Genomic DNA, 55,040 nt, shown 5'->3' with positions numbered 1-55,040 from the left:
TCCGGTCTGTCCGGGCGGACCATCGTGCTCAAGGTGCGCAGATACGACTTCTCCACGCTGACCCGCTCCGAGACCCTGCGCGGCCCCACCGACGACCCCGCGGTGGTGCGGGAGGCGGCCGCCCGGCTGCTGGACTCGGTGGACACCACGGGCGGCGTACGGCTGCTGGGGGTCGGGGTCAGCGGGCTCGCCGACTACACGCAGGAGGACCTGTTCGCGCAGGCGGCGGGTGAGGGCGCCGAGGAACCGGCCGAGGAGCCGGAGACCGCGTCCGCCGAGGAGCACACCCCTTCGCTCGCCGAGCGCCGGTGGCCGGCGGGGCACGACGTGCGGCACACGGAGCTGGGGCACGGCTGGGTGCAGGGCAGTGGTCTCGGGCGGGTGACCGTGCGGTTCGAGACGCCGTACTCGGAGGTCGGGCGGGTGCGCACCTTCCCGGTGGACGACCCGGAGCTGACCCCGGCGGACCCCCTGCCGCTGGTCGCGGGCGCGGCGGACGGCGAGGACGACGAGGCCGGTCAGCCCTCGTCCTTGCCGGCCAGCTTGCCGAAGTCGTGGTCCGGCGGCGGGGGAGCGGCCGCCACGTCCAGCCCGTAGTGGTGGTAGAGCTGGAGTTCCTGTTCCGGCGAGAGATGGCGGCCGACGCCGAAGTCGGGCGCCTCCTTGATCAGTGACCGGTCGAAAGGCACGCGCAGGGCGCCGTCGACCAGCTCGCTGGGCTCCAGGGGGACGAAGGCGTCCCTGCTGAACAGACCGGTTCGTATCGCCGCCCATTCGGGGACGCCGGTGGCATCGTCGAGGTAGACCTCGTCCACGGTGCCGATCCTGGTCCCGTCGCGGTCGAACGCCTTGCGGCCGATCAGGTTCCGCGGATCGATGTCAGTACGCACGGGTCCCTCCACTTGATCGCACCACTGGGCCGCGCTGGGGTCGCACACCAGCCGCCTAATCATCCGTAAGTACTACAAAAGAGCACAAGTGGCCGGTCGGCCACTCGAAGTCCGTGCGGCGGCCTCGCTGGTACGCTGGCAAACGGCTGCTGACCCCGTGCGGGAGAGTCCTCCGGACACCACCGGAGGCGCCGAAGGAGCAAATCCTCCCCGGAATCTCTCAGGCTCACGTACCGCACGGACGAGGTCACTCTGGAAAGCAGGGCGGGTGTCGACGGCTTCCGCTCTCACCGACGGTGAAAGCCGGGAGAGCCCCAGGGCTCGCCCGGTGAAGCTCTCAGGTCGAGATGACAGAGGGGGAGGCCGTCCGGGTACCCGCGCCGTGGTGCCCCTCGAAGGTCGTCAGACCAGGAGGCCTCCGCAATGACCGCCCACCGCACTCCGCTCTCCGAACTCGAACGGGCCATGCCCTTCGAGCAGCGCCACATCGGCCCCGACCACGAGGCCAGGGCCAAGATGCTCGCGCAGGTCGGTTACGGTTCGCTCGACGAACTGACGGCCGCCGCGGTGCCGGATGTGATCAAGAACGCCGACGCGCTCGACCTGCCGGGCGCGCGCTCCGAGGCCGAGGTGCTCGCCGAGCTGCGTTCCCTGGCCGATCGCAACCAGGTCCTCGACTCCATGATCGGGCTGGGCTACTACGGCACCTTCACCCCGCCGGTCATCCTGCGCAACGTCATGGAGAACCCGTCCTGGTACACCGCGTACACGCCGTACCAGCCGGAGATCTCCCAGGGCCGCCTGGAGGCCCTGCTGAACTTCCAGACCATGGTGGCCGAGCTGACCGGCCTGCCGACCTCCGGCGCCTCGCTGCTGGACGAGGGCACCGCGGCCGCCGAGGCGATGGCCCTCTCGCGGCGCATGGGCAAGAACAAGAAGGGCCTGTTCCTCGTCGACGCGGACGCGCTGCCGCAGACCGTCGCCGTGATACAGACCCGGGCCGAGCCGACCGGCGTCGAGGTCGTCGTCGCCGACCTGAGCGAGGGCATCCCGGCCGAGATCGCCGAGCGGGAGATCAACGGCGTCCTCATCCAGTACCCGGGCGCCTCCGGGGCCGTCCGTGACATCAAGCCGGTGATCGACCGGGCGCACGAGCTGGGCGCGCTCGTCACCGTCGCCGCCGACCTGCTCGCCCTCACGCTGCTCACCTCGCCCGGCGAGCTGGGCGCGGACATCGCGGTGGGCACCACCCAGCGCTTCGGCGTGCCGATGGGCTTCGGCGGACCGCACGCGGGCTACATGGCGGTGCACGAGAAGTTCGCCCGCAGCCTGCCCGGCCGCCTGGTCGGCGTCTCCGTGGACGCCGACGGCAACAAGGCCTACCGCCTCGCCCTGCAGACCCGCGAGCAGCACATCCGCCGCGAGAAGGCCACCAGCAACATCTGCACCGCGCAGGTGCTGCTCGCCGTCATGGCCGGCATGTACGCCGTCTACCACGGTCCCGAGGGCCTGCGGGCCATCGCCCGCCGCACCCACCGGTACGCCGCGATCACCGCCGCCGGTCTCGCCGCGGGCGGCGTCGAGATCGTCCACGGCGCCTACTTCGACACCGTCACCGCGCGGGTGCCCGGCCGGGCCGACGCGATCGTGCACGCCGCCCGCGAGAACGGCATCAACCTGCGGCTCGTCGACGCCGACCACGTGTCGTTCGCCTGCGACGAGACCACCACGCGGGCCCAGGTGGGCGGCGTGTGGAACGCGTTCGGCGTCGAGGGCGACGTCGAGGCGCTGGACGCGGAGGCCGGGGACACGCTGCCCGAGGCACTGCTGCGCACCGACGACTTCCTGACCCACCCCGTCTTCCACCAGCACCGCTCCGAGACCGCGATGCTGCGCTACCTGCGCCGCCTCGCCGACCGGGACTACGCGCTGGACCGCGGCATGATCCCGCTGGGCTCCTGCACCATGAAGCTCAACGCGACCACCGAGATGGAGCCGGTCACCTGGCCCGAGTTCGGCGCGCTGCACCCCTTCGCGCCCGCCGAGCAGGCGCAGGGCTACCTGACCCTCATCCGCGAGCTGGAGGAGCGGCTCGCCGAGGTCACCGGGTACGACAAGGTCTCGCTGCAGCCCAACGCCGGCTCCCAGGGCGAGTTCGCCGGCCTGCTCGCGGTACGCGGCTACCACCGGGCCAACGGCGACGACCAGCGCACCGTCTGCCTCATCCCGTCCTCCGCGCACGGCACCAACGCCGCCAGCGCCGTGATGGCCGGCATGAAGGTCGTCGTCGTCAAGACCGCCGAGGACGGCGAGATCGACGTCGAGGACCTGCGCGCCAAGATCGAGAAGCACCGCGACGAGCTGGCCGTGCTCATGATCACCTACCCGTCCACGCACGGCGTGTTCGAGGAGCACGTCGCCGACATCTGCGCCCAGGTGCACGACGCGGGCGGCCAGGTCTACGTGGACGGCGCCAACCTCAACGCCCTGGTCGGCCTCGCCAAGCCCGGCCACTTCGGCGGCGACGTCTCCCACCTGAACCTGCACAAGACCTTCTGCATCCCGCACGGCGGCGGCGGCCCCGGCGTCGGGCCCGTGGGCGTACGGTCCCACCTGGCGCCGTACCTGCCCAACCACCCGCTGCAGCCCGCGGCCGGTCCGCAGACCGGTGTCGGCCCGATCTCGGCGGCGCCCTGGGGCTCGGCCGGCATCCTGCCGATCTCCTGGTCGTACGTCCGCCTGATGGGCGGCGAGGGACTCAAGCGCGCCACCCAGGTGGCCGTGCTGTCCGCCAACTACATCGCCAAGCGCCTGGAGCCGCACTTCCCGGTGCTGTACACCGGCCCCGGCGGGCTGGTCGCGCACGAGTGCATCATCGACCTGCGCCCGCTGACCAAGGCGACCGGCGTGAGCGTCGACGACGTCGCCAAGCGGCTGATCGACTACGGCTTCCACGCGCCGACGATGTCCTTCCCGGTGGCCGGCACGCTGATGATCGAGCCGACCGAGTCCGAGGACCTGGCCGAGCTGGACCGGTTCTGCGAGGCGATGATCGCCATCCGCGCGGAGATCGAGAAGGTCGGCTCCGGCGCCTGGCCCGCCGACGACAACCCGCTGCGCGGCGCCCCGCACACCGCGGGCACGCTCGGCGGCGAGTGGGACCACGCGTACACCCGCGAGGAGGCCGTCTTCCCGGCCGGAGTCTTTGCCGCCGACAAGTACTGGCCGCCGGTGCGCCGCATCGACCAGGCCTACGGCGACCGGAACCTGGTCTGCTCCTGCCCGCCGCTGGACGCGTACGAGGACTGAGCGGTCCGTGCCGAAGCCCCGCCCGCTCCCCGGGGGCGGGGCTTCGCCGTTGGCGGGCCGGCTATGGCGTGGCGAGCGCGACCTCGGTGGACTTGACGAGGGCGATGACGTCCGAACCCACGAAGAGGCCCAGCTCCTCGGCCGCTTCCTTGGTGATCACGGCGGTGAGCTGGGCGTCCGACACGGCGATGTGCGCGACCGCCATGACGTCGCCGAGCACGAGCCGGGTGACCGTGCCGGGCAGCCGGTTGCGGATCGAGAGGCCGTCGGCCCTGCCGGTGGCGAGGGAGATCTCCGTCGACTTCACCAGGCCGCGGACGGCCGTTCCGGGGCTCAGACCGAGATCGTCGGCGGCCTCCCGGGTGATGGCCGCGGTGAGGTCCTGGCCCCCGGACAGGCGGACCCTGACCGTCGCCATGGCCTCGCCCGTGGTGACGGCGGTGACGGTGCCGGGGAGCTGGTTGCGGATGCTCAGGCTCATGGGGGCACCGTAGCCCGGCGGAACCGCTATGCCGGGTATGCGTGGGTCTGCGTCGCCTTGACCGTCGCCCACACCGGTGCGCCGGGGTGGAGGCCCAGCTCGGCCGCGGCGACCGTGGTGAGGTCGGCGACGAGTGGGAGTTCGCCGGTGAGGTCCACCCGGATCTGGTCGCCGTGACTCTCCAGGCCCGCCACCTCGCAGCGCCACAGGTTGCGGGCGCTGGAGCCGGCGGGACGCGCGTCGTACAGAGTCACGGCGCTCGGCGGGAAGGCGACGAAGGCCGGGCCCGCGAGATCCTCCGTGGTGGTGACGGCGGGGCCCGTGTCGAGGCGCACGGTGTGGCCCTCCGCCCGGCCCCGGTAGAGGTTCAGGCCGACCAGCTGGGCGATGTAGTCCGTGCGGGGCCGGCGGGCGATGTCGGCGGGCCCGCCCTCCTGGACGACCGCGCCGTCCTCGACCACGACCAGCCGGTCGGCCAGCACCATGGCGTCCAGCGGGTCGTGCGTGACCAGTACGGCGACGGCCTCGAACTCGGCGAGATGGCGGCGGAGCTGGGCCCGCACCTCCAGCCGGGTCCGGGCGTCCAGGGCCGCGAGGGGCTCGTCCAGGAGCAGCAGCCGCGGGTGGGTGGCCAGCGCGCGGGCCAGGGCGACACGCTGGGCCTGGCCACCGGAGAGGCGGCGGGGCTTGGCACCCGCGTGGTCGGCCAGTCCCATGCGGTCCAGCCACGCCGCGGCCTGCGCCCGTGCCTGCGCCCTGCCCGCGCCCCGGCAGCGGGGCCCGAACGCCACGTTGTCGAGGGCGGTCAGGTGCGGGAAGAGCAGATAGTCCTGGAAGACGACGCCGACCGGGCGGGACTCCGGCGGCGTGCGCTCCAGCGCGGCGCCGTCCAGACGCAGGTGACCGTCGCTGAGGGGGACCAGGCCGGCGAGCGCGCGCAGGGCGGTGGTCTTGCCCGCGCCGTTGGGCCCGAGCAGCGCCACGACCTCGCCGGGCGCGGCGGTGAGCGCGACGTCCAGGCGGAAGGAGCCGCGGTCCACGACCAGGCGGGCGTCGAGGCCGTCGGCCGGCAGGTGGCCGTCTTGGTCGGGGCCGGGGGAGTCCATGGCGGCGTTCCGTTCGGCGGATTCGGTCATGACGCGCTCATCCAGCGGTCCCGCAGACCCGCCAGGACGGCGACGGAGACGGCCAGCAGCACCAGGCTCAGGGCGATCGCCGCCGCCGGATCGTTCTGCAGGGCGAGGTAGACGGCCAGCGGCATGGTCTGGGTCCGCCCGGGGAAGTTGCCCGCGAACGTGATCGTCGCCCCGAACTCGCCCAGCGCCCGCGCCCAGGCCAGTACGGCGCCCGCCGCGATGCCCGGTGCGATCAGCGGGAGCGTCACCCGGCGGAACGCGGTGAAGCGGGAGGCGCCCAGGGTGGTGGCGGCCTCCTCGTAGCGCGGGTCGGCGGCGCGCAGGGTGCCCTCCACGCTGACGACCAGGAACGGCATCGCCACGAACGTCTCCGCGAGGACGACACCCGTCGTCGTGAACGGCAGGGTGATCCCGAACCAGGACTCCAGCCACTGCCCGACGACGCCGTTGCGCCCGAACGCCAGCAGGAGCGCGACGCCGCCCACCACCGGCGGCAGCACCAGCGGCAGCGTCACCAGCGCGCGGACGAGCCCCCGGCCGGGGAAGTCGGTACGGGCCAGCAGCCAGGCCAGGGGCACGCCGACGAGCAGGCTCAGCGCGGTCGCCGAGGTCGCGCACAGCAGCGACAGCCGCAGCGCCTGCCACACCTCGGGGCTGGACAGCTGCTCCGGCAGGCCGCTCCACGGCGCGCGTATCACCAGTGCGAGCAGGGGCAGCAGCAGGAACGCCAGGCCGACCAGGGCGGGCACCAGCAGGGGCACCGGCACCGTGCGCCCCCGGCGGCGGGCACGGCGCGGCCCGGCGGTCACCGGGTCGGCTCCGGCCGGTGCGGGCGTCTTCGCGGCGGGCTCGGTCACGGCGTGCGGAACCCGGCCCCGGTGAGCACCCGCTGCCCCTCGGCGGACCGCACCAGCTCGATGAACGCCTTGGCCGCGTCGGTGTTGGGGGCGTCCTTGAGGAGGGTGATCGGGTAGTCGTTGACCGCCTCGGCCGACTCCGGGAAGTCGACGCCCGACACCTTGTCGCCGGCCGCCTTCACATCGGTCTTGTAGACGACCGCGGCGTCCGCCTCCTTCAGTTCGACCTTGGTGAGGGCGGCCTTGACGTCCTGCTCGTAGGAGACCGGGGTGAGTTCGAGACCGCTGGCGTCCAGGGCCTTCTGGGCCGCGGCCCCGCACGGCACGGTCTTGTCGCACAGCACGACCTTGAGGCCGGAGTCGGTGAGGTCCTTCAGGGAGGAGACGTGACCGGGGTTGCCGGGCAGGGTGGCGATCTCCAGCTGGTTGCGCACGAAGGTGACGGGGGTGCCGGCCGCGGCTCCGGCGTCGGTGACGGTGGCCATCGTCTTGGGGCTGGCCGAGGCGAACACGTCCGCCGGGGCGCCGCCGGTGATGCTGGCGGCGAGGGTGTCACTGCCGGCGAAGTTGAAGGTGACCTCGGTGCCCGGGTGCTGCTTCTCGAAGGTCTCGCCGAGCGTCGTGAAGCTCTCCTTGAGCGAGGCGGCGGCGAAGACGGTGACCTGGCCGGAGAGCTTCGCGGAGGACGACGGGGCGCCCGCGGAGTCCGCGTCCGCATCCGTGTCCGAGGACGACGAGCACGCGCTCAGGGCCAGCAGCGCGGCGGCCCCCGCGCCGGCCACCCGCGCGGTACGGCGGATGCGGTGGGTCCTGTGCACGGAACGGGTCATCACGGGCCACTCCCTCGGCGTTCTGGGCAGGGGCCGACGGCTCGGCGGCCGAGCGAACGGTGCCCCCCATTGCGCCGATCATACTTCCGCATGTGCGAGGGGTATGTCTCCTGTCGCATCGCATGAGCAAGCCGCAGGTGAGAAAAGGCTGGCATGTGCGTTCGCACGGTCGCGGCGGTGCGGGTGGAGTGGTGGGAGCGGTGCGGTCGTACGGCCGCCGGTCGGCCGCTCAGGCCCTGTCGACATGGACATTCGTCGACTTCACCCGGGCCGTGGCCTCCATGCCGACCTCCAGGCCGAGTTCCTCCACCGCCTCCCTGGTCAGCAGGGAGACGAGCCGGTGCGGGCCGGCCTGGATCTCGACCTGGGCGGCGACGTCCCCGAGCTTGATCGCGGTCACGATCCCGGGAAACGCGTTGCGGACCGAGGTGTACGGCGTCTCCTCGTCGGTGCCGTCCGAGCGGGCGAGTTCGACCGAGAACGCGGCCAGGTCGCGCCCGTCGACGACGCGCCGTCCGGCCTCGTCGCGGCGGGTGGCGATCCGGCCCGCGTCGGCCCAGCGGCGGGCGGTGTCCGGGCTGACGCCGAGCAGCCGCGCCGCCTGGCCGATCGTGTAGGACTGCATGCCGGTCACGATAGGCCGCGCGAGCAGGACGGTGGACGCGGGGCCGGCCGACGGTGCGGCGCCCGCCGCTCCGGGCCTCGCAGGCGGACCGGGACCGCCGACGTGAAGACACCGCGGGTCGTCCACGCCGTGGTGCCCGGCTCGCGTCGGTGAGCCCGGACGTGCGTGAGGGCCGGTGCGCAGTCGTGGCTGCGGGCCGGCCCCTTGGTGCGCCGGGCGCGATGGCAGCGCCCGGCGGGTTGTCAGGCGGCGGTCGTCAGACCCGCGCCGACCGGGCGGTGCGGGGCGATGGCCTGACCGTCCGGCAGTAGCTCACCGGTGTCCTCGAAGAGGACGACACCGTTGCACAGCAGGCTCCAGCCCTGCTCCGGGTGGTGCGCCACGAGACGGGCGGACTCCCGGTCGGCGGAGACGGCTGAGGGGCACGGTGGCTGGTGCTGACACATGAGTGGGGTCTCTCGGTCTGTGGTGATGGGTGAGTTCGTGGTCTTGTCTGTCCCGCGGCGTGAAGCCTCGTTCATGGCCGCCCCCCGTTGTGTGAGTCGTTCGGAACCCAGTGTTGCCCCACGGGCGTCGATCCGCAGGTATTTCGCAGCACCGCTTCTCACAGGTTGATGACGCGTCACCCGCGCGGACGGTTCAGCTCAACTGCACTGTCACTTCGGATGGTTCGGCATGGCCGAAAGGGGCTAGTCCGCGCGGGTGGGTGCGGGGCGGCAGAGCGTCGGGGCAGGTCAGGCGGGAGAACCCAGCAACCGCGTCCGTGTCATCCGGTCCGTGAGGACCGGCAGCAGTTCGGCCACCCGGTGCGGCCGGTGCGCCGCGATGCCGGGCGGGGCCGGCGCCAGCGGCACCAGCAGGTCGGCGGCCGCGAGGTGCCCGGAGGTGGCGTCCGCGGAGCAGTCGCCGTGCAGCCACAGGGTGAGCATGTACAGCTCGGGAACCGACAGCAGCCGCGGCTGGTAGGGCTGGGCCACCGACTCGGCCTGCCGCAGCGCGCGCTCGGTCGAGGCGACGTAAGGGCCCTCGAAGAAGTGCGAGAAGGCCCAGCCGTCGGGGGTCAGCATCGTCTCCGCCGCCGCCACCGACCGCTCGCCGCACCTGATGTGGAACCGCCACCCGGCCAGCCGCGTCGCCGTCACGCCCTCCGCCGTGATCCGGTCGAGCACGTGCACGGGAAGCGGCAGTTCGGGTGTGGCGGGTCCCTGGGCGCCGAGCAGCGCGGGAGTCCGGGCCTCGCGGACCGCGGTGGGCGAGGAGAGGGCGGTGAGGACGGAGCGCAGGGCGGGCGCGGGGGCCTGGGGGGCACGCAGGGGCATGGTGGGTCGCCTCTCATTCGAAGGCACGGTGGCGCGAGGGCGGAGCTGGGCGGACGACGCTGTCGGCTCACAGGGCGGGGAAGGCAGGGGCCGGGGCCGGGAACCGAGCTGCGGGAGAGGACTGCCGCGCGTCAGCTCGACGGCGGGATCCTTCGACGGTGGGCGCCGATCCGCTGCCTTGTCCGCGGAGTTTATACGACATGTGTTCAGACTGTGTTTCCGCTAGCCGATTCCGGCAACCCGTACAAGGTTGAATTCGGCCGCCGATATGCGGGAATCCTCCGGATTTCGGAGCGGGTGCACCGCGATGACCTCGGGGAATGTTCGCCGAGCGGTCGGCCAATTGTCGTCGGCATTTTTCACGAGTTGTCGGCCCGGGAAACTGCTCGACGTGCCATGCCCGGTGAATGTGCCACCGATCACACCGGCACAGCGTAGCGGCTGCCGGGCCGGCGCGGGGACGTTATCGATCGCTTCGGCTGGGCATCATCCCACCTGACCGGCCAGCGGCCACGGGACACCGGGCACGGGCGGCCGGATCTTCCACTCATCGCTCCGAGAAGGGACTCTTCCATGGGGGAGAAGGTCGAGGCAGGTCGGTTCGACCTGTCCGATCGCCAGCGCTACCGCGAGAAGCTCCAGCGGTGCCTGACGGGCCTGGAGCGACTTCTGGCGGAGAAGCGGTTCGACCGCCCGAAGAACCTGATGGGGCTGGAGATCGAATTGAATCTCGTCGGTGCGGACGGGATGCCCAAAATGTTGAATGCGCAAGTCCTGGAGCGCATCGCGAGCCGGGACTTCCAGACAGAACTCGCCATGTTCAACCTGGAAGTCAACATAGCTCCGCACCGCCTGGGCGGCCGGGTATTCGACCGGCTCGCCGAGGAGATCCGCACGTCCCTGGCATATGCGGACCGCAAGGCGGGCGAGGTGGACGCGGGAATCGCGATGATCGGTATTCTGCCGACGCTGGACCGGGACGACCTGGTCTCGTCCAATCTCTCCGCCGTCGACCGCTATGCCTTGCTCAACGAACAGATCGTGGCCGCCCGCGGCGAGGACTTCACCCTCGACATCGACGGCGTCGAGCGCCTGACCTGCACCTCCAAGTCGATCGCCCCCGAGGCCGCCTGCACCTCCGTACAACTCCACCTCCAGGTCACCCCGGACCGCTTCGCCGACGTGTGGAACGCGGCCCAGGCCGTCACCGCCGCCCAGATCGCCCTCGGCGCCAACGCGCCCTTCCTCTTCGGCCGTGAGCTGTGGCGCGAGTCGCGGCCCCCGCTGTTCCAGCAGTCCACCGACACCCGCCCGCCCGAACTGCAGGCCCAGGGCGTGCGGCCGCGCACCTGGTTCGGGGAGCGGTGGGTGACCTCCGCGTACGACCTGTTCGAGGAGAACCGGCGCTACTTCCCGGCACTGCTGCCGATCTGCGACGACGAGGACCCCCTCGACGTCCTCGACGCGGGCGGGGTGCCCTCGCTCTCGGAACTCGTCCTGCACAACGGCACCGTCTACCGCTGGAACCGCCCGGTCTACGACATCGCCGACGGCGTCCCGCACCTGCGCGTCGAGAACCGCGTCCTGCCCGCCGGACCCACCGTGACCGACGTCATCGCCAACGCCGCCTTCTACTACGGGGTCGTGCGCGCGCTCGCCGAGGAGCCCCGGCCGGTCTGGCACCGGCTGCCCTTCGAGGCCGCCGCCGCCAACTTCGAGGCCGCGTGCCGCCACGGCATCGACGCCCGCTTCGAGTGGCCCCGGCGCGGCCGACTCGGCGGCACCACCGAGGTCGACGCCGCCGTCCTGGTGCGCGACGAGCTGCTGCCGCTCGCCGAGGCCGGTCTCGACGCGTGGGGCGTGGAGCCCGCCGACCGCGACCTCTACCTCGGCGTGATCGAGGAGCGGTGCCGACGCCGGGTCAACGGGGCGTCCTGGCAGGCGGCCACGTTCCACCGGGCGCTGGAGGCGGGACTGTCCCGGGAGGCCGCGCTGGCCGCCACGACCCGCCGCTACGTCGAGCTGATGCGCGAGGGAGAGCCCGTACACCTGTGGCCGGTGGGCCTGCCGGAGCCGGTGCCGCTCAGCTGACCACCCGCCCGACCCGCCCCCGCCGCGCGCCGCCCCATACTGATCGGGCAAGCTGTGACGTCCCAGCTGGAGGCAGGTGTGCATGGCGGAGGCGGGCCCGGTGGACGATGCGTTCCCTCACAAGCGACTCGGCGAACAGCCCTTGACCGAGGAGCGGCCCTCACGGCGGATCCTGCGTGACGAGACGCTGCTCGTCCTCGCGCTGTCGCTCGGTGCGAGCGGGGTGTCCGCGCTCATCAGCTTCATCGGCTCGGTCACCCGGCCGGGCGGACTCAAGGACCAGGCGGCCACCCTCAACGCCTCCGCCGCGCCCGGCCGCCCCTGGCTTGATCTGGCCTGGCAGCTCTTCGGGATCACCACGGCACTCGTCCCGGTCGCCCTCGTCGCGCACTTCCTGCTGCGCGAGGGTCGCAGCCTGCGCACCCTCGGCTTCGACCGCACCCGGCCATGGCCGGACCTCGGCCGCGGCGCCGCCGTCGCCGCCGTCATCGGCAGCACCGGCATCGCCTTCTACCTCGCCGCCCGTGGCCTCGGCTTCAACCTCACCGTGGTGCCCGAGGCCCTGCCCGACGTGTGGTGGAAGTACCCCGTCCTGATCCTCTCGGCGGTGCAGAACTCCGTCCTGGAGGAGGTCATCGTCGTCGGCTACCTGCTGCGCCGGCTCGACCAGCTCGGCTGGGGAGCCGGCGCCTCACTGGCGGCCAGTTCGGTGCTGCGCGGGTCGTACCACCTCTACCAGGGGATCGGCGGGTTCGTCGGCAACATGGTGATGGGCGTCGTGTTCGTCTACCTCTACCGCCGCTGGGGCCGCGTGGGCCCCCTGGTGGTGGCGCACTCACTGCTCGACATCGGGGCCTTCGTCGGGTACGGGCTGCTCGCCGGGAAGGTGGACTGGCTGCCCACCGCGTGACCGTACGGGCCCGAGCCCCGTCGCGAGGTCAGGCCAGCAGCTCGCCGTCGATCACCGTCACCGCGTGCCCGCTGAGCAGCGTGCGCTCGCCGCGCAGTCGGGTGCGCACCCGGCCGGAGCGGGACGACGCCTGGAGGCCGGTGAGGTCGGGACGGCCGAGGCGCTCGGCCCAGAAGGGCGCCAGCGCCGTGTGGGCGCTGCCGGTGACCGGGTCCTCGTCGATGCCGACGTTGGGGAAGAAGCAGCGGGAGACGTAGTCGTAGCCGCGGGCCGGGTCCTCGGCGCGGGCGGTGGCGATGACGCCGCGCTCGGAGTGGGAGGCCAGTGCCACGAGGTCCGGCGCCAGGGCGCGGACCGTCTTCTCGTCGGCGACCTCCACCAGCAGGTCCCCGATGTTCGGCCCGGTGTCCAGGACGGTGCGGGGCTCGGCGCCCAGGGCCTCGGCGACACCCGCCGGGGACGCGACCGGGGTGAGGGGCGCCGTCGGGAAGTCCAGGGTGATCGAGCCGTCCTCGCGGGGTGTCGAGGTCAGGACGCCGCTGCGGGTGGCGAACCGCACCGGTCCTGCGTGGGCGCCGGTGGTGTGCAGGACGTGGGCCGTGGCGAGCGTCGCGTGGCCGCACATCGCCACCTCGGTGGCCGGTGTGAACCAGCGCAGCGCCCAGTCGGCCTCGCCGCCCGCGGGCAGCCGGTGCGCGAAGGCCGTTTCGGAGTGGTTGACCTCGAGGGCGATCCGCTGGAGCCGGTCGTCGTCGGGGAAGGCGTCGAGGAGCAGGACTCCGGCGGGGTTGCCCGCGAAGGGGCGGTCGGTGAAGGCGTCGACGATTCGGATGCGCATGCCCCGACGCTAGGGCCGTCCGCAGCGGCGGACCAAGGCCAATTCCGTACGACTGGACCGTTTTCGGCGGCGGCCCCGGGTCTTCTCTGCTGCCCGGTCAGGCGGGGCGGCGTCCGCACCGGCTCTCCGGCGGCCGGCGTCAGCGCCTCGCCCTCGCCCGGGCCTAGATGAACGAACCCGCCGTCCTCCTGGTCGACGAACCCACCAGTGCCCTCGACCACGAACGCGGGGCCGCGGTCATCGACCTGACCGCGCGTCTCACCCGCCGGCAGGCGAGCGCCACGGTGCTGGTCACCCACGACCGCACCCACCTCTCGGCCGCCGAGCGGATCGCCGATGTCCACGGCGGCCGCCTCCGTCCGTCGGCAGGGGCTTGCCCCGCGACTCATTCCGATATATCGTTGAGGCATCGCGACAGATCAACGACTGAATGGAGTGATTGCGATGCGTAACCACGGATACGAGCGTGGACACGGTGGACACGGAGCCGGCCGCGGAGCGGGCGGCGCGTTCGGGCCCTTCGGGCCGGGCGGCTTCGACGGGCGGCGCGCGGCGTTCGGCCCCTTCGGACCGGGTGGTCCCGGCGGCCCCGGCGGTCCCTTCGGACCGGGCTTCGGTCACGGGGGCCCCTGGGGCGGCCGAGGACGCGGCGGGCCCAGGGGAAGGGCACGTCGGGGCGACGTGCGAGCGTCGATCCTGGCCCTCCTGAAGGACCGGCCGATGCACGGCTACGAGATGATCCAGGAGATCGCCGAGCGCAGCGGCGGGGCGTGGAAGCCCAGCCCCGGCTCGGTGTACCCCACCCTCCAGCTGCTGGAGGACGAGGGGCTGATCGCCAGTGAGAGCGAGGGCGGCAAGAAGCTCTTCGCGCTCACCGAGGCGGGCCGCACCGCGGCCGAGGAGGGTCCGGAGGCGCCCTGGGAGGAGGCCTCGCGGGGCGTCGACTGGGAGGCCCTCAACGACATCCGTCAGGCCGGGTTCGGGCTGATGGAGGCCTTCGGGCAGGTCTGGAAGACCGGGAGCAAGGAGCAGCGGGAGAAGGCGCTCGCCGTCATCGGCGAGGCCCGCAAGAAGCTGTACCTGATCCTCGCCGACGAGGACTGACGGCGGCCGGCCCGGCGAGGGCCGGCGCCGCCCGGAGAGGTGCCCCGCGGATCCGCTCCGCGGGGCACCCGCATGTGCGGGAGCGGTCAGTCGACCCGCCGTATCACCGCCGCGTCGAAGACGTCCCACGCGCGCGGGAAGGTGCTCTCGTCGTGGCAGTGCCAGGCCTCCCAGAACAGGTCGGCGGGCAGCGCCTCCGCGGGGGCGTCCACCCGGTACACGTACTGCCTGCCGTCCACGGCGGGCAGTGCCACGAGCCAGCACCTGCTCCTCATGCCCCTGTCCGACCCGTGAGGAAGCCTTTCGGTTGCCCCGGGGGGCGTACGGCAAGGCGGCGCGCGCCCGGGCGGCCTCACGGCCTGATCTCATCCGCAAGGAGGAGATTCCGCCCCGCCGGGTCCACTCTGTGTGGGACGGCGAAATGCTTCCCCTCGGGGATGACCGGGCCCCGCGGGACTGATGAGCTGGGAGATGTGCAACCCCGTATCCCCCGGCAGTCGGCCGGCGAGCAAGGCGGCCGGTGGCCGGACGGCACCGACCTCGACGACCGGTTCAGCGCCGAACTGGCCTCGGCGGTCTCCGGTGCCCGCCGCCGGGCGGTGCGCGACGGGGACCGGCAGATCGACACGGCCCATCTGCTGCACTCGCTGCTGGAGTGCGACGCGCAGGCCCGTGAGCTGCTCGGGGACGGGCCCCGGATCGCCCGCGTCCTCGGCTACCTGGTGCAGCGCAGCATCGGGTACGGCCTGCGCTGGCAGAGCTCCGTCGAGGACTCCGGTGCCGTGCCCGTGGTGACCGGCGCCGCCGGGTTCTCCCCGCCGGCCGCGGCGGCCCTGGAGGACGCCTGCGCCCGGGCGGCCCGGCGCGGGGCCGACCGGGCCCAGGGCCCGGACCTGCTCGCCGCGCTGGTCGCGGACCCGCGGACGCGCGCCGTCGAGGTGCTGGCCCGTGCCGCGGTCGAACCGCACACCGTGCTCGCCCGCGTGGAGGGTCGGGTCGAGCCGACACCCTGACCGGGTCGAGCTGACCCCCTGACGAAGTCGAGCCGACACCCTGGCCCCGCACCCGTCGCTCCCGTCACGGGCGCTCCTCCGCCGTCCAGTCGGTGAGACAGGTGTCATTGGGGGTGACGGTCATGTCGACCCCTGTCATCATGTGCCGGTGCATACGTCTGACAGCGCCCGCGGCAACCGCGGCAAGGGCACCGGGCTCGGCCTGGCACTGGCCTCCGCGGTCGCCTTCGGCGGCTCCGGAGTCGCGGCCAAACCGCTGATCGAGGCCGGACTCGATCCGCTCCACGTGGTCTGGCTGCGGGTGGCCGGCGCGGCCCTGGTGATGCTGCCGCTCGCCGTCCGGCACCGCGCGCTGCTGCGCCGCCGGCCCGCGCTGGTCGCCGGGTACGGCCTGCTCGCCGTGGCCGGTGTGCAGGCCTGCTACTTCGCCGCCATCTCCCGCATCCCGGTGGGCGTCGCGCTGCTCGTCGAGTACCTGGCCCCCGCCCTGGTCCTCGGCTGGGTGCGGTTCGTGCAGCGGCGGCCGGTCACCCGGGCCGCCGCGCTCGGCGTGGTCCTGGCGGTCGGCGGCCTCGCCTGCGTGGTCGAGGTCTGGTCGGGGCTGGGCTTCGACGCCCTCGGACTGCTGCTCGCGCTCGGCGCCGCCTGCTGCCAGGTCGGCTACTTCGTCCTGTCCGACCAGGGCAGCGACGCGGGGGAGGAGGCGCCCGACCCGCTGGGCGTCATCGCCTACGGCCTGCTCGTCGGCGCCGCCGTGCTCACCCTCGTGGCCCGGCCCTGGTCCATGGACTGGTCGGTCCTCGGCGGCACCGCCTCCATGGACGGCACCTCCGTCGCGGCCGCCCTGCTGCTGGCCTGGATCGTGCTCATCGCCACGGTGCTCGCCTACGTCACCGGCATCGTCGCCGTGCGCCGGCTGTCGCCGCAGGTCGCCGGGGTCGTGGCCTGCCTCGAAGCGGTCATCGCGACCGTGCTGGCCTGGGTGCTGCTCGGCGAGCACCTCTCCGCCCCGCAGATCGTCGGCGGCTTCGTGGTGCTGGCCGGCGCCTTCATCGCCCAGTCCTCGACCCCCGCCAAGGGCTCCGCGGACCCGGTGGCCAGGGGCGGGCCCGAAAGGGAGTTGTCGAGCCGGGGGACGGCGACCTAGGCTGCGGATCATGCATTCCGACGCACTCGTCCTCCCGCCCCCGGCCGCCTGAGGCGGGCCCCTGTGACGAGCCCGGCGCGCCGTCGCCGGGCCGGACGGTGCTGCCCGCAGACGAAGTCCCCGCGTCCCGGTTCCTTCCGGGCCGCTCCGAACTTCCGCGCCTCGTGCGCGTCTGCGGAGAGAACTCGTGTCGAATGCCGTCTCCGGCCTGCCCGTCGGGCGTGGCCTCCTCTATCTGATCGTCGCCGGTGTCGCCTGGGGCACCGCCGGTGCCGCCGCCTCGCTGGTCTACCGTGCCAGCGACATGGGCCCCGTCGCCCTGTCGTTCTGGCGCTGCGCGGCGGGGCTCGTCCTGCTGCTCGCCGCCCGCCCGCTGCGCCGGCGGGTGCGCCCGGCCGTCCGTGAACCGTTCGCCCGCAAGGCGCTGCGGGCCGTCGTGACCGGTCTCGGGCTCGCGGTGTTCCAGACCGCCTACTTCGCCGCCGTGCAGTCCACCGGGCTCGCCGTGGCCACGGTCGTCACCCTCGGCGCGGGGCCCGTGCTGATCGCCCTCGGCGCGCGCCTCGCGCTCGGTGAACACCTGGGCGCGGGCGGCGCCGCGGCGGTGGCCGGCGCGCTCGCCGGGCTCGTGGTCCTCGTCCTCGGCGGCGGGGGTACGACCGTCCGCCTGCCGGGTGTGCTCCTCGCGCTGCTGTCGGCCGCCGGGTACTCGGTGATGACGCTGCTCACCCGCTGGTGGGGCCGGGCCGGCGGGGCGGACGGCGCCGGCACGTCCGTGGGGGCGTTCGCCGTCACCAGCCTGTGCCTGCTGCCGCTCGCCCTCGCCGAGGGCCTGGTGCCGCACACCGCCGAACCGGTCCGGCTGCTGTGGCTGCTCGCGTACGTCGCCGCCGTCCCGACCGCGCTCGCCTACGGCCTCTACTTCGCCGGCGCCGCCGTCGTCCGGTCCGCGACCGTCTCCGTGATCATGCTCCTGGAGCCGGTCAGCGCCGCGGCGCTCGCCGTCCTGCTGCTCGGCGAGCACCTCACGGCGGCGACCCTGGCGGGCACGCTGCTGATGCTCGGCTCGGTCGCGGGGCTCGCGGTGGCCGAGACCCGGGCGGCGCGGGAGGGGCGGACCCGACCCGCACCGGCCTGACGCCGGGGCTCCCGAGGGCCCGCGCCGTCCGCGACGGCGGGTGTCACCCGGCCGACAGGTAGTCGGGCAGCGCGGTGCCCGGGGCCAGGGCGGGATCGGCGACCGGAGCCTCGTACCCCTTGCGCAGCGGGACGAGACCGGCCCAGTGCGCAAGGGCGAGGTCCTCCGGCTCGTCGTTCACCCCGCCGGTGCGGAGCTTGGCGGAGACCTCGGTCAGGTCGAGACGGATCACGGCGGTGGCGGCCAGCTCCTTCTTGTTGGCCGGCCGGGAGTCGCGGGAGCGGCCCGGGACCACGTGGTCGACCAGGGCGTCCAGGGCCGTGCGCCGCTCCTCGGGGTCCGTCACCTCGTACGCCGTGCCGTGCACCACCACCGACCGGTAGTTGATCGAGTGGTGGAAGGCCGAGCGGGCCAGCACCAGCGCGTCCACGTGCGTCACCGTCAGGCAGACCGGCAGCCCCGGGTCGGCCGCGCCCGTCATCCGCATCGGGCGCGAGCCCGTCGAACCGTGCACGTAGAGCCGCTCGCCCACCCGGCCGTACAGCGTCGGCAGGACCACCGGGGCGCCGTCGCGGACGAAGCCGAGATGGCAGACGTAACCCTCGTCGAGTATCGCGTGCACCAGCTCCTTGTCGTAGGACGCCCGCTCCGGGGCGCGGGTGGGGACGGTGCGGTCGGTGGGCGGGTAGGTCTCGGTGGGCTGCGACGGTGTCCCCGTGGTCCCCTGCATGGCGCTCTCCATTGCACTAGTGCATAATTGGCTTTGTGCTAGGAGAGTATCGGATCACAGGGCGGGGCGCAGCGGAGATTTCCGCGAGTGTCGAGCGTGCGGTGGGCTCGGGAGAGCTGCAGCCGGGGCAACCACTGCCGCCGATGCGGGAGTTGGCGCAACGGCTCGGGGTGAATCCGAACACCGTCGCCGCCGCCTACCGCACCCTGCGCGAACGCGGGGTCATCGAGACCGCCGGGCGGCGGGGCAGCCGGGTGCGCGCGAAGCCGGCCACCACCGGACGGGAGTTCATCCGCGTCGAGGTCCCCCCGGGGGTGCGCGACGTGTCCGCCGGGAACCCGGACCCGGCGCTGCTGCCCGCGCTGGGCCCGGTGTTCGCGGCGGCCGCCGCGCAGGGCGACCGGGAACCGGTGCTGTACGGGGACGCGCCCGTGGACCCGGAGCTGGCCCGCGTCGCCCGGGCCGAACTGGACGCCGACGGTGTGCCGGACGGGCCGGTGGCGGTGACGTCCGGGTCGCTGGACGCGATGGAGCGGGTGCTCGCCGCCCACCTCAAGGCCGGGGACGCCGTCGCCGTCGAGGACCCGGGCTGGGGCAGCCTCCTGGACCTGGTGCCCGCGCTCGGCCTGCGCACGCTCCCCGTCGCGGTCGACGACCAGGGACCGCTGCCCGAGGAGGTGCGCCGGGTCCTCGCGGCCGGCGCCCGCGCCCTGGTGGTCACGGACCGCGCGCAGAACCCGACGGGTGCCGCGCTGGGCCCGGCACGCGCGCGTGCCCTGCGGTCCGTCCTGCGCGAGCACCCCGGGACGCTGCTCATCGAGGACGACCACGGCCACGGCATCGTCGACCTCCCGCTGCACCCCCTCGCCGGTACGACCCGCAGCTGGGCCTTCGTCCGCTCCGCCGCCAAGGCCTGCGGCCCCGACCTGCGGCTCGCCGTGCTCACCGGGGACCCCGTCACGCTCGACCGGGTGCGCGGGCGGCAGCGGCTCGGCCCCGGCTGGGTCAGCCGCATCACCCAGCGGGCCGTGGCCCGGCTGTGGACCGACGACGCGGTGGACGCCCGCGCGGTGGCGGGGGTGTACGGGCGGCGCCGGGACGCGCTCCTCGGCGCCCTCGCCGAACACGGGGTCACCGGGCAGGGGCGCAGCGGCCTGAACGTGTGGATCCCGGTGCCGGACGAGACCGGTGCCGTCGCCCGGCTCCTGCACGCCGGCTGGGCCGTGGCCCCCGGGGCCCGCTTCCGGCTGGCCGCGCCGCCCGGCATCCGGATCACCGTGTCGACGCTGGGGGAGGAGGAGGCGGGGCCCCTGGCGGCGGCGGTCGCGGCGGCGGCGGGGCCGGGTGCGGGACCGCCCCGTAGCTACGTCTGAGCGGCTCGGCTCCTCAGACCCCCGATCTTTCGCGCGCTCGGCGGGCCCGCGACGGCGGCGCCTGGGGTGCCGCCGCGGGCGCACTTCCGCCGCGGTCGCTCCGGGGGCGGGACTGGGTCAGCGCCGCCCCGGCCAGGACGACGGCCGCGCCGACCGGTGTCGACCAGGACAGCGACTCGCCGAGCAGCGCGACGCCCGCGGCGGTGGCGATGACCGGGGTGAAGTAGGTGACCATCTGCGCGGTCGTCGGGCCGATCTCGGCGACCAGGTCGTACTGGATCAGGAAGGCGAGCCCGGTGCCGAGGACGCCCAGGGCCGCGACCGCCAGCACGGGGAGCACCGGGAAGCCGGTCGGCATCGAGGTGAACAGCGGTGTCACGACCGCCAGTTGCAGCGTGGCCAGGCCCAGCTGGGCGCCGGTCAGCGACAGGTGGGAGTGGCTGGAGCCCGCCAGGGTGCGGCGGACGTAGATCCAGCCGACCGGGTAGCTGAACGAGGCCAGCAGGGCCAGCGCCGTGCCCGTGACGTCGAGGCCGTGGAAGCCCTGCCAGACGCCCAGCACCGTCAGGACGCCGAGGAAGCCGATGCCGAGACCGGCCACCCGGCGCCGCGTTGGGCGGTCCTCGGACAGGGCGACCAGCGACAGGGCCATGCCCCACAGCGGTGAGGTCGCGTTGCAGATGCCCGCGAGCGACGACGGGATGGTCAGCTCCGAGAAGGCGAACAGCGAGAACGGCAGCGCGTTGAGCAGGAACCCGGCGACCGCCAGGTGCGCCCAGGTCCGCACCCCGCGCGGGAGCCGCTCCCGCTTCACCGCCATCGCCGCGGCGACCACCGCCGTGCCGAACGCCAGCCGTCCGAGCGTGACCTGGAACGGGGCGAAGCTCTCGGTGCCCACCTTCATGAAGAGGAAACTGAAACCCCAGACGAGGGAGAGGAACCCGAAGCGGAGCCGCCAGTCGAGGACGCGGCGGGCCGGGGAGGGGGTGGACGGGGACGCGGCGCTGCTGCTCATGCAGGCAACGATGGGGCAGCAGACCTCGTAGCACAATCGAGATTTCGCACGGAATACCTCGTAGTATCGCTTACATGTTGAACCTGGAGCGCCTGCGGACCCTCGACGCCCTCGCCCGGCACGGATCGGTCAGCGGCGCCGCGGCCGGACTGCACATCACCACCTCGGCCGTCTCGCAGCAGATGGCCAAGCTGGAACGCGAGGCCGGGCAGCGGCTCCTCGCCAAGAACGGGCGGGGCGTGCGCCTCACGGACGCCGGGCGGCTGCTCGCCGAGCACGCGGCCCGCATCCTCTCCCAGGTCGAGCTGGCCCAGGCCGACCTGGAGGCGCAGCGCGGCCAGGTGGCCGGTGAACTGCGGCTGTCGGCGTTCCCGACGGCCGCCCGCGGACTCTTCCCCGGCGCGCTGGCCGCCCTGCGCGCCGAGCACCCGGCGCTGCGCATCCGCTCCTCGGAGCTGGAGCCGGAGCGCGGCATCAACGGCGTGGTGCGCGGAGACCTGGACCTGGCCGTCGTGCTCGACTGGTACAACAAGCCGATGCCGCTGCCCGACGGCCTGGTCAAGGCCCCGCTCCTGGACGACCCCGCCGACGTCGCCCTGCCCGTCGGCCACCGGCTCGCGGGCCGGGAGGAAGTGGACCTCGCCGAGTTCGCCGAGGACGAGTGGATCACGTGGGGCGAGGGCGAGTTCTGCCACGAGTGGCTGATGTTCACGCTGCGGTCGAAGGGCATCGAGCCGATCGTCGGCCACCGCGCCGCCGAGACCCACACCCAGCTCGGGCTGGTCGCCGCGGGGCTCGGCGTGTGCATCGCCCCGCTGCTCGGACGCCACCCGATGCCGGCCGCGGTGGTCACCGTGCCGCTGAAGCAGCGGGTGCGCCGGCACGTGTACGTGGTCTGGCGCGCGGACGCCGACCGCCGCCCGTCGATCCGGGCGGCGGTCGACGCGCTGCGTGCGACGGCACGGCAGGTGGGCGAGGCCGGGTGAGCGACCCGGCGGCGGCGCCGCCGGGCTCGCCTCCCGGAGCGGGTGCCGCCGGGCCAGCGGGGTCAGCCGGGTCAGCCGGGCGTCAGTTTGCGGAAGTCCCAGGAGACGGTCTTCTCCGGTGTCAGTCGCAGCCAGGCGTGCCTGCCGTCGTGCGGCATCTCCTGGAGGCCGAAGTGCTTGCGGGCGAACAGCGTTTCCGGGAAGTCGAGTTCGGCGCACAGCTGACCGGTGCGCGGCGCCTCGCCCACGAACTCCACCCGGCCGGACAGCTCCGCGCCCCGCAACTCGTCGTACTCCTCACCGGTGTCGACGACGACCGCCACCCGCGGATCGCGCCGCAGGTCCGTCCAGCGCCGGCTGCGCACGACCGAGTACAGCCACATCGAGGCACCGTCCCAGACGAACCAGAGCGTGCTCACGTGCGGGGCGCCGTCCGCCGAGACGGTGGCGACCCGGCAGGTGCGCTGGGTGGTGAGGAACGCCTCCAGCTCACCGGGGGTCATCATGATCCTGCGCCCCCGGCGCTGCGCCACGGTCATCCGGCCAGCCGGATCGAGTCCCCGCTGACCGTGATCTGCACGGCGGGCAGCGGCTTGGGCGCCGGACCGCCCTGCACGCTGCCGTCGGTGATCGAGAAACTGCTGTTGTGGCACGGGCAGTTGATGAGACCGTCGGCCACGCTCTTCACGGCGCAGCCCTGATGGGTGCAGGTGGCGGAGAACGCCTTGAAGTCGCCCGCCGCGGGCTGGGTCACCACCACCTTCTGGTCGGGGAAGACCTTCCCGCCGCCCTCGGGGATGTCGGCCGTCGCCGCGAGGGCGGCCCCGGCCCCCGCGTTCTCGCCGCCGCCCGAACCGCCGCCCGCCTCCTGGGAGGGGCTGCCGGAGGGAGCGGTGCCGGTGTCGCCGGACGCGTCGTCGTCCGAGCCTGAGCAGGCGGCCAGCACGGCGCCGAGGGACGCCGCTCCGGCCGCCGCCACGACGGTACGACGGGCCGGTCCCGTTGCGGGATGAAACGATGCGCTGGTCATGCTGGGTCCCTTCCGGGGTGGATGCGTGATGATCTGCCGAGTGGTACGGCCCCGCGACACGCGATGTTCAGCGCCGGCGGCCGTCCACCGCCGACAGGCCCCGGGCGATTCCGCCCCGGGCTCCGCGCGTCGTACCGGCGCCGCAATTACTTGCGTGTCCGTGCCGGCCGCGCCCGGATAGGCGCGCGCCGGGCCGGTGCCTAGGTTCCCTTCCACGAGACACCGTCGCACCGATCCGCGCCCCGGGAGGCGTGGTTGGCGCGGAAGGCGGCTCGAACCATGGCTGGCCGTGCACTGGCTTGTCATGCGCACCACATGCCTGCGGTGCATCCCTGCGCGCTGCATCCCTTCGCACCACATCCCCACCGCATCCCCACGGAGACGCCCATGAAGCTCATGAAGTCCGACGTCCGCGCCCTGCGGGGGCTGCTCGCCGCCGGGGCCGCGTCCGCCCTGCTCGTGGGCGCCGCGGCCACCAGCGGAGCGGCGGCCCCCGTACCGCCCGACGACGGCGCCCGCATCGTCGGTGCCGGCCGGCCCGGAGCCGTCGAGGGCTCCTACCTCGTCACGCTCAAGGACAGCGTCGCCAGAGCCGACATACCCGCCTCGGCCAAGGCGCTGACCAAGCGTCACGGGGGCAGCCTGCGCTACACCTACACCACCGCACTGCGCGGCTTCGCGGTACAGATGACGGAGCAGCGGGCCGAGGAACTCGCCGCCGACCCGTCGGTCGCCCGGGTGGAGGCCGACGCCGTGGCCTACGCGGTCGGCACCCAGCCCAACCCGCCCTCCTGGGGCCTGGACCGCATCGACCAGCGCGATCTGCCGGTCGACCGCTCCTACACCTACCCGGGCGGTGCCCCGGACGTCACCGCCTACGTGGTCGACACCGGAGTCCGCCTCAGCCACCGCGACTTCGGCGGCCGCGCGGTCAGCGGCCACGACTTCATCGACGACGACTCCGACGCCTCCGACTGCCAGGGCCACGGCACCCATGTGGCCGGCACCGTCGGCGGCGCCGCCCACGGCGTCGCCAAGGACGTCCGGCTGGTCAGCGTCCGGGTGCTCAACTGCCAGGGCACCTCGGGCAACACCTGGGCGCCGGTCCTCGCGGGCATCGACTGGGTCACCAGGAACGCCGAGGGGCCCTCGGTGGCCAACATGAGCATCGGCGGCGGCAGGACGCAGTCCGTCAACGACGCCGTCGACGCCTCCATCGCCTCGGGCGTCACCTGGGTGGTCGCGGCCGGCAACAACAACGCCGACGCCTGCTCGTACTCGCCCTCGTCCACCCCGGCGGCCATCACCGTCGGCGCCACCGACAGCCGCGACGCCCGCGCCGACGGCTGGTCGAACGGACAGGGCTCCAACTACGGCTCCTGCCTGGACATCTTCGCCCCCGGCGACGACATCGTCTCCGCCTCCAACGCGGGTGACTCCGCCTCCCGCACCGACAGCGGCACCTCGATGGCCTCCCCGCACGTCGCCGGTGCCGCCGCCCTGCTGCTGTCGGCCCACCCGGACTGGTCCCCCGCCCAGGTCCGCGAGCGACTGGTCGCCGACGCCACGTCCGGCAAGGTCACCGACCCCCGCACCGGGTCACCCAACCGCCTGCTGTTCACCGGCACCGGCGGTGACACCCCGCCGCCCTCCGACGGCGAGCGGTTCGAGAACACCGACGACTACCCGATCCGGGACGGGGCCACCGTCGAGTCGCCCCTCACGGTCACCGGCATCGACGGCAACGCCCCGGCCGACCTCTCCGTCACCGTCGACATCCGCCACACCTACCGCGGCGACGTCAGGGCCGAACTGGTCGCCCCCGACGGCGAGGTCTTCCTGCTGAAGGACTACGGCGCCTACGACAGCGCGGACGACGTCCGGGGCACGGTCGCCGTCGACGCCTCCGGCGCCCCCGCGAACGGCACCTGGAAGCTCCGGGTGACCGACAACTGGGTCAACGACACCGGCTACGTCAACGCCTGGTCGCTCCAGTTCTGAGCCGCCCGGTCCCCGGCGGCCGGGCCGGGACATCCGGCCCGGCCCTGGCCGCCCGCGTGACCGCGCGGGCGGCCCCGGCGCGTCCGGGACGGGCTCACAGCCAGCCCGCGCGCTGCGCCTGCAGGGCCAGCTGGAAGCGGTTCGCCGCGCCCAGGCGGGCCATGAGGGTCTGCAGGCGCCGGAACAACGTGCGCCGGCTGATGCCCAGCTCGCGGGCGACGACCTCGTCGGTCGCGCCGCCGGCCAGGAGCCGCAGCAGACGCCGGTCGGCCGGCGGGAGCCCGGCGGGGCGGGCCGCGACACCGTGCAGCGGGACGGCGTCGCGCCAGGTCTGCTCGAACAGGGCCGTCAGCGCCGAGAGCAGTCCGCAGGGCTGCACCACCAGCATGGTGTTGTGCACGTCGACGTCCTTGATCGACAACGACACCAGTGCGTACGCCTCGTCGATGATCAGCAGCTTGACCGGCACCGAGGGCAGCACCCTGGCCTGCTCGCCCGCCTCGACGCAGGGCTCGACGACGTGCTCCAGCTGGCCGGGCCGCTCCAGCGACTCGCGCGCGTAGACGACGCGCTGCGTCACCCCGCGGGCCAGCGTCGCGAGCGCGTCGTCCCGCGCGCCCGGCAGGTGGACGTAGGGCGGGGACTCGAACTGCCGGATCTGCTCGCGGGCACTGGCCCACGCCTGACGCATCCGCGGGCCGATGGCCTCCCCGGTGACGACCTCGACGAGGTTGTCGTTGTAGGCGGCGAGCCGCCGGCGCCGGAACGACTCGAACGCGCCCCCGACCGCGATCCGCGACTCCTCCAGCTCGGCCGCCCGGTGCCGGGCGAGCACCTCCAGGCCCGCCGCGGGCGGGACCGGAGCCACCACGTCCGCGTCCCCGGCCGCGGCACTGGCCAGACCGGTGTCCGCCAGGGCGGCGTACGCCGCGCCGAGCCGGGCCCCGCTCAGGCCGGTCGCCGCGCCGATCGCCTCCAGCGGTGCGGGGGACAGCTCCAGCAGGGCCAGATAGACCCGGCAGGCCGTGGGGTCGAGCCCCAGCACGCGGAGGGACTCGCCGAGCTTCTCGTTCGCCATGGTGCGATTATCGGCCCCGCCGCCCCGGGGTGGCCGATCGGTGCCACTGGCACTCACGTGCCCCACGGCCCGCCCCGCTGCGGTACCGTCCGGGCCGCCGCGGGGCACGGACCCGCGGCGACGGGGGCCTCGTACCGGAGCCCCGGCAGCCCAACGGAAGAAGGTGCACGACGTGGCGAACCGTCGGAAGAACAGCCTGTACCCGAAGCTCTCGGCGGAGCTGTCCGCCCTGATGCGCACCGGCTGGGCGGACACGGAGCGGCACGACCTCCAGCCCGCCGAACAGGCCCCGTACGCGGCCCGCCGCCGTGCGGCGCTCTCCGCGCGGTTCCCCGGCGAACGGCTGGTGGTCCCCTCGGGCAACCTCAAGGTCCGCTCGAACGACGACACCTACCCGTTCCGGGCGTACTCGGGCTATGTGCACATGACCGGCGACCAGGCCAGGGACGGGGCCCTGGTCCTGGAGCCCCGCCCGGAGGGCGGACACGACGCCTACTGCTTCCAGCTGCCCCGGGACAGCCGCGACGACGACGAGTTCTGGACCGGCGCCCACGCCGAACTGTGGACCGGCCGCCGCCGCTCGCTGGCCGAGTCGGAGCGGGTGCTCGGCCTGCCGTGCCGGGACGTGCGCACCGCGGCCGCCGACCTGGCCGCCGTCTCCGGGGTGCGGACCCGCATCGTGCGCGGCATCGACCCCGCCCTGGAGGCCGCCGTCACCACCGAGGCCGAGGCGGACGCCGAGCTGGAGGACGCGCTCAGCGACCTGCGCCTGGTCAAGGACGCCTGGGAGCTGGGGGAGCTGCGCAAGGCGGTGGACTCCACGGTGCGCGGCTTCACCGATGTCGTGGGCGAGCTGTCCCGGGCGGTCGCCTCATCGGAGCGCTGGCTGGAGGGCACCTTCTTCCGCCGGGCGCGCCTGGAGGGCAACGCCGTGGGATACGGCACGATCTGCGCCGCCGGCGAGCACGCCACGATCATGCACTGGACGGACAACGACGGCCCGGTCCGCCCGGGCGACCTGCTGCTCCTGGACGCCGGTGTGGAGACGCGCTCCCTCTACACCGCCGACGTCACCCGCACCCTGCCGATCAGCGGCACCTTCACCCCCCTGCAGCGCCAGGTCTACGACGCGGTGTACGAGGCCCAGGAGGCCGGGATGGCGACGGTCAAGCCCGGCGCCGCCTACCGGGACTTCCACGAGGCCGCCCAGCGCCACCTGACGGCGCGGCTGGTGGAGTGGGGCTTCATCGAGGGCCCCGCCGAGCGGGCGTACGAGCTGGGTCTGCAGCGCCGCTTCACCATGGCCGGCACCGGTCACATGCTGGGCCTGGACGTCCACGACTGCGCGCGGGCCCGCACGGAGGAGTACGTGGAGGGCCTGCTGGAGCCGGGCATGTGCCTGACCGTCGAGCCCGGCCTGTACTTCCAGGCGGACGACCTGACCGTGCCCGAGGAGTGGCGGGGCATCGGTGTCCGGATCGAGGACGACCTGGTCGTCACCGAGGACGGCCACGAGAACCTGTCGGCGGGCCTGCCCCGCAGCGCGGACGAGGTCGAGGCCTGGATGGCCCGTTTCGCAGGCTGAGCCCGCCGCGCGCACGGACCGCGCGGACGGACGAACCGGGCGGACCTCAGGGGGCCGCGCGCAGGAGGTCACGGCGGGACAGGGCGCCCGTCTTGCGCAGGGCACGGGCGACATGCTGTTCCACCGTCCGGGGCGAGAGGTGCAGCACCACGGCGATCTCACGGTTCATCAGGCCGCGCGCCGCGAGTTCGGCCACCTCGCGCTCCCTGGGGGAGAGCCGGTCGTCGAACGCGGGGCGGCCCGGCCGGCGGACCTCCGGGGGCTGGTGGGAGCGGAGCAGGGTGCGGGCCCTGGCGGCGTCGTAGACCGCGCCGAGTTCCGTGTACTGCTCGACGCAGCGTCGCAACGACGCGACGGCGTGCGCCCGCCCGCCGTCCTCCCCGTCGGCGCCGTCCTCGGCGTCGGCGCTGTCCTTGCCGTCCTCGCTGTCGTTGCCGTTCTCGCCGGGGGCGCCGTCCGCGCCGCCCCGCGCAGCCCCGTCGGACGCCCCGTCGTGCGCCCCGGAGTGCTCGGCGCCGTCGGCGAGCGAGCAGCGTGCCGCGCCCTCCGTCGTCAGGGCCCAGGCGTAGGGGCGGGCCAGCTCCCGGTAGGCGGCCGCGGCCCGCAGGTACGACCCGGCCGCCTCCGGGCCGCGTCCCTCGTACTCCTCCAGCACGGCCCGGCTCCAGGCGACGGCGGCCCGGGCGGACGGCGCGTCCTGTCCCGCCAGCCCCCGTACGAACTCCGCGGCCATCCGACGAGCGGCTGCGGGGTCCCCCGCCCGGGCCACCGCCTCGACCGCCCAGGGGGCCAGCTCCGCCGCCCACGCCCAGATGCCCTTCTCCGCCACGGCCGTCCAGGCCGCCCGGGCCTGTTCCGCCGCGGCCGGCAGGTCGTCGCGGACCAGGGCGAGCCGGATCAGCGCGCCCGCCGTGGCCGCGGCCAGCGGCATGCGGGTGCACTCCGGTGCGGGCGCCCCCTGCGCGGTCAGCCAGTGCACCGCCTGCGTCCAGTCCCCCTGGACGAAGGCCAGCATCCCCCGCACCAGGTGGGCGTCCGCCGCCACCACGGGCATGCCGGCCGTCTCCGCGACGAACCGCTCGCACCGCTCACCCAGTCCGGCCCACCGCCCCGCCCACCAGTCCAGCAGCAGCCGGGTGCCCTGGGCGGTCTGCTCGGTGTACGAGGCACCGATCCGGGCCGAGAGGTCCAGTCCCGCCGACAGCAGCTCCTCGCTCCACCGGTACGAACCCCGCCAGAGCGCGGCGTCCGCGGCGTTGCACAGACCCCGCGCCGCGTGCTCCCGGCAGCCGGCCGGGGGACCGTCGACGGGCAGGGCCGCGACCAGCTCGCGGGCCTGCGGGTCCCCGCAGGCGACGGCCAGCGAGGCGTGGTTGGCGGCGACGGCGGCCCGCGCCACCTCGCTGTCGCCGGCCCGGGCGAGCCCGGCGGCCCTGCGCAGCCACTCCCGGTGCCCCGCCAGCGTCCCCGTCGGCCACTCCGGCATGGCCAGCGCCACCATCGCCCGTGAGGTGAGCGCCGGACGCACCTCGCCCAGCTCCTCGACCGCCGCCTCCAGCTCGCGCATCCCGGCGGCGAGGTCCCCGACCTGGTTGGCCAGCATCAGGCCCAGGTCCAGGCGGAGCTGACCCCGGACGTCCACCGGCAGGCCGGGGTCGCGGACGGCCTGGGTGAGCACCTCCACCGTCTGGTCAGAGCGGAGCCCGATGACGGCGCTGCGGGCCAGCAGCGGCGCCAGCCGGGCCCGGTGGCGCGCCGGTACCTCGCGCACCGCGAGCGTCCGTTCCAGGAGACCGATCGCCTCCTGGTGACGTCCCTCCTCCACCGCCGCCAGGGCGGCCTTCTCCACCGCCTTGAGCCAGCCCTTGCGCCGGCCCGCGCCCCCGCGGTGCCGGGCCACCTCCGCCCACGGGACCGGCCGACGGCGGGCGAGCACCCGCGCCGCCCGCCCGTGCACCTCCTCGCGGACCGGCCCGGGCACCCGCTCGCGCACGGCCGTCGCGGCCAGCGGCACGGCGAATCCGTAGCGTCCCGGCGACACCTCCGACAGCACCGCCCCGGCCAGGGCGGCGAGCAGGGCCGCACGGCCGCGTGCGCCGTCCATGCCCGCCACGGACAGCAGTTCGTCCCGGCCGGCCGGTTCGCCCAGCACCGCGGCCGCCCACACGACGGGCCGGTCGGCCGCGGCCAGCGCGTCGGTGCGGCTCAGCACCAGTTCGGCCAGTCTGACCGGTACGCCGGCCGCGTCCACGTCGGCGGCCGTGCACCGGGAGCCCGTACCCGCGTCCAGCGCGCGCAGCAGGTCGGCCACCACCTGCGGCACGCCGCCGGAACACGCGTGCAGCCGGACGACGGCCTCGTGCGTCGCACGCTCGCCCAGGACCTCCGCGGCGGCCCGGCGCACCCGGTCCGCACTCCAGGGACGCAGCCGGTGCCGGAAGACGGCGAGGCCGGGCGGATAGGAGACGGCCGGCGCGCCCAACGGCAGCCCCTCCGTAACCAACTCCTCCGGGCGGTAGGCCACCACGGCCGCCAGTCCCTCCCACGGCCGCTCCAGGAGCCCGCGCAGCCACTCCCGCTCCTGCGGCGTGGCCCGGTGCGCGTCGTCCACCAGCAGGAGGGCGGGACCCCCTCCCGTCTCCGGCCGCTCCTGCGCCGCACCGCACCGCCACGGGATCCGCCTGGCCTCGGCGGCCTCCGGCAGGCCGCTCAGGCCGTGCAGCACACGAGTCTTGCCCAGGCCCGCGCAACCCTCCACCAGAACGAGGACCGAGCCGCTCCCGCCGAGCGCCAGACGCAGGGGAGCCGGCCAGGGGGAGCGTCGCACAGCGGCCATGTCGTCGACCATCGCTTTCCGTCGGCCCGCGCGGCGGGGCGTGCCCTAGGCGAACGGGACGTTCTCCTTCCCCATCCTGACCATGCGGCTCCCCGCCGCGGCAAGGGCCGCTCCCGCGGGCTCCACCACCCAGCGTGTGCTGCCCAGGCGCTCCCCGTCCGACGACGGGCCCGGCGACGCCCCGGCGGGCAGCGTGAGGACGGCCCAACTCCGGGGTCCGGCAGGGGTGTCCTCGGTGCCGTGCGCCGTGCAGTGGGCGCCGACCAGGGCGTGACCCCAGCCGTCCTCGCGGTCCTCGTCGGGGGCGTCAGGGGGTTCGGCACGGACCCGGACGGGCGGCGTGCCGCCGCCGGGTACTTCGCGCACGTCGACGATGAGCTGGTCGCCGTCCACGTCGACGCCCACCGCGAGCCGCCCGGCCGGACCGGCCAGGCCGGGCGGACCGCCGGCCGTACCACCGGCCGCCGCCCGTCGTACCGCGCGGGCGAGCAGCTCGCCGCAGACCACGGTGAGCGACCAGGAGGAGTCGGCGTCCAGAGCGAGGCCCCAGGAGAGCAGCGTCGCGCCGACCCGGCGGCGGCCCTCGCGGACGGCCGAGGGCACCGCGGGAAGGAGGAAGGACGCCGTCCGCGACGAGGCGGGACACGGATCGAAGACCGAGTGGGCCAAGGCAGACTCCTGGTGCGGTGAACGGCGGGAAGGGCACACGCGCTCAGGCGTGGCCGGCCGATGTCGGCAACCTAGGGACCGCGCCCACCACGCGTACATCCGGGCACGGGCGCTACGGATACGTAAGAAAAGCCTCCGGTGGGAAAAGCTTCCGGAGGGTGCGGTTCCGGGCCCGTCTCGCCGTCCGTCACCCGCGGTCACTATGCTCACTCCAGGCCCAGGGGAGTCTCCCCGCGGGGACGGCAAGGCTGAAGAGACGGGTGGCCCGCACAAGTGTTGAAAGAGGTCCTGGCGACCCGCTACATCACGCCGTTGCGCGAGGGCGGCTCGCTGCCGGGACTCGTCGAGGCCGACGACCTCGGGACCTACGTCCTGAAGTTCACCGGCGCGGGCCAGGGCCGCAAGACGCTGGTCGCCGAGGTGGTCTGCGGCGAGCTCGCCCGGCGGCTGGGTTTCCGGGTGCCGCGGCTGGTGACCGTCGACCTCGACCCGGTGCTCGGACTCGGCGAGCCCGACCAGCAGGTGCAGGAACTGCTCAAGTCCAGCGGCGGCACCAACCTCGGCATGGACTTCCTCTCCGGTGCCCTCGGCTTCGACCCGCTCGCCTTCGAGGTGAGCGCGGCGGAGGCCGGCCGCATCGTCTGGTTCGACGCGCTGGTCAACAACGTCGACCGTTCCTGGCGCAACCCCAACCTGCTGCGCCTGCACGGCGAGACCTGGCTCATCGACCACGGCGCCACCATGATCTGGCACCACAACTGGCCCGGGGCCGAGGCCTCCGCCGCCCGCCCCTACGACGCCGCCGACCACGCCCTCGCCCGCTTCTCGCCGGACGTCCGCTCGGCCGCCGCCGCCCTCGCGCCGCTGGTCACCGAGGAGCTGCTCGCCGAGGTCACCGCCGAGATCCCGGAAGTCTGGCTGCGGGACGAACCCGGCTTCGCCACACCGGACGACCTCCGCAGGGCCTACGCCGGGCCGCTGCTCGCGAGGGCCGCCACGATCCACGAACGCGTCAAGGGGGTGCGGTGAGCGACCGCCACGTCTTCGAGTACGCGCTGCTGCGCGTCGTGCCGCGCGTCGAGCGCGGGGAGTGCGTCAACGCCGGCGTGCTCGTCTACTGCCGCGCCAGGTCCTACGTCGGGGCCCGGACCCACCTCGACGAGAACCGGCTGCTGGCCCTGGACCCGCGGGTGGACCTGCCCGGGGTGCGCGCGGCACTGCGCGCCGTGGAGGGCGTGTGCGCCGGAGGGGACGCGGCGGGCCAGGCGGCCGGGGACGACCCCGGCCGCCGGTTCCGCTGGCTGATCGCGCCCCGGTCGACCATCGTCCAGCCGGGCCCCGTCCACACCGGCCTCACGGCCGATCCGGCGGCCGAGACGGAACGGCTCCTCGACCTGCTGGTGCGGTAGGGGCGGGGCCCGTCCGGACGACGGGGCGCGTGCCTCAGGCGCGTCGGCGGCGCCTGATCACGTACCCCGCCGCGAGCACGGCGCCGGTGACGAAGCTCAGGCCGATGCCGATGTCCCAGTCGCTGGGTCCGGTGCCCGAGGCGCCGCCCAGGCCGCCCTGCGTGCCGAGCGTCGGCGTCACGGCCGGGGAGGCCACCGGCGCCGGTGTGGGCACGGCCGGGGCCGTGGTGGCCGGTCGTGGCGCGGAGGTGGCGGAGATCGTCGGGGCACCCCGGCCCGGACGTGCCGCGCCGCCCGCGCCGTCGTCCTCCCGGACCTCGCGGATCCCGCCCTGGTCGAACGAACCCTGGCCGGTGGAGTGGGACTGCCCGGGCCGCTGCTGGTCCGTCCGGCCCTGGTCGGCCCCGTCCCCGCCGGGCCGGTCCTGGCCGAGTCCGCCGCCGTCGGCGCCGCCGCCGTCCGGCCGGACCTGGCCCGCTCCGCCCCCGTCGGGCAGGCCCCCGTCGAGCCGCCCGTCGTCGACTCCGCCCCCGTCGACCCCGCCCCCGTCGAGCCGGCCGTCGTCTGGCCGGGTCTCCTCCAAGGGGGCTTCGTCGGACGGGTCTTCGTACACTTCCTCCGGGCACGACGGGTCCGGGTTGCCCGGATCCCCGTTCAGCCCGATCGGTACCGCTTCCTGGTAGGTGAAGCTCCGGCAGTCCGGCTCCAGGTTCCGGTCGAGGTCCTGGGCGGGTGCGGGGTTGGCCAGCGGCACGATCGCGGCGATCGCGACGGCTATGCCTGCTGCACCGGTGCGACGGCGCATGGACGCCTCCTTTCCGGCCACGAGTGGCTCGCGCTTCGACGCTAGGGGCCCGGCGGCCGGGCGGCCCGCAGCGCTGGTCCGATCGGGCGACCGGGACGCCGCGGCGCACCCGGCGGACCGGGTGATGGATCACACCGGACCGGTGTCCCGTTGACACCGGGTGCCAGGGCTTCTAGCGTCACGTCTGCGGAAGGTACTAAGCGGTCGCTCACCCAAGGGCGCACGCTCCGCACGGGCCGCATCCCCAGGACGAGGAGAAGCAGCGAATGTCCACCACTGAGCAGCGGGTCGCCGTAGTCACCGGAGCCGCGCGCGGCATCGGTGCCGCCACCGCCGTACGCCTGGCCGCCGAGGGCCGTGCCGTCGCCGTGATCGACCTCGACGAGGCCGCCTGCAAGGACACCGTGGAGAAGATCACCGCGGCCGGCGGCAAGGCGATCGCGGTCGGCTGCGACGTCTCCGACGAGGCGCAGGTCGAGGCGGCCGTCGCCCGGGTCGCCGAGGAGCTGGGCGCACCCACGATCCTGGTCAACAACGCGGGGGTGCTGCGCGACAACCTGCTGTTCAAGATGAGCGCCTCCGACTGGGACACCGTCATGAACGTGCACCTGCGCGGCGCCTTCCTGATGTCGAAGGCCTGCCAGAAGCACATGGTGGACGCCAAGTTCGGCCGCATCGTCAACCTGTCCTCCTCCTCCGCCCTCGGCAACCGCGGCCAGGTCAACTACTCCGCCGCCAAGGCGGGTCTGCAGGGCTTCACCAAGACCCTCGCCAAGGAACTGGGCAAGTTCGGCGTCACCGCCAACGCCGTCGCCCCCGGCTTCATCGCCACCGAGATGACCAAGGCCACCGCGGACCGCGTCGGCATGGGCTTCGAGGACTTCAAGGCCGCCGCCGCCACCCAGATCCCGGTCGCCCGCGTCGGCGAGCCCGACGACATCGCCAACGCCATCGCCTTCTTCACCGGCGAGGCCGCCGGCTTCGTCTCCGGCCAGGTGCTGTACGTCGCCGGCGGACCGCTCGACTAGGGCCTCGGAGACACGGAAACACTGGGACTGGGGAACACTGACATGACTGAACTGCCCGGACTCTCCGGCAAGGTCGCACTCGTCACCGGCGCCAGCCGCGGCATCGGCTACGGCGTCGCCGAGGCGCTGGTCGCGCGCGGCGACCGGGTCTGCATCACCGGCCGCAACGAGGACGCGCTGAAGGAGGCCGTCGACAGGCTCGGCTCCGACCGGGTCATCGGCGTCGCCGGCAAGGCGCACGACGAGGCCCACCAGGCCGTCGCCGTCGAGCGCGTGATGGAGGCCTTCGGCCGCGTCGACTTCCTGGTCAACAACGCCGGTACCAACCCGGTGTTCGGGCCGATCGCCGACCTGGACCTGAACGTCGCGCGCAAGGTCTTCGAGACCAACGTGATCTCGGCGCTCGGCTTCGCCCAGCGCACCTGGCACGCCTGGCAGAAGGACAACGGCGGGGCGATCGTCAACATCGCCTCGGTCGCGGGCCTGTCGCCCTCGCCCTTCATCGCCGCGTACGGCGTCAGCAAGGCCGCGCTGATCAATCTCACCGCGCAACTGGCGCACGAGTTCGCGCCCAGGGTACGGGTCAACGCGATCGCCCCGGCGGTGGTGAAGACCAAGTTCGCCGCCGCCCTGTACGAGGGCCGTGAGGAGGAGGCCGCCTCGGGCTACCCGCTGGGCCGGCTCGGCGTGCCCTCCGACATCGGGGGCGCCGCCGCGTTCCTCACCTCGGAGCAGTCGGCCTGGGTCACCGGACAGACGCTCGTCGTCGACGGCGGCATCTTCCTGAACGCGGGCGTGGCCTGATCTCGCCCTTGAGGGCCCCTCACGATTGATCCCGGACACGGGCGCCGTCGACGAGTGACGGCGCCCGTGTCCGGCTATCGGAACCCCGTGCACGATGACAACGTAGTCATCCTCAAATGATCAAAACCCCTGTTCAGAGGGGGGTTCAGGGGGCGTGGCGCTGCGGTATGGTCTGCCGACCCTTGGTACGGCGGATCGAGGAGCGTGCGCGTGTTCAACCGGCAGCGAGGCCTGCGGCGGGTCGCGGCCGTCGTGTCCATATCGTCACTGGTCGCCGGATGCGGCATCCTGTCGTCCGACAGTTCGCAGGACGAGGAGCCGATCGTCGTGGGGACGACGAGCGCCCCCAGCACGCTCGACCCGGCCGCCTCCTGGGACGGCTCCTGGGAGCTGTTCCGGAACATCTACCAGACGCTGCTCAGTTACCCCAGCGGGGCCACCGCACCCCAGCCCGACGCCGCCGAGCGGTGCTCGTTCACCGACGGCACGAACCAGGTCTACCGCTGCGAGCTGCGCGAGGGCCTGACCTTCTCCAACGGCGACCCCCTCGACGCCCGGGCCGTCAAGCACTCGATCGACCGGATCAAGGACATCAACGTCAACGGCGGTCCGGCCGGGCTGCTCGGCAGCCTCGAACGGGTCCAGGCGCCGAGCGAACGCGAGGTGGTCTTCCACCTCAACAAGCCCGACGCCACCTTCCCGTTCGTCCTCGCCACCCCCGCCATGTCGATCGTCGCCCCCGGCGACTACCCCGCGGACGCCCTGCGCGAGAGCAGCGGCGTCGTGGGCTCGGGCCCGTACACGCTCCAGTCGTACGAGGACGGCGAACGGGCCGAACTCGTGCGCAACGACCGCTACGAGGGCTTCGCCGAACGGCACAACAAGGCGGTGACCATCCGCTACTTCAAGGACTCCGCCGGCATGGTGAAGGCGCTGCGCGACGGAGACATCCAGGTGACCTACCGCGGCCTCGCCGCCGACGACGTCATCACGCTCCAGGGCAAGGAGGGCAAGGAGGAGAACCTGCAACTGGTCGAGGGCAGCGGTACGGAGATCAGCTACCTCGTCTTCAACCCCGAGGACCCCTGGGCGGGACGCAAGGAAGTGCGCCAGGCCGTCGCCCAGGTGATCGACCGGACGGTGCTCGCCCACAAGATCTACCAGGACACCGTCGACCCGCTGTACTCGATGGTCCCCAAGGGCCTCACCGGACACACCACGGGCTTCTTCGACGACTACGGCGACCCCAGCGTCCCCAAGGCCCGCGATCTGCTGGAGGACGCCGGCATCACCGACCCGGTCCCGCTCACCCTCTGGTACACCACCGACCGCTACGGCTCCGAGACGGCGCTGGAGTTCAAGGAGATCAAGCGGCAGCTCGACGCCTCCGGACTGTTCGAGGTCACCCTCGAGAGCCGTCCCTGGAAGACCTACGTCGCCGGCTACCAGAAGGGCGAGTACCCGGTCTTCGGACGCGGCTGGTCCCCGGACTTCCCGGACGCGGAGAACTTCATCGCCCCCTTCGTCGGGGAGCAGAACGCGCTCGGCACGCCCTACCTCACCCCGAAGATCACCGGCGAGCTGCTGCCGCGCTCGCGCCGGGAGAGCGACCGCGCCAACGTGGAGCGGGAGTTCGAGCAGGCACAGCAGATCATGGTGGACGACGCGCGGCTGCTGCCGCTGTGGCAGGGCAAGCAGTACGTGGCCGCCAGCTCGGACATCTCGGGCGCGGAGCAGGCCCTGGACCCGTCGACGATCATGATGATGTGGCAGTTCGAACGGAAGACGAGCTGGTAGGCGGTCCCGTTGTCAGTGGTCGGCGGTAGGTTCTTGGGCTGTGGAAGCGACCGCACAGCGTAAGGAAGTTGACGTGACCGACATCGCCATGCTGCCCGAGTCCTGGCGCGAGGTGCTGGGCGGCGAGCTGCAGCAGCCCTACTTCAAGGAGCTGATGGAGTTCGTCGAGGAGGAGCGGGCGAACGGCCCCGTCTACCCGCCGCGCGAGGAGGTCTTCGCCGCGCTGGAGGCCACGCCGTTCGACGCGGTGAAGGTGCTGGTCCTCGGCCAGGACCCGTACCACGGCGAGGGCCAGGGACACGGGCTGTGCTTCTCGGTCCGGCCGGGGGTGAAGGTCCCGCCGTCCCTGCGCAACATCTACAAGGAGATGCACGCGGAGCTGGACATCCCGATCCCGGACAACGGCTATCTGATGCCGTGGGCGAAGCAGGGCGTCCTGCTGCTCAACGCGGTCCTCACGGTCCGGGCCGGTGAGGCGAACTCGCACAAGTCCCGCGGCTGGGAGCTGTTCACCGACGCGGTGATCCGCGCGGTGGCCGACCGGACCGACCCGGCGGTGTTCGTGCTGTGGGGGAATTACGCGCAGAAGAAGCTGCCGCTGATCGACGAGTCGCGGCACGTAGTGGTCAAGGGGGCGCACCCCTCCCCGCTGTCGGCGAAGAAGTTCTTCGGCTCCCGCCCCTTCACGCAGATCAACGAGGCGGTCGCCGGGCAGGGCCACGAGCCGATCGACTGGACCATCCCGAACCTGGGCTGAGCCGCCCGATCCAGGGCCGGTCCGCCACCGGCCGGCCCGCGCAGCCCCGGCGCCGCCTGACGGGCCGAGCGGGCGCGTGCGGTTAGCGTCGTCGGGACAGCCGACGAGGGCACGGAGGACGCGGTGGCGAAGGGACAGGAGCAGGCGGCGCCGGATGCCGTGCTGACGCGGATCGGCCAGGTCGCCATGCTGCACCACGCGGGCGACCGCGAGGAGGCCCGGCACCGCTTCCTCGGCCTGTGGGCGGAGATCGGCGAGCACGGCGACCCGCTGCACCGCTGCACGCTGGCCCACTATCTGGCCGACACCCAGGACGACCCCGAGGAGGAGCTGGCCTGGGACCTGCGGGCGCTGTCCGCCGCCGAGGAGCTGACGGGGGAGGGCCACGCGTCCGCCGATCCGCACGCCGGCACGCTTGCCGCCCGCGCCCTCTACCCCTCGCTCCACCTGAACCTGGCCGCGGACTACGACCGGCTGGGCCACCGCGAGGCCGCCCGGCTGCACCTGCGGCACGCCCGCACCGCGGCCCGGTCCCTCGCCCCCGGCCGCTACGGAGAGGGCGTACGCGCCTCGATCGACCGGCTGGCGCTGCGCCTGGACCGCGCCGACCGGGACCAGGACGGCCCCGACCGCCCCGAGCCGTGGGGCCGGCCGCCGCGGCAGCGGCCCTAGCCCGACCCGTCCCGGTACGTCCCGGGCCGGGCTCAGCGGCCGTACGCGTGCTCGCAGATGCGGGCCTCGGGGCTGCCCGGCCGCCAGCCGCCGTACTGCTTGCCGAGGGAGCACACGTCCGCCTTGCCGCCGGTGCCGCCACCGGACAGGCCGGGCAGCTCCGGCACCCGGGGCCGGGAGGCGGCGGGCGCACGGGTCGGTTCCGGTGCCGCCGGGCGGGCGGGCCGCTGCTCGGGGGCGCGGTCGACCGGTGCGCGGTGCGGCGCGGACGGGGCCGCCGGGGGCTTCGTGCGGCTCGGTTCCCCGCCGGGGCGCTCGGGAGCCGGGGAGGGGCCGATCATCTCCAGCGCCTCCCGGGCCGGGGCCTGTACGACCCGGGGCTCGGCCGGGCCGTCCGGGCGCGGCGCGGACGAGCGGGCCCCGGCCGCCGACGGGTCGGCCGCGGCCGGGCCCCGGACCGTCGTACAGCCGGCCAGGGCCGAGACAGCCACGGTCACCAGGAGCGTTGCGGTGGTCGTCGTTCGATGCACCCGCGCCACTCTGCTGGTTCGGGCCCCGCGACCGGCGCCGGACAAGCGGAGGTTGCCCCGCACGGGTGATCTCCGGCCCCGTACGGAGGGCCCGGGGCGAGCGGAGGTGACGTCAGTCGCCGGTGGCTCCGTCCAGGCGCTCGCGGATCAGGTCCGCGTGCCCGTTGTGACGCGCGTACTCCTCGATCATGTGGGTGTGGATCCAGCGCAGGGTGTAGCGCTCGCCGGTGCGCAGATGCCTGCCCCGGGTCGGTTCGCCCAGCGGGACGCCGGCCGCGTTGCGCCGGGCCGCCTCGATCTCGGCCTGCCAGGTGGCACGGGCCTCGGCGAAGGTGTCCGACTCGGTGAGCCGGAACTCGCCGTCCGGGTCCTCGTCGGAGTAGTAGATCGGGCCCGCGTCCTCGGCCGCCAGCACCCTGCGGTACCAGCTGCGCTCCACCTCCGCCATGTGCCGGACGAGTCCCATCAGGGACAGCGTCGACGGTGCCACGGCGGCCGTCCGCAGCTGCTCGTCGGTAAGGCCCTCGCACTTCCAGGCGAGGGTCTGCCGGTGGTAGTCGAGCCAGCCCTCCAGCATGGTGCGTTCGTCGGAGTCGGTCGCGGGTTCGCGGCGTGCGGTCGTCATCCCGGCATCCTCGCCCAGGCGCGCCGGTGCCACCAGGGGTTTTCAGCCGGACGGCAGGCCGCCCAGCATGCCGTCCAGGAGCTCCCGCAGCCCCGACCGCACCTCCTCCAGGCCCGGCACCTCGGCGTGGAAGGTGCCGGCCACGCAGCTGAACATCAGGCCGTCCGCCCAGGCGACCAGCGAGAGCACGTGCCGGGCCGGGTCGGTCGAGCCCATCGCGGTGACGAGGGAGCCCAGTTGCTCCCGGAAGCGGGCGCCCGCCGCGTCGAAGTGCGCCCGCAGCTCGGGGCGGCGGGTGGCCTCCAACGCCAGTTCGTACCGGGCCAGCGTCAGCGCCCGGTTGCGGGTCAGCGCGCGGTGCGTCGCCAGCGTCAGCGCGTCCACCAGGGCGGTGAGGCCGGCGCGCGGATCCGGCATCTCGTGCAGCGCCAGCACTCGGGACTCCCGGTCGGCAAGCCGCCGTACCGCCAGTTCCAGCAGCGCCTGCCGGGTCCGCGCGACGTTGGACGTGGAGCCCTGGGGGAGTCCGGCCGCCTCGTCGACCGCCCGGTGGGTGAGCCCGCGCATCCCGCGCTCGGCGAGCAGGGCCAGGGCGGCGTCGGCGACCAGATCGGCGCGGGAGGCGCCCGCCGGGGGACCCGGGGACGCGGTGTGTGCGGACATGGAGATCAACCTACCCGCCTCACTACGGCTGTAGTACAGTCGGCGGCAGGTGCTACTACATCTGTAGTGAGCCCTGCGTCGAGGAGAGCGGCGAGGAGAGCCATGACACCCACGAAGAGCGCCGTCGTGATCGGCGGCGGCATCGGCGGTCTGACCGCGGCGGCCGCCCTGCACCAGAGCGGCCTGCGGGTCACCGTCCTGGAACGCGCCCCCTCGCTCCGCCCGATCGGCGCGGCCATCTCCCTGTCGCCCAACGCGCTGCGCGCCCTGGACGTGATCGGCCTCGGCGAGGAGATCCGCGACCTCGCCGCCTGGCAGGGCGACGGAGGACTGCGCACCCCCGGCGGGCGCTGGCTCTCCCGGTCCAGCGCCGAGGCGGCCGCGGCCCGCTTCGGCGGTCCGCTGGTGCTGCTGCACCGGTCCACCCTCATCGAGCGCCTCGCCGCGCTGCTGGAGCCGGACGCCGTCCGCACGGCCGCCGACGCGACCATCGCCGACCCCGGGGACCGCGACCGTCCGGCCATCGTCCGCACCCCGGGCGGCGAACTGGAGGCCGACCTGGTCGTCGCGGCCGACGGCATCCACTCGGTGGTGCGCCGCGCGCTCTTCCCGGACCACCCGGGTCCCGTCTACTCCGGCTTCACCACCTGGCGGATCGTGATCCCCGTCCCCGGCGCCGAGTTCGCCTCCCACGAGACCTGGGGCCGGGGCCGCATCTGGGGCACGCACCCGCTCAAGGACGGCCGGGTCTACGCCTACGCCGCCGCCGTCACCCCGGCCGGCGGACACGCGGCCGACGAGAGGGCCGAGCTGCTGCACCGCTACGGCGACTGGCACGACCCCATCCCCGCCGTCCTCGCCGCCGCCCGCCCCGAGGACGTACTGCGCCACGACGTGCACCACATCGCCGAGCCGCTGCCGGCCTACCACCGGGGCCGGGTCGCCCTCCTCGGGGACGCCGCGCACGCCATGCCGCCAAACCTCGGCCAGGGCGGCAACCAGGCCATCGAGGACGCGGTCGTGCTCGCCCACCACAGCCGGGACCTCGCCGCCTACACCGCCGCCCGGCTGCCCCGCACCACCGCGATCGCCCGGCAGGCCGTCAAGGTGGCCCGCCTCAACCTGATGGGCAACCGCGCCGGGATCGCGGTCCGCGACGTCGCGATCGCCGCCCTGTCCAAGGCCGGACCGGCCCTCTTCCTGCGCGGCTTCGACGGCATCGCCGACTGGCGGCCCCCGCAGCCCCCGTATGCTTCCCGGCGGACCCAGGTCGGCGAGCGTTACGAGCGTTAGAGGAGCACATCCCGTGAAGGTCGGCTGCATCGGACTCGGCGACATCGCGCAGAAGGCCTACCTGCCGGTGCTCGCCGCCCTCCCCGGGATCGAACTGCACCTGCAGACCCGCACCCCCGCCACCCTCACCCGGGTCGGGGACAAGCTGCGCATCCCGCCCGCGCAGCGCCACGCCGACCTCGACGCGCTCCTCGCCCAGGGCCTGGACGCCGCCTTCGTGCACGCGCCGACCGCCGCCCACCCCGAGATCGTGACCCGGCTGCTGGAGGCCGGCGTCGCCACCTACGTCGACAAGCCCCTCGCCTACGAACTCGCCGACTCCGAACGCCTGGTGACCCTCGCCGAGGAGCGCGGCACCAGCCTCGCCGTCGGCTTCAACCGGCGCCACGCCCCCGGGTACGCCCAGTGCGCCGAGCACCCGCGCGAGCTGATCCTCATGCAGAAGAACCGCACCGGACTGCCCGAGGATCCGCGCACGATGATCCTCGACGACTTCATCCACGTCGTCGACACGCTGCGGTTCCTGGTGCCGGGACCGGTCGACGACGTGACCGTGCGCGCCCGTGCCGAGGACGGCCTGCTCCACCACGTGGTGCTCCAGCTCGCCGGGGACGGCTTCACCGCGCTCGGCGTGATGAACCGGCTCAGCGGCTCGGCGGAGGAGATCCTGGAGGTCTCGGGCCAGGACACCAAGCGCCAGGTGGTCAACCTCGCCGAGGTGATCGACCACAAGGGCCAGCCGACCGTGCGACGGCGCGGCGACTGGGTCCCGGTGGCCCGCCAGCGCGGCATCGAGCAGGCGGTGCTCGCCTTCCTCGACGCGGTCCGCGCCGGCCGGGTGCTCAGCGCCCGGGACGCGCTGGAGACCCATGAGCTGTGCGAGCGGGTGGTGCGGGCCGTGCTCGACCGCTCCGCCTGAGCCGCACCGTCCGTACGCCCGCCACGGCGCCCCAGGCCGCGAGGGTCCCCAGCGCCGCGTACACCGTCCAGTCGCCGTAGCGCACGTACGGCGTGGTGCCGTGGGTCAGGGGGATCTCGTACACCCGCGAGGTGCTCGCGTCGGTGCCGAGCCAGGAGCCGATCCGGGCGCCGTTCGCGTCGTAGACGGCGGAGACGCCGGTCAGCGTCGCGTGCACCATCGGCCGGCCGGTCTCGGCGGCGCGCAGCGCGGCGAGCGAGGCGTGCTGCTCGGGGGCCCAGGTGTGCTGGAAGGTCGAGGTCGAGGACTGGGCGACCAGCACCTTGGCACCGTCGGCGACGAGGCTGCGACTCATGTCGGGGAACGCGCTCTCGAAGCAGACCATCGGCCCGATCCGCAGACCGTCACCCACGTCCATCACCACCTGCTCGGTGCCCTGCCTGCGGTCCTCGCCGGCCGCCTTGCCCACGGAGGTGGCCCAGCCGAGCACCGAGCGGAACGGCACGTACTCCCCGAAGGGGACCAGCCGCATCTTGTCGTACCGGTCGCCGGTCGGGCCCTCGGGGCCGACGAGCACCGAACTCTTGTAGATGCCGGGTTTGTCGGAGCGCCGGGCGTCCACGTTGACCAGGATGTCCGCGCCGGTCTCCCGCGACAGCGCGGCCAGCCGCCGGGCAAGGTCCGGCCGGTCGTCCAGGTCGAAGCCGACGCTGCTCTCGCCCCAGACGATCAGGTCGAGGTCCCGGTCCGCGAGCCGCCGGGTCAGCTGCTCCTCGCGGTCGAACCGCCGGTCGGCGCTGTCCGCCCCGGCGACGACGCCCGGCTGCACCACGGCGATCGCGGCCCGCTCGTCGGGGTCGGGGCGCGGTGACCAGACCCAGGCCGCCGAGGTGGCCGCGGCGGTGGCGACCAGCCCGGCCAGGGCCGGCACCCGCGCCCGGCGGACGGCGACGAGGACGGCCAGGGCGACGTTGACGGCCACCACCAGGAAGCTGAGCAGCCACACCCCGCCCACCGAGGCCAGCCGCAGCGCCGGGGACACCTGCCACTGACTGGCGCCGAGCATCCCCCAGGGGCCGCCCAGCCCCTGCCAGGAGCGGACCAGCTCCGCCAGCAGCCAGCCCGACGGCAGCACCACCAGGGCCGCCGCGACCCGGCCGGCCGACGGTGCCCCGCCCAGCGTCCGGTGCACCAGCCAGCCCCACGGGACCCACAGCGCGCCGAGCAGCGCGGCGATGACGAACGTGAACACGTGCAGGTTGGGCAGCAGCCAGTGGTGCATGGCCAGCACGAACCCGAACCCGCCGCACCACCCGTCGTACGCCGCCCGCCTGCCGCCCGGCGCGGTCCGGGCCAGCAGGATCCAGGGGACCAGCGCGAACCAGGCCCACCACCACAGCGCCGGGCCCGGGAAGGCGAGCACGGGCAGGGCCCCGACGAGCACGGCGACGGCCGAGCGGCGCCACGGGGAGGCGAGCCAGTGTTCGAGCGTCTTCATGGACTCCTCCCTACCGATGATCCCTACCCGTTGGTTCCCCCGGTGTGCGCATGTGACGAGGGCGAATTCAGTTGATCACACCGAGACTCGTCGCACCGTGGCGGAGGCCCGTCCGGCGCACGGCAACCTCCTCTAAAGTGATCGATGATCGATCAAATCGAGATCCGGAGGTACTCATGACGCGACCCATCACCGTCGTCACCGGCGGCAGCCGGGGGATCGGCGCGGCGACCTGTCTGCGCCTCGCGGCGGACGGGCACGACGTGGTCGTGGGCTACGCCCGCGACGCCGCGGCCGCGGAGACGGTCGCGGCAGGGGTGCGCGACGCGGGCGGCCGCGGGATCGCGGTGCGGGCGGACACGTCCGTCGAGGCCGACGTCGAGCGCCTCTTCGACGTGGCGGAGGAGCGGCTGGGCCCGGTGACGGGGCTGGTGAACAACGCGGCCGTGACCGGCCCCCTGGGACGGCTCGCCGACCTCGGCACCGCGGACCTGCGCCGGGTCCTCGACGTCAACCTGCTCGGCGTGCTGCTCTGCGCCCGGCGGGCCGCGCGGCTGATGACACCGCGGGGGAGCGGGGCGATCGTGAACGTGTCGTCGGGCGCCGCGACCCTGGGCAGCCCGGGGGAGTACGTGCACTACGCGGCGAGCAAGGCCGGTGTCGACGCGCTGACGCTGGGTCTGGCCAAGGAACTCGGTCCGGACGGCATCCGGGTCAACGCCGTCGCGCCCGGGGTGATCGACACCGAGATGCACGCGGCGGCGGGCGACGCCGGCCGGGCGGCGCGGATGGGGGCGGCGGTGCCGATGGGGCGCGCGGGCCGGCCGGAGGAGATCGCCGCCGCGATCTCCTGGTTGCTCTCGCCCGAGGCGTCGTACGCGACGGGGACGGTGCTCCGGGTGGCGGGCGGCCGCTGAACGAAGCCCCCGGGCGGGGCCGCCTGCCTGGTGCGGCGGCCGCCGCGGCTCAGGCCGCCTCGATGACCTCGCCGCGGATCGCGGTCGCCCACTCGACCACCAGCAGCTCGTACTCCACGCGCTCCTGCGCGGACAGGGTCCCGCCCGCGCGCCGCCACAGCGCGCGGATCTCATCGTTCAGTTCCGCGGCGGACCGCACGGAACCAGGCGTCACGTAATCGGGGGACATGCCGCCAAGCCTAGGGGCAAGCACTGACACTGCGCTACCGAACGGCTACACAAGCACTTCGGCTCAGCCGGCGGACTCCGCGGCGTGCGGACTGAGGGCACCCGCCGCGACCAGGGCGGTGATGACGACACCGAGCGCGATGCGGTACCAGACGAACGGCAGACCCACGTCGAGCGGCAGCCGCCGTCGCGACGCTGCACGATCTGCACGGTGATGCCCGTGGCCCGGGAGAAGAGGACTGCGGCGCTACTCGTTGATGAATGACAACGACCACTCAGCCGGCCAGCGCGTTCAACTCCGCGATCTGAGCCGGATCCAGCCGTACCGTCGCCGCCGCGATGTTCTCCTCGAGGTGGGGCATGGACGCCGTGCCGGGAATCGGCACCATGTTCTCGGCGCGGGCGAGCAGCCAGGCGAGTGCGATCTGGGCCGGGGTGGTGCCGGTTTGCGCGGCGAGGCCGCTGAGCGGGCTGTCCGGCCGGGCCAGGGCGCCGATGTCGAGGGGGAACCAGGAGATGAACGGCAGTCCCTCGCGCGTGCAGTGGTCGAGTACGTCCTCGTGCTTGCGTTGCGTGATGCTGTACTGGTTCTGGACGGAGGCGATGTCGACGATCTCCCGGGCGGCGGTGATTTGGTCCACCGTCACCTCGTTGAGGCCGATCGCGCCGATCTTCCCCTCGTCCTTCAGCGACTTGAGCTCGCCGATCTGGTCCTCGAACGGCACCGCGGGGTCGACCTGGTGCAACTGGTAGAGATCGATGTGGTGGACGCCCAGCCGGCGCATGCTCAGCACACACTCCTGGCGCAGGTACTCCGGACGCCCGAGGGCGGCGTAGGAGCCCGGACCCGACTGCGTCTGACCGCCCTTGGTCGTGATCAGCACATGCTCCGGGTAGGGGTGCAGAGCCTCGCGGATGATCTCCTCGCTGATGTGCGGTCCGTAGACGCTCGCAGTGTCGATGAAGTCGACACCCAACTCGACTGCGCGTCGCAAGAGTTGCACCGAGGCGTCACGACTGGTCGGTTCCCCCCAGACCCCGGGCCCGACCAGTCGCATGGCCCCGAATCCGAGCCTGTGGACGGTCTTTCCGGCGATCTCGATCGTCCCGGACGCGTGATTGACGCGGTTCCTGAGAGGTTGTTCCTCGGCCATGTGTACTCCTTGTCAGGCCCTTCGACAGGCAGACGACTTGCTTGTGGATCACGTAGGGATGGCGTACGAGTGGCGTAGGGGCGGCGGAGCGGTACGGCCTGCCCGATCGGACATCCGCGCCACGCGCGTGGGACCGACGCGTCGGCAGAACCGGGGCAGGGGCCGGGGCACACGGATGTCCTGTCCACTTTCCTTGTCGGGCCGGAGGGTCAGCCGCCCGCCAGCGATCCGGACCGGACCGCTGCCGCTGCCCGCTTGCGCCGCCTGCGCAGCAGCACGACGACGAGCGCGAAGACCTGGAGCAGGGGGTCCAGACCCGGCAGGTCGGCAGTCGCCTCGGTGCGGAGGTGACCGGTGCGGCGGATCGTGCCGACCGGCTCACCGGTGTCGCCGAGCATCGTGTACTCCCGGCCCGCCGCCGCGGTCTGCCGGAACGGGACGATCCGCCCGGAGGACGTCAGGTTCCAGCTGCGGCTCACCCGGTCCGTGGTCGCGACGGCGGTCCCGTCGGCGTCGAGCAGTTCGTAGACACCGCTGAAACGGTGCGTGCGGACGAGGTGGTCGGCCCCGTGCAGGGTGAACCGTGCGCCGACGCGGCCTCGGCGCAAGGAGAACGTCGTCAGCGCCCGGCCGTCCTCGACGATCTCGTACTCCTGGGCCGGCAGACCGATCCTCTTCGCGTGCAACATGTCTTCACTACAGCATCCGGTCGCCGGACGTACCCATGCCATTTGTCATGCATGACCGGGTGACAACCCGGACGGGGCGCGGGTCCCGGTCGGGCGACACTTGGCTGCATGACTTGTGCCTCACGCACCGGGCCGCCGTTCGGGCGCCTCCTCGACAGCCGGGCATAGCATGATCGACATGGGCGTACGCGATCCGGACGAATTCTCCGCCTACCGGTGGCCGGACTGGAGTTTCTGGAAGGACCAGCCGGGCCGTCACGGCGCGTACGACCGGGGCCGTGTGGTCGTCGCCGTGGCCATGGCGCTGGCCTCCCTCACCTTGATCGTGCAGGCCGTGGACATCGCGCACGGCACCAGATCTGCGCCGCTCACCTCGCTCGCGATCGGTCTTGTCGCCTGCTACGGCGTCGGCTGCCTGCTGGCACCCTGGTACGGGCCGATGGCGCTGCGACGCGGGCGCGTCGCCATCGTGGCCGTGATGTTCCTGCTCGGGGCAGCCCCGGCCGTCCTGCTGGGGAAGTCGGCCTATCTGACCGATCTGACCTACACCCTCTCGATCGGCCTCATGCTGCTGCCGCTGCGCTACGCCTTGCTGCTCGGCCTCGGTACGGTGCTGGGGCAGGTCGTCTGGATGCGGCTCGCCCAGGGCGAGGTGGCCTGGGCACAGGTGGCCACCCTCGCCGGGGTGACCGCGGCGCTCGGCACTGTCTTCGCGCTCAACTTCACCATCGGTCACCTGCGTGCCACCCGCGAGCAGGTCAGGCGACTGGCTGTGAACGAGGAGCGGGAGCGGGTCGCCCGGGACATGCACGACGTCCTCGGCCACAGCCTCTCGACGATAACCGTCAAACTGGGTCTGACCCGGCGGGTCCTGGAGTCCTCAGGGGACGTGGCCGTCGCCGTCGGCCAGGTCACCGAGCTGGAGAACATGGCGCGCACGGCGCTGTCCGATGTGCGCGCGACCATCTCGGGCTACCGCACCCTGTCGCTGGACAGCGAGCTGGCCGGTGCCCGTATGGCTCTGGGCGCCGCCGGCGTACGGGCCGATCTGCCCGCCTCGACCGACGTCGTGCACCCCGAGCTGCGCGAGGTGTTCGGCTACGTCGTGCGGGAGGCGGTCACCAACGTGCTGCGGCACTCCGACGCCGAACTGTGCACTGTCCGCATGGGGCCCGACTGGGTCGAGGTCTCCGACAACGGCAGTTCCACGAGCGGGCCGGGTGCCGGGAACGGGCTGACCGGTCTCACCGAACGGCTGTCTGCGGTGTCTGGCACCCTCGAACACCGGTATGCCCCCGGCGGCGGGTTCCACGTCATCGCCCGCGGGCCCGCCCAGGCGATCCCTCCCACTCCTGCGCAGCCTTGGCGACCTGCACGGGCGACCGAGCCACCGGGAACCGAGCGCCCGGGAACCGAATGAACCGAGCCGCAAGGGAACCGAACCGACATGATCCGTGTCCTGCTGGCCGACGACCAGGCACTCGTACGCGGGGCCCTCGCCGCCGTGCTCCGACTCGAGCCCGATCTCGACGTGGTCGCCGAGGTCGGCACCGGCACCGAGGCGCTGGCCGCCGCGCAGCGGACCGCGCCCGACATCGCGCTGCTCGACGTGCAGATGCCCGGCCGGGACGGCCTGGCCGTCGCCGCCGACCTCCAGCGGGCGCTGCCCGGCTGCCGCACCATCATCTGCACGACCTTCAGTCGGCCCGGCTACCTCTCGCGGGCGATGTCCGCGGGCGCATCCGGATACGTCGTGAAGGACTCCCCACCCGAACAACTGGTCGACGCGATCCGCCGGGTCCACTCCGGCCTGCGCTTCGTGGATCCGGCCCTGGCCGCGGAAGCGCTGGCCGGCGGTGCGAGCCCGCTGACCGGGCGCGAGGCGGACGTACTGCGCGCCGCCGCCGAGGGTGGCACCGTGGCCGACATCGCCAGGACGCTCCGGCTGTCCCAGGGCACTGTGCGCAACCATCTGTCGTCGGCGATCGGCAAGACACAGGCCCGTACCCGCGCCGAGGCGGCCCGGCTCGCGGAGGACAACGGCTGGCTGTGACCGCCGCGCCGGTGGAGTGAGTCATGCAGGGGCCCCAGGCGCAGCAAGAGCCTGGGCGCCCCGAACTCCGGGGGCAGCCTGAATCGCCGGTCCGGCCCGCGCGGCCCTGGTTCAGCCGCCGGATTCGCCCGCGTGCGGGCTCAGCACCCCCATGCTGACCAGCGCAATCACCACCACACCGAGTGCGATGCGGTACCAGACGAACGGCATGAAGCTCTTGGTGGAGATGAACTTCATGAACCAGGCGATGACCGCGTACCCGGTGGCGAAGGCGATGACCGTGGCGAAGAGCGTCGGTCCCCAGGAGACGTGGTCGCTCTCCATCGCGTCCTTCAGCTCGAACACGCCGGAGGCGAGCACCGCGGGGATGGCGAGCAGGAACGAGTACCGGGCGGCCGCCTCGCGCCGGTAGCCCATGAAGAGTCCGCCGCTGATGGTCGCGCCGGAGCGCGAGACGCCGGGGATGAGGGCCGCCGCCTGGCAGAGGCCGTAGATCAGACCGTCCCGCACGCCCAGGTTCTCCAGCTCCTTGCGCTGCTGCGGTGCTCGGTGCCGGCCGCCCTTCTCGTCCCGGGCGGCCATGCGGTCGGCGATGCCGATGATCACGCCGACCACGATCAGCATCGTCGCGGTGATCCGCAGGTCGCGGAACGGGCCCTCGATCTGGTCCTTCAGCGTCAGGCCGAGCACACCGATCGGGATCGAGCCGACGATCACCAGCCAGCCCATGCGGGCGTCGGGGTTGTGGCGCATGGACTTGTCGGTGAGCGAGCGCGCCCACGCCGAGATGATCCGCCCGATGTCCTTGCGGAAGTAGATGAGCACCGCGGCCTCGGTGCCGATCTGCGTGATCGCCGTGAAGGCCGCGCCCGGGTCGTGCCAGCCGGAGAAGGCCGCGGTCAGCCGCAGGTGCGCGCTGGAGGACACGGGGAGGAACTCGGTCAGCCCCTGGACGAGTCCGAGGACGAGGGATTCAAACCAAGACATGGAGTTACGTCAGTCCAAGCGGCGATCGAGGAACGGCGAGAAACGGTCGGCGGACACGCCGAACCGTCGCGTGCGGTGATCGGGACCTGGCGTGCCGAGGGGCAGCGTAGCGCCCCGAAATGAACCCCGGACGACGGGGGGTGAGCAGCCCCCTACGCCACCGCGGGGCCCGCCACCGTCCAGCCCGCGGCCTGCGGATGGGCGGTCAGGTCCTCGTGCCGGACGGTGTCGCCGCAGGCGGGGCAGATGACCTGCGGGACCAGTTCGTGGCCGCAGGCGTGCTCGATCACCATCGGGCGGTCGTCGTCCGCGTGCAGATGCCGGTCCCCCCACGCCATGAGGGTCATCAGGACCGGCTCCAGCTCCAGGCCCGCCCGGGTGGGCCGGTACTCGAAGCGCGGCGGGCGCTCGCTGTACGGCCGCCGGTCCAGGATCCCCGCGTCGACCAGCCGCCGCAGCCGGGTGGTGAGGATGTCGCGCGGGGCGCCGGTGTTGCGCACCAGTTGGTCGAAGCGGCCGTTGCCGAGGCAGACCTCGCGCAGGACGAGCAGGGAGTACTTCTCGCCGACGAGCGCCAGGGTGTCGGCGATGGAGCAGGGGCGCGGGTTCTTGGGAGCGGCGGCCATGCCGGCCAGTCTAGGCGAGGAGCAGGAGAGGGTTTGATTTTCCAACTCACCGGGCTATGGTGAGTCCAGATTTCCTACTCACTGGTAGTCCCCGTTCCTCACTCACCGGCAGTCCGCCGACCACCGAGCACCGGAGGCCCGCACCATGCGTGACGCAGTCGTCGTGGAAGCCGTACGCACCCCGATGGGCAAGGGCAGACCGAACGGCGCCCTCGCCCACGTCCACCCCGTGGAACTCCTCGCCCACACCCTGCGCACCCTCGTCGAGCGGTCCGGGGTCGACCCGGCGCTGATCGACGACGTCATCGGCGGCACCGTGGACCAGGTCGGCGAGCAGGCCATGAACACCACCCGCTACGCCCTGCTCTCGGCGGGCTTCCCCGAGTCCGTCCCCGCGACCACCGTGGACCGGCAGTGCGGCTCCTCCCAGCAGGCCGTCCACTTCGCCGCGCAGGGCGTCCTCGCCGGGGCGTACGACCTGGTCGTCGCCTGCGGGGTCGAGTCCATGAGCCGGGTGCCGATGTGGTCGAACGTGCCGCCCGACGCCGACCCCTTCGGTCCCGGCATCGCCGCCCGCTACCCGGATGGGCTCGTCCCGCAGGGCATCAGCGCCGAGCTGATCGCCGCCGAGTGGTCGCTCACCCGGGAGCGCATGGACGCCTTCGCCGTCTCCTCGCACCACAAGGCCGCGGCCGCCTGGGACGCCGGCCGCTTCGACGCCGAGATCGCGCCCCTGGACGGGGTGTCGCGCGACGAGTGCGTGCGTCCGGCCACCGGCGTCGAGGTCCTGGCCGGCCTGCGGCCCGCCTACCACGACCCGGCCTTCGCCGAACGGTTCCCGCAGATCGAGTGGAACGTCACCGCCGGAAACGCCAGCCCGGTCAACGACGGTGCCTCCGCCGTGCTGATCACGTCGAGCGAGACCGCGGCCCGACTCGGCCTGCGCCCCCTCGCCCGGCTGCACAGCTTCGCCGTCACCGGCTCCGACCCGCTGCTGATGCTCACCGGCGTCGTCCCGGCCACCGAGAAGGTGCTGCGCCGGGCGTCGCTCTCGCTCGGCGACATCGACCTCTTCGAGGTCAACGAGGCCTTCGCGAGCGTCGTGCTGGCCTGGCAGCAGGAGACCGGCGCCGACCTCGACAAGGTCAACGTGCACGGCGGCGCCATCGCGCTCGGTCATCCCCTCGGCGCCAGCGGCACCCGCCTGACCACGACCCTCGTCCACGCCCTGCACCAGCGCGGCGCCCGCTACGGCCTGCAGACCATGTGCGAGGCGGGCGGCCTCGCCAACGCCATGATCCTGGAAGCCGTGTAACGCCCCGTCAGCGCCGGTGCAGCGCCCGTTCAGCGCCCGCGCAGCCGGTGCCGCTTGCGCCAGGCCACCACCGCGCCCGCGAGCCCCGGCAGGGCGATGCAGGCCAGCGCGATCAGGAAGGCGGGAGACGTCGGCGTCGAGGCCCGGGCACCCGCGACGACGTAGGCGGCCGTGTTGGGGATCGAACCGAGCGCCGTCGCCAGCAGGAAGGGCAGCAGGCCCATGCGGGACACGGCGGCGCAGTAGTTGGCCGCGGCGAACGGCACCCCGGGGAAGAGCCGCGCCGCCAGCATCGAGCGGAAGCCGTGCCTGCTGAGCTGCCCGTCCGCGGCCTTCAGCCACTTGCCCCGCAGCAGCGGACGCAGCGCCTCCTGGCCGAGCACCCGGCCCAGACAGAAGGCGATCCCGGCGCCGAGCACCGTGCCCGCCAGCGCCGAGGCCAGCCCCAACTGCGAGCCGAACAGCGCGCCGGCCGCCAGGTTCAGCAGCGGGCGCGGCACGAAGGCCACCGTGCACAGCCCGTACGCCACCGCGTACGCGAGCGCCGCCGCGGCACCCCCGAGCTGCGGCGGCCAGCCGTTCGTCAGCAACTGCTGCGGCTGGAACAGCACCACCGCCGTCGCGGCCGAGGCCAGCAGGGCGACCAGCAGGGAGAGCCGCGACCACGGCGACAGCAGCACTCTCGTCACACGCGCGGCGAAGCCGGTCGGCGCGACCGGTCCGGCGGCGGTGGCGACGGCGAGTTCGGTGGCGGCGGTCCGGGGAGAGACCGTGGCGGTGCCCCCAGAGCGGGTGGTGGCATCGAGCATCCGGTGACACTAACCGACAAATGTGTGTGATCGCCGTATGGTGCGTCTCATGAGCGTCACAGCCCGGTGGATTCCGGACGCGCCGCACAGCTCCCTGGCCGACACGGTACTGGAGCGGCTCACCGGTGAGTACGCCGCCGCGGCCGACGCCGAGCGGGCCGCCGGGATGCGGGCGTACATGAAGGACGCGGCCCCCTTCCTGGGCCTGACCTCGCCCGTTCGCCGCTCCCTGACCCGCGTCGTGCTGGCGGGCCTGCCCCGGCCGGACGAGTCGGACTGCACCGCGGTCGCGCTGCGCTGCTGGCGGCTGCCCGAGCGCGAGTACCACTACTTCGCCGTCGACTACCTGCGCCGCCATGTGACGCACTGCTCGTCCGGTTTCCTGCCCGTGGTCCGGCACCTGCTCACCACGGTCCCCTGGTGGGACACCGTCGACCTGCTCGCCGCGCACGTCGTCGGGGGCCTGGTCGCCGCCGACCGCGGCCTCGCGCGGGACATGGACGCCTGGATCGAGGACGAGGACCTGTGGCTGGTCCGCGCGGCGCTCCTGCACCAGCTGCGCTACAAGGAACACACCGACACCGACCGCCTGTTCGGCTACTGCCTGCACCAGGCGGGCCACGGCGACTTCTTCGTCCGCAAGGCCGTCGGCTGGTGCCTGCGCGAGTACGCCAAGACCGACCCGGACGCCGTGCGCGCCTTCGTGGCCGAGCACCGGACCCGCCTGGCACCGCTGTCCGTCCGGGAGGCGCTGCGGACCGTCGGCCCCTAGCCGGTCCCCGGCGCGCGGGACGGCGGTGGCGTCGAACTCCCGTTCCCGTAAAAACCATTCGACGTGCGACGAGGCGTCGGCGATGATCGGCGTCATGTTCCGGTACGCCTTCCACCTCGCAGCATCCGCGGTCGCGGATGCCCCGAAGGCTGCCGTCGCCCACTTCACCGCCGCAGTCGACGGCGCCCGAAGCTGACCCTCCCCGGATCGTCCGGCGGACCCCGCAGGGGGAGGGTCGGCCGGCCCCAGGGGTCCCCACCACCGCCACGAGGCTTCGAGGTACCGCCATGTCCAAGACGGCGTACGTCCGCACCAAACCGCATCTGAACATCGGCACGATGGGCCATGTCGACCACGGCAAGACCACCCTGACCGCCGCCATCACCAAGGTCCTCGCCGAGCGCGGGGCCGGCAGCACCACCCAGTACGTTTCGTTCGACCGCATCGACCGCGCCCCGGAGGAGGCGGCGCGCGGCATCACCATCAACATCGCGCACGTCGAGTACGAGACCGACACCCGGCACTACGCGCACGTCGACATGCCCGGCCACGCCGACTACGTCAAGAACATGGTCACCGGAGCCGCGCAGCTCGACGGGGCGATCCTCGTCGTCTCCGCCCTCGACGGGATCATGCCGCAGACCGCCGAACACGTGCTGCTCGCCCGGCAGGTGGGCGTGGACCACATCGTGGTCGCGCTCAACAAGGCCGACGCGGGTGACGAGGAACTGACCGACCTCGTCGAGCTGGAGGTGCGCGAACTGCTCACCGCGCAGGGCTACGGCGGCGACTCCGTGCCCGTCGTACGGGTCTCGGGGCTGAAGGCACTGGAGGGCGACCCGAGGTGGACGGCGTCCGTCGAGGCGCTGCTCGACGCCGTGGACACCTACGTGCCCATGCCCGAGCGGTACCTGGACGCGCCGTTCCTGCTGCCGGTGGAGAACGTGCTCACCATCACCGGCCGCGGCACCGTCGTCACCGGCGCCGTCGAGCGCGGCACCGTACGCGTCGGCGACCGGGTCGAGGTGCTCGGGGCGTCCGTCGAGACGGTCGTCACCGGCCTGGAGACCTTCGGCAAGCCGATGGCGGAGGCGCAGGCCGGGGACAACGTGGCGCTGCTGCTGCGCGGGGTCGCCCGCGACACGGTGCGCCGGGGGCACATCGTCGCAGCGCCCGGCAGTGTCGTGCCGGCGCGGCGCTTCACCGCTCAGGTGTACGTGCTGTCGACGCGCGAGGGCGGCCGCTCCACGCCGCTGACCACCGGCTACCGGCCGCAGTTCTACATCCGGACCGCGGACGTGGTCGGCGACGTGGACCTCGGCGAGGCGGCGCTCGCCCGGCCCGGGGACACCGTCACCATGACGGTCGAACTGGGGCGGGAGGTGCCGCTGGAGACGGGGCTCGGCTTCGCCATCCGCGAGGGCGGCCGCACGGTCGGCGCGGGGACGGTGACCGCGGTGCAGTGAGCGCCCGCCGGGCACCGGCACCCGCCGGGCACCGGCACAATGGGCAGGTGAACGAAGCCGTACCGGTCAGCCGGGTCACCGACCACGGCACCGCCAAGCTGATGCCCGACGTCGACCGGGCCCGGGCCTGGCTGCTCACCGTCGACGGGGCACCGCAGTCGTACGTCGACCTGGACGAGCCGGCGCACCTGGAGTTCGAGTACACGCGCCGGCTCGGCCACGTCCTGGACACG

At 73.5% G+C, this 55,040-nt stretch carries 55 protein-coding genes, 3 pseudogenes and 1 riboswitch (1 of these 59 running past the window's edge); of the genes and pseudogenes, 29 read left to right on the top strand and 29 right to left on the bottom strand.

Annotated features, from left to right (window positions below):
* Window positions 1–597, top strand: the end of a protein-coding gene (locus K7854_RS28920) for a DNA polymerase IV (RefSeq protein WP_226029504.1). It extends 843 nt beyond the left edge of the window; only the last 597 of its 1,440 coding nucleotides appear in the window; its start codon lies off the left edge, out of view; its stop codon occupies window positions 595–597.
* Here K7854_RS28920 and K7854_RS28915 read toward each other — a convergent pair.
* Window positions 519–890, bottom strand: a complete 372-nt coding sequence (locus K7854_RS28915; protein ID WP_226029503.1) for a PRC-barrel domain-containing protein — start codon at window positions 888–890, stop codon at window positions 519–521. The genes K7854_RS28920 and K7854_RS28915 overlap by 79 nt on opposite strands.
* A gap of 150 nt (window positions 891–1,040) precedes the next feature.
* A riboswitch (glycine riboswitch) is annotated at window positions 1,041–1,136 on the top strand.
* A 177-nt stretch (window positions 1,137–1,313) separates the two neighbouring features.
* Here K7854_RS28915 and gcvP point away from each other — a divergent pair.
* Complete coding sequence (gene gcvP, locus K7854_RS28910) at window positions 1,314–4,199, top strand: aminomethyl-transferring glycine dehydrogenase (protein ID WP_226029502.1); 2,886 nt, start codon at window positions 1,314–1,316, stop codon at window positions 4,197–4,199.
* Between the two features lie 61 nt (window positions 4,200–4,260).
* Here gcvP and K7854_RS28905 read toward each other — a convergent pair whose 3' ends face one another.
* From K7854_RS28905 to K7854_RS28875, 7 genes are all read right to left on the bottom strand, one after another.
* Complete coding sequence (locus K7854_RS28905) at window positions 4,261–4,680, bottom strand: TOBE domain-containing protein (RefSeq protein WP_226029501.1); 420 nt, start codon at window positions 4,678–4,680, stop codon at window positions 4,261–4,263.
* Window positions 4,681–4,706: 26 nt separating this feature from the next.
* On the bottom strand, window positions 4,707–5,786 hold the full coding sequence (locus K7854_RS28900) for an ABC transporter ATP-binding protein (protein WP_226029512.1): 1,080 nt from the start codon (window positions 5,784–5,786) through the stop codon (window positions 4,707–4,709).
* Between the two features lie 26 nt (window positions 5,787–5,812).
* Window positions 5,813–6,673 carry an ABC transporter permease gene (locus K7854_RS28895; protein WP_372481086.1) on the bottom strand — a complete coding sequence of 287 codons (861 nt, stop codon included), beginning with the start codon at window positions 6,671–6,673 and terminating at the stop codon, window positions 5,813–5,815.
* Complete coding sequence (gene modA / locus K7854_RS28890) at window positions 6,670–7,503, bottom strand: molybdate ABC transporter substrate-binding protein (RefSeq protein ID WP_226029500.1); 834 nt, start codon at window positions 7,501–7,503, stop codon at window positions 6,670–6,672. The genes K7854_RS28895 and modA overlap by 4 nt, the downstream gene beginning before the upstream one ends.
* Window positions 7,504–7,732: 229 nt before the next feature.
* Window positions 7,733–8,128, bottom strand: coding sequence for a TOBE domain-containing protein (locus K7854_RS28885; RefSeq protein WP_226029499.1), 396 nt, complete (start codon window positions 8,126–8,128; stop codon window positions 7,733–7,735).
* Between the two features lie 242 nt (window positions 8,129–8,370).
* Window positions 8,371–8,574, bottom strand: coding sequence for a DUF5999 family protein (locus K7854_RS28880; RefSeq protein ID WP_030189388.1), 204 nt, complete (start codon window positions 8,572–8,574; stop codon window positions 8,371–8,373).
* Window positions 8,575–8,862: 288 nt separating this feature from the next.
* The gene (locus K7854_RS28875; protein WP_226029498.1) at window positions 8,863–9,447 is read right to left on the bottom strand and encodes a hypothetical protein; all 585 of its coding nucleotides are present in this window, start codon (window positions 9,445–9,447) and stop codon (window positions 8,863–8,865) included.
* Between the two features lie 573 nt (window positions 9,448–10,020).
* On the opposite strand from K7854_RS28875, the gene K7854_RS28870 reads away from it, so the two are divergent.
* On the top strand, window positions 10,021–11,538 hold the full coding sequence (locus tag K7854_RS28870) for a glutamate-cysteine ligase family protein (RefSeq protein WP_226029497.1): 1,518 nt from the start codon (window positions 10,021–10,023) through the stop codon (window positions 11,536–11,538).
* 82 nt (window positions 11,539–11,620) lie between these two features.
* The gene (locus tag K7854_RS28865) at window positions 11,621–12,448 is read left to right on the top strand and encodes a CPBP family intramembrane glutamic endopeptidase (RefSeq protein ID WP_226029496.1); all 828 of its coding nucleotides are present in this window, start codon (window positions 11,621–11,623) and stop codon (window positions 12,446–12,448) included.
* Window positions 12,449–12,476: 28 nt separating this feature from the next.
* Here K7854_RS28865 and K7854_RS28860 read toward each other — a convergent pair whose 3' ends face one another.
* Window positions 12,477–13,286, bottom strand: a complete 810-nt coding sequence (locus K7854_RS28860; RefSeq protein ID WP_226029495.1) for a PhzF family phenazine biosynthesis protein — start codon at window positions 13,284–13,286, stop codon at window positions 12,477–12,479.
* 89 nt (window positions 13,287–13,375) lie between these two features.
* Between K7854_RS28860 and K7854_RS28855 the strand changes: the two are divergent.
* Window positions 13,376–13,738, top strand: a pseudogene (locus K7854_RS28855) (ATP-binding cassette domain-containing protein); the annotation flags it as partial.
* Window positions 13,731–14,390, top strand: coding sequence for a PadR family transcriptional regulator (locus K7854_RS28850; RefSeq protein WP_226029494.1), 660 nt, complete (start codon window positions 13,731–13,733; stop codon window positions 14,388–14,390). The pseudogene K7854_RS28855 and the gene K7854_RS28850, both read left to right, overlap by 8 nt.
* Before the next feature lie 86 nt (window positions 14,391–14,476).
* Here K7854_RS28850 and K7854_RS28845 read toward each other — a convergent pair whose 3' ends face one another.
* Window positions 14,477–14,644: a hypothetical protein gene (locus K7854_RS28845; protein ID WP_226029493.1), complete on the bottom strand. Its 168-nt coding sequence runs from the start codon at window positions 14,642–14,644 to the stop codon at window positions 14,477–14,479.
* Window positions 14,645–14,863: 219 nt separating this feature from the next.
* Between K7854_RS28845 and K7854_RS28840 the strand changes: the two genes are divergently transcribed.
* From K7854_RS28840 to K7854_RS28830, 3 genes are all read left to right on the top strand, one after another.
* A complete protein-coding gene (locus K7854_RS28840) occupies window positions 14,864–15,403 on the top strand; it encodes a Clp protease N-terminal domain-containing protein (RefSeq protein ID WP_226029492.1) in 540 nt (179 codons plus the stop codon).
* A 142-nt stretch (window positions 15,404–15,545) separates the two neighbouring features.
* On the top strand, window positions 15,546–16,550 hold the full coding sequence (locus K7854_RS28835; RefSeq protein ID WP_226029491.1) for an EamA family transporter: 1,005 nt from the start codon (window positions 15,546–15,548) through the stop codon (window positions 16,548–16,550).
* Window positions 16,551–16,737: 187 nt separating this feature from the next.
* Window positions 16,738–17,688, top strand: coding sequence for a DMT family transporter (locus tag K7854_RS28830; protein WP_226029490.1), 951 nt, complete (start codon window positions 16,738–16,740; stop codon window positions 17,686–17,688).
* A 43-nt stretch (window positions 17,689–17,731) separates the two neighbouring features.
* On the opposite strand, the gene K7854_RS28825 is transcribed toward K7854_RS28830, so the two are convergent.
* Window positions 17,732–18,418 (bottom strand): pyridoxamine 5'-phosphate oxidase family protein, encoded by a 687-nt coding sequence (locus K7854_RS28825; protein WP_226029489.1) that lies wholly within the window; start codon window positions 18,416–18,418, stop codon window positions 17,732–17,734.
* Between the two features lie 35 nt (window positions 18,419–18,453).
* On the opposite strand from K7854_RS28825, the gene K7854_RS28820 reads away from it, so the two are divergent.
* Window positions 18,454–19,791 (top strand): aminotransferase class I/II-fold pyridoxal phosphate-dependent enzyme, encoded by a 1,338-nt coding sequence (locus K7854_RS28820; protein ID WP_226029488.1) that lies wholly within the window; start codon window positions 18,454–18,456, stop codon window positions 19,789–19,791.
* Between the two features lie 13 nt (window positions 19,792–19,804).
* Here the strand turns inward: K7854_RS28820 and K7854_RS28815 are convergent, their stop codons facing one another.
* On the bottom strand, window positions 19,805–20,806 hold the full coding sequence (locus tag K7854_RS28815) for a DMT family transporter (protein ID WP_226029487.1): 1,002 nt from the start codon (window positions 20,804–20,806) through the stop codon (window positions 19,805–19,807).
* 74 nt (window positions 20,807–20,880) lie between these two features.
* On the opposite strand from K7854_RS28815, the gene K7854_RS28810 reads away from it, so the two are divergent.
* Complete coding sequence (locus K7854_RS28810) at window positions 20,881–21,792, top strand: LysR family transcriptional regulator (protein WP_226029486.1); 912 nt, start codon at window positions 20,881–20,883, stop codon at window positions 21,790–21,792.
* 71 nt (window positions 21,793–21,863) lie between these two features.
* Here K7854_RS28810 and K7854_RS28805 read toward each other — a convergent pair whose 3' ends face one another.
* On the bottom strand, window positions 21,864–22,331 hold the full coding sequence (locus K7854_RS28805; protein WP_226029485.1) for a pyridoxamine 5'-phosphate oxidase family protein: 468 nt from the start codon (window positions 22,329–22,331) through the stop codon (window positions 21,864–21,866).
* Window positions 22,328–22,822, bottom strand: a complete 495-nt coding sequence (locus tag K7854_RS28800; RefSeq protein WP_226029484.1) for a Rieske (2Fe-2S) protein — start codon at window positions 22,820–22,822, stop codon at window positions 22,328–22,330. Before K7854_RS28800 ends, K7854_RS28805 begins: the two co-directional genes overlap by 4 nt.
* Window positions 22,823–23,209: 387 nt before the next feature.
* On the opposite strand from K7854_RS28800, the gene K7854_RS28795 reads away from it, so the two are divergent.
* Window positions 23,210–24,823 carry a S8 family peptidase gene (locus tag K7854_RS28795; protein ID WP_226029483.1) on the top strand — a complete coding sequence of 538 codons (1,614 nt, stop codon included), beginning with the start codon at window positions 23,210–23,212 and terminating at the stop codon, window positions 24,821–24,823.
* A 94-nt stretch (window positions 24,824–24,917) separates the two neighbouring features.
* Here the strand turns inward: K7854_RS28795 and K7854_RS28790 are convergent, their stop codons facing one another.
* Window positions 24,918–25,901: a helix-turn-helix transcriptional regulator gene (locus K7854_RS28790; RefSeq protein WP_226029482.1), complete on the bottom strand. Its 984-nt coding sequence runs from the start codon at window positions 25,899–25,901 to the stop codon at window positions 24,918–24,920.
* 172 nt (window positions 25,902–26,073) lie between these two features.
* Here K7854_RS28790 and K7854_RS28785 point away from each other — a divergent pair, with 172 nt between their 5' ends.
* Window positions 26,074–27,486 carry an aminopeptidase P family protein gene (locus tag K7854_RS28785; protein WP_226029481.1) on the top strand — a complete coding sequence of 471 codons (1,413 nt, stop codon included), beginning with the start codon at window positions 26,074–26,076 and terminating at the stop codon, window positions 27,484–27,486.
* Between the two features lie 46 nt (window positions 27,487–27,532).
* Here the strand turns inward: K7854_RS28785 and K7854_RS28780 are convergent, their stop codons facing one another.
* Window positions 27,533–30,322 (bottom strand): helix-turn-helix transcriptional regulator, encoded by a 2,790-nt coding sequence (locus K7854_RS28780; protein WP_226029480.1) that lies wholly within the window; start codon window positions 30,320–30,322, stop codon window positions 27,533–27,535.
* A gap of 45 nt (window positions 30,323–30,367) precedes the next feature.
* Complete coding sequence (locus K7854_RS28775) at window positions 30,368–30,991, bottom strand: ATP-binding protein (protein WP_226029479.1); 624 nt, start codon at window positions 30,989–30,991, stop codon at window positions 30,368–30,370.
* A 273-nt stretch (window positions 30,992–31,264) separates the two neighbouring features.
* Here K7854_RS28775 and K7854_RS28770 point away from each other — a divergent pair, with 273 nt between their 5' ends.
* Together K7854_RS28770 and K7854_RS28765 are read left to right on the top strand one after the other, a co-directional pair.
* On the top strand, window positions 31,265–32,020 hold the full coding sequence (locus tag K7854_RS28770) for a HipA family kinase (protein WP_226029478.1): 756 nt from the start codon (window positions 31,265–31,267) through the stop codon (window positions 32,018–32,020).
* The gene (locus tag K7854_RS28765) at window positions 32,017–32,400 is read left to right on the top strand and encodes a DUF3037 domain-containing protein (RefSeq protein WP_226029477.1); all 384 of its coding nucleotides are present in this window, start codon (window positions 32,017–32,019) and stop codon (window positions 32,398–32,400) included. Before K7854_RS28770 ends, K7854_RS28765 begins: the two co-directional genes overlap by 4 nt.
* 34 nt (window positions 32,401–32,434) lie before the next feature.
* On the opposite strand, the gene K7854_RS28760 is transcribed toward K7854_RS28765, so the two are convergent.
* Entirely contained in the window at window positions 32,435–33,205 is a 771-nt protein-coding gene (locus tag K7854_RS28760; protein ID WP_226029476.1) for a hypothetical protein, read from the bottom strand.
* A 266-nt stretch (window positions 33,206–33,471) separates the two neighbouring features.
* Here K7854_RS28760 and fabG point away from each other — a divergent pair, with 266 nt between their 5' ends.
* From fabG to K7854_RS28735, 5 genes are all read left to right on the top strand, one after another.
* Window positions 33,472–34,233 carry a 3-oxoacyl-ACP reductase FabG gene (gene fabG, locus K7854_RS28755; protein ID WP_226029475.1) on the top strand — a complete coding sequence of 254 codons (762 nt, stop codon included), beginning with the start codon at window positions 33,472–33,474 and terminating at the stop codon, window positions 34,231–34,233.
* A 42-nt stretch (window positions 34,234–34,275) separates the two neighbouring features.
* Window positions 34,276–35,037 (top strand): SDR family oxidoreductase, encoded by a 762-nt coding sequence (locus K7854_RS28750; RefSeq protein WP_226029474.1) that lies wholly within the window; start codon window positions 34,276–34,278, stop codon window positions 35,035–35,037.
* A 210-nt stretch (window positions 35,038–35,247) separates the two neighbouring features.
* Window positions 35,248–36,834 (top strand): ABC transporter substrate-binding protein, encoded by a 1,587-nt coding sequence (locus K7854_RS28745; RefSeq protein WP_226029473.1) that lies wholly within the window; start codon window positions 35,248–35,250, stop codon window positions 36,832–36,834.
* A gap of 73 nt (window positions 36,835–36,907) precedes the next feature.
* Window positions 36,908–37,591, top strand: coding sequence for a uracil-DNA glycosylase (ung, locus tag K7854_RS28740; protein ID WP_226029472.1), 684 nt, complete (start codon window positions 36,908–36,910; stop codon window positions 37,589–37,591).
* Between the two features lie 123 nt (window positions 37,592–37,714).
* A complete protein-coding gene (locus K7854_RS28735) occupies window positions 37,715–38,263 on the top strand; it encodes a hypothetical protein (protein ID WP_226029471.1) in 549 nt (182 codons plus the stop codon).
* Between the two features lie 32 nt (window positions 38,264–38,295).
* On the opposite strand, the gene K7854_RS28730 is transcribed toward K7854_RS28735, so the two are convergent.
* From K7854_RS28730 to K7854_RS28720, 3 genes are all read right to left on the bottom strand, one after another.
* On the bottom strand, window positions 38,296–38,802 hold the full coding sequence (locus K7854_RS28730) for a hypothetical protein (RefSeq protein ID WP_226029470.1): 507 nt from the start codon (window positions 38,800–38,802) through the stop codon (window positions 38,296–38,298).
* Window positions 38,803–38,905: 103 nt separating this feature from the next.
* Window positions 38,906–39,418, bottom strand: coding sequence for a DinB family protein (locus K7854_RS28725; protein WP_226029469.1), 513 nt, complete (start codon window positions 39,416–39,418; stop codon window positions 38,906–38,908).
* 42 nt (window positions 39,419–39,460) lie between these two features.
* The gene (locus K7854_RS28720; RefSeq protein ID WP_226029468.1) at window positions 39,461–40,081 is read right to left on the bottom strand and encodes a TetR/AcrR family transcriptional regulator; all 621 of its coding nucleotides are present in this window, start codon (window positions 40,079–40,081) and stop codon (window positions 39,461–39,463) included.
* On the opposite strand from K7854_RS28720, the gene K7854_RS28715 reads away from it, so the two are divergent.
* The gene (locus K7854_RS28715; protein WP_372481085.1) at window positions 39,968–41,374 is read left to right on the top strand and encodes an FAD-dependent monooxygenase; all 1,407 of its coding nucleotides are present in this window, start codon (window positions 39,968–39,970) and stop codon (window positions 41,372–41,374) included. The two genes, K7854_RS28720 and K7854_RS28715, sit on opposite strands and share 114 nt — an antisense overlap.
* Before the next feature lie 13 nt (window positions 41,375–41,387).
* Entirely contained in the window at window positions 41,388–42,293 is a 906-nt protein-coding gene (locus K7854_RS28710) for a Gfo/Idh/MocA family protein (protein ID WP_226029466.1), read from the top strand.
* On the opposite strand, the gene lnt is transcribed toward K7854_RS28710, so the two are convergent.
* Window positions 42,217–43,791 (bottom strand): apolipoprotein N-acyltransferase, encoded by a 1,575-nt coding sequence (gene lnt / locus K7854_RS28705; protein WP_226029465.1) that lies wholly within the window; start codon window positions 43,789–43,791, stop codon window positions 42,217–42,219. The two genes, K7854_RS28710 and lnt, sit on opposite strands and share 77 nt — an antisense overlap.
* Before the next feature lie 176 nt (window positions 43,792–43,967).
* Here lnt and K7854_RS28700 point away from each other — a divergent pair, with 176 nt between their 5' ends.
* Window positions 43,968–44,708 (top strand): SDR family NAD(P)-dependent oxidoreductase, encoded by a 741-nt coding sequence (locus K7854_RS28700; protein WP_226029464.1) that lies wholly within the window; start codon window positions 43,968–43,970, stop codon window positions 44,706–44,708.
* Between the two features lie 49 nt (window positions 44,709–44,757).
* Here the strand turns inward: K7854_RS28700 and K7854_RS28695 are convergent, their stop codons facing one another.
* The 4 genes and pseudogenes from K7854_RS28695 to K7854_RS28680 all read right to left on the bottom strand — a co-directional run bounded on the left by K7854_RS28695 (window position 44,758) and on the right by K7854_RS28680 (window position 46,779).
* Window positions 44,758–44,937, bottom strand: coding sequence for a hypothetical protein (locus K7854_RS28695; RefSeq protein WP_226029463.1), 180 nt, complete (start codon window positions 44,935–44,937; stop codon window positions 44,758–44,760).
* 63 nt (window positions 44,938–45,000) lie between these two features.
* Window positions 45,001–45,099 (bottom strand): annotated as a pseudogene (locus K7854_RS28690) (undecaprenyl-diphosphatase); the annotation flags it as partial.
* A 112-nt stretch (window positions 45,100–45,211) separates the two neighbouring features.
* Window positions 45,212–46,090: an aldo/keto reductase gene (locus tag K7854_RS28685; RefSeq protein WP_226029462.1), complete on the bottom strand. Its 879-nt coding sequence runs from the start codon at window positions 46,088–46,090 to the stop codon at window positions 45,212–45,214.
* A gap of 209 nt (window positions 46,091–46,299) precedes the next feature.
* Window positions 46,300–46,779: a hypothetical protein gene (locus tag K7854_RS28680; RefSeq protein ID WP_226029461.1), complete on the bottom strand. Its 480-nt coding sequence runs from the start codon at window positions 46,777–46,779 to the stop codon at window positions 46,300–46,302.
* Between the two features lie 178 nt (window positions 46,780–46,957).
* Here K7854_RS28680 and K7854_RS28675 point away from each other — a divergent pair, with 178 nt between their 5' ends.
* Window positions 46,958–48,199, top strand: a complete 1,242-nt coding sequence (locus K7854_RS28675) for a sensor histidine kinase (RefSeq protein ID WP_226029460.1) — start codon at window positions 46,958–46,960, stop codon at window positions 48,197–48,199.
* Between the two features lie 27 nt (window positions 48,200–48,226).
* On the top strand, window positions 48,227–48,832 hold the full coding sequence (locus K7854_RS28670; RefSeq protein ID WP_226029459.1) for a response regulator transcription factor: 606 nt from the start codon (window positions 48,227–48,229) through the stop codon (window positions 48,830–48,832).
* A 111-nt stretch (window positions 48,833–48,943) separates the two neighbouring features.
* Here the strand turns inward: K7854_RS28670 and K7854_RS28665 are convergent, their stop codons facing one another.
* Both K7854_RS28665 and K7854_RS28660 read right to left on the bottom strand, forming a co-directional pair.
* Window positions 48,944–49,819, bottom strand: a complete 876-nt coding sequence (locus tag K7854_RS28665; protein WP_226029458.1) for an undecaprenyl-diphosphate phosphatase — start codon at window positions 49,817–49,819, stop codon at window positions 48,944–48,946.
* Window positions 49,820–49,971: 152 nt separating this feature from the next.
* The gene (locus K7854_RS28660; RefSeq protein ID WP_226029457.1) at window positions 49,972–50,445 is read right to left on the bottom strand and encodes a winged helix-turn-helix transcriptional regulator; all 474 of its coding nucleotides are present in this window, start codon (window positions 50,443–50,445) and stop codon (window positions 49,972–49,974) included.
* A gap of 145 nt (window positions 50,446–50,590) precedes the next feature.
* Here K7854_RS28660 and K7854_RS28655 point away from each other — a divergent pair, with 145 nt between their 5' ends.
* Window positions 50,591–51,760: a thiolase family protein gene (locus K7854_RS28655; protein ID WP_226029456.1), complete on the top strand. Its 1,170-nt coding sequence runs from the start codon at window positions 50,591–50,593 to the stop codon at window positions 51,758–51,760.
* A 29-nt stretch (window positions 51,761–51,789) separates the two neighbouring features.
* Here K7854_RS28655 and K7854_RS28650 read toward each other — a convergent pair whose 3' ends face one another.
* Entirely contained in the window at window positions 51,790–52,569 is a 780-nt protein-coding gene (locus K7854_RS28650; protein WP_226029455.1) for a TVP38/TMEM64 family protein, read from the bottom strand.
* Between the two features lie 49 nt (window positions 52,570–52,618).
* On the opposite strand from K7854_RS28650, the gene K7854_RS28645 reads away from it, so the two are divergent.
* The 3 genes and pseudogenes from K7854_RS28645 to K7854_RS28635 form a co-directional block, all read left to right on the top strand.
* Window positions 52,619–53,341: a DNA alkylation repair protein gene (locus tag K7854_RS28645; RefSeq protein WP_226029454.1), complete on the top strand. Its 723-nt coding sequence runs from the start codon at window positions 52,619–52,621 to the stop codon at window positions 53,339–53,341.
* A gap of 287 nt (window positions 53,342–53,628) precedes the next feature.
* The gene (gene tuf / locus K7854_RS28640; protein ID WP_226029453.1) at window positions 53,629–54,807 is read left to right on the top strand and encodes an elongation factor Tu; all 1,179 of its coding nucleotides are present in this window, start codon (window positions 53,629–53,631) and stop codon (window positions 54,805–54,807) included.
* Between the two features lie 47 nt (window positions 54,808–54,854).
* A pseudogene (locus K7854_RS28635) lies at window positions 54,855–55,040 on the top strand (spermidine synthase-like protein); the annotation flags it as partial.

This window comes from Streptomyces hyderabadensis (assembly GCF_020404845.1).
Classification (GTDB): domain Bacteria; phylum Actinomycetota; class Actinomycetes; order Streptomycetales; family Streptomycetaceae; genus Streptomyces; species Streptomyces hyderabadensis.
This window is presented reverse-complemented; position numbering and strand designations above follow the sequence as displayed.

Coding starts and splice junctions, on each gene's coding strand:
- K7854_RS28875 (WP_226029498.1), bottom strand. CDS start 9,447: ATGCCCCTGCGTGCCCCCCAGGCCCCCGCGCCCGCCCTGCGCTCCGTC.
- K7854_RS28665 (WP_226029458.1), bottom strand. CDS start 49,819: ATGTCTTGGTTTGAATCCCTCGTCCTCGGACTCGTCCAGGGGCTGACC.
- K7854_RS28675 (WP_226029460.1), top strand. CDS start 46,958: ATGGGCGTACGCGATCCGGACGAATTCTCCGCCTACCGGTGGCCGGAC.
- K7854_RS28660 (WP_226029457.1), bottom strand. CDS start 50,445: ATGGCCGCCGCTCCCAAGAACCCGCGCCCCTGCTCCATCGCCGACACC.
- K7854_RS28800 (WP_226029484.1), bottom strand. CDS start 22,822: ATGACCAGCGCATCGTTTCATCCCGCAACGGGACCGGCCCGTCGTACC.
- K7854_RS28670 (WP_226029459.1), top strand. CDS start 48,227: ATGATCCGTGTCCTGCTGGCCGACGACCAGGCACTCGTACGCGGGGCC.
- K7854_RS28880 (WP_030189388.1), bottom strand. CDS start 8,574: ATGTGTCAGCACCAGCCACCGTGCCCCTCAGCCGTCTCCGCCGACCGG.
- K7854_RS28685 (WP_226029462.1), bottom strand. CDS start 46,090: ATGGCCGAGGAACAACCTCTCAGGAACCGCGTCAATCACGCGTCCGGG.
- K7854_RS28900 (WP_226029512.1), bottom strand. CDS start 5,786: ATGGACTCCCCCGGCCCCGACCAAGACGGCCACCTGCCGGCCGACGGC.
- K7854_RS28695 (WP_226029463.1), bottom strand. CDS start 44,937: ATGTCCCCCGATTACGTGACGCCTGGTTCCGTGCGGTCCGCCGCGGAA.
- gcvP (WP_226029502.1), top strand. CDS start 1,314: ATGACCGCCCACCGCACTCCGCTCTCCGAACTCGAACGGGCCATGCCC.
- K7854_RS28720 (WP_226029468.1), bottom strand. CDS start 40,081: ATGTCCGCACACACCGCGTCCCCGGGTCCCCCGGCGGGCGCCTCCCGC.
- K7854_RS28790 (WP_226029482.1), bottom strand. CDS start 25,901: ATGGCGAACGAGAAGCTCGGCGAGTCCCTCCGCGTGCTGGGGCTCGAC.
- tuf (WP_226029453.1), top strand. CDS start 53,629: ATGTCCAAGACGGCGTACGTCCGCACCAAACCGCATCTGAACATCGGC.
- K7854_RS28760 (WP_226029476.1), bottom strand. CDS start 33,205: ATGCGCCGTCGCACCGGTGCAGCAGGCATAGCCGTCGCGATCGCCGCG.
- K7854_RS28655 (WP_226029456.1), top strand. CDS start 50,591: ATGCGTGACGCAGTCGTCGTGGAAGCCGTACGCACCCCGATGGGCAAG.
- modA (WP_226029500.1), bottom strand. CDS start 7,503: ATGACCCGTTCCGTGCACAGGACCCACCGCATCCGCCGTACCGCGCGG.
- K7854_RS28870 (WP_226029497.1), top strand. CDS start 10,021: ATGGGGGAGAAGGTCGAGGCAGGTCGGTTCGACCTGTCCGATCGCCAG.
- K7854_RS28645 (WP_226029454.1), top strand. CDS start 52,619: ATGAGCGTCACAGCCCGGTGGATTCCGGACGCGCCGCACAGCTCCCTG.
- K7854_RS28885 (WP_226029499.1), bottom strand. CDS start 8,128: ATGCAGTCCTACACGATCGGCCAGGCGGCGCGGCTGCTCGGCGTCAGC.
- K7854_RS28905 (WP_226029501.1), bottom strand. CDS start 4,680: ATGAGCCTGAGCATCCGCAACCAGCTCCCCGGCACCGTCACCGCCGTC.
- K7854_RS28810 (WP_226029486.1), top strand. CDS start 20,881: ATGTTGAACCTGGAGCGCCTGCGGACCCTCGACGCCCTCGCCCGGCAC.
- K7854_RS28750 (WP_226029474.1), top strand. CDS start 34,276: ATGACTGAACTGCCCGGACTCTCCGGCAAGGTCGCACTCGTCACCGGC.
- K7854_RS28850 (WP_226029494.1), top strand. CDS start 13,731: ATGCGTAACCACGGATACGAGCGTGGACACGGTGGACACGGAGCCGGC.
- K7854_RS28815 (WP_226029487.1), bottom strand. CDS start 20,806: ATGAGCAGCAGCGCCGCGTCCCCGTCCACCCCCTCCCCGGCCCGCCGC.
- K7854_RS28780 (WP_226029480.1), bottom strand. CDS start 30,322: ATGGCCGCTGTGCGACGCTCCCCCTGGCCGGCTCCCCTGCGTCTGGCG.
- K7854_RS28860 (WP_226029495.1), bottom strand. CDS start 13,286: ATGCGCATCCGAATCGTCGACGCCTTCACCGACCGCCCCTTCGCGGGC.
- K7854_RS28700 (WP_226029464.1), top strand. CDS start 43,968: ATGACGCGACCCATCACCGTCGTCACCGGCGGCAGCCGGGGGATCGGC.
- K7854_RS28805 (WP_226029485.1), bottom strand. CDS start 22,331: ATGACCGTGGCGCAGCGCCGGGGGCGCAGGATCATGATGACCCCCGGT.
- K7854_RS28725 (WP_226029469.1), bottom strand. CDS start 39,418: ATGACGACCGCACGCCGCGAACCCGCGACCGACTCCGACGAACGCACC.
- K7854_RS28825 (WP_226029489.1), bottom strand. CDS start 18,418: ATGCAGGGGACCACGGGGACACCGTCGCAGCCCACCGAGACCTACCCG.
- K7854_RS28650 (WP_226029455.1), bottom strand. CDS start 52,569: ATGCTCGATGCCACCACCCGCTCTGGGGGCACCGCCACGGTCTCTCCC.
- K7854_RS28865 (WP_226029496.1), top strand. CDS start 11,621: ATGGCGGAGGCGGGCCCGGTGGACGATGCGTTCCCTCACAAGCGACTC.
- fabG (WP_226029475.1), top strand. CDS start 33,472: ATGTCCACCACTGAGCAGCGGGTCGCCGTAGTCACCGGAGCCGCGCGC.
- lnt (WP_226029465.1), bottom strand. CDS start 43,791: ATGAAGACGCTCGAACACTGGCTCGCCTCCCCGTGGCGCCGCTCGGCC.
- K7854_RS28795 (WP_226029483.1), top strand. CDS start 23,210: ATGAAGCTCATGAAGTCCGACGTCCGCGCCCTGCGGGGGCTGCTCGCC.
- K7854_RS28680 (WP_226029461.1), bottom strand. CDS start 46,779: ATGTTGCACGCGAAGAGGATCGGTCTGCCGGCCCAGGAGTACGAGATC.